The 56,818-nt window shown below is 64.5% G+C and carries 51 protein-coding genes and 1 pseudogene (1 of these 52 cut by a window edge); 34 read left to right on the plus strand and 18 right to left on the minus strand.

Annotated elements, in window-relative coordinates; genetic code table 11:
- Both AC0L23_RS16980 and AC0L23_RS16985 read right to left on the minus strand, forming a co-directional pair.
- Nucleotides 1–228 (minus strand): annotated as a pseudogene (locus AC0L23_RS16980) (hypothetical protein); the annotation flags it as partial.
- A 2-nt stretch (nt 229–230) separates the two neighbouring features.
- On the minus strand, nt 231–932 hold the full coding sequence (locus AC0L23_RS16985) for a FecR family protein (RefSeq protein WP_018455003.1): 702 nt from the start codon (nt 930–932) through the stop codon (nt 231–233).
- A gap of 51 nt (nt 933–983) precedes the next feature.
- Between AC0L23_RS16985 and AC0L23_RS16990 the strand changes: the two genes are divergently transcribed.
- Nucleotides 984–2,414, plus strand: coding sequence for a phospholipid carrier-dependent glycosyltransferase (locus AC0L23_RS16990; protein ID WP_085352672.1), 1,431 nt, complete (start codon nt 984–986; stop codon nt 2,412–2,414).
- Between the two features lie 57 nt (nt 2,415–2,471).
- On the opposite strand, the gene AC0L23_RS16995 is transcribed toward AC0L23_RS16990, so the two are convergent.
- A complete protein-coding gene (locus AC0L23_RS16995) occupies nt 2,472–3,113 on the minus strand; it encodes an OmpA family protein (protein WP_018455001.1) in 642 nt (213 codons plus the stop codon).
- Nucleotides 3,114–3,626: 513 nt separating this feature from the next.
- Between AC0L23_RS16995 and AC0L23_RS17000 the strand changes: the two genes are divergently transcribed.
- From AC0L23_RS17000 to AC0L23_RS17060, 13 genes are all read left to right on the plus strand, one after another.
- Entirely contained in the window at nt 3,627–3,872 is a 246-nt protein-coding gene (locus AC0L23_RS17000; protein ID WP_018455000.1) for a hypothetical protein, read from the plus strand.
- A gap of 119 nt (nt 3,873–3,991) precedes the next feature.
- The gene (locus tag AC0L23_RS17005) at nt 3,992–4,240 is read left to right on the plus strand and encodes a hypothetical protein (RefSeq protein WP_007595197.1); all 249 of its coding nucleotides are present in this window, start codon (nt 3,992–3,994) and stop codon (nt 4,238–4,240) included.
- 108 nt (nt 4,241–4,348) lie between these two features.
- A complete protein-coding gene (locus tag AC0L23_RS17010) occupies nt 4,349–5,512 on the plus strand; it encodes a winged helix-turn-helix domain-containing protein (protein WP_085352671.1) in 1,164 nt (387 codons plus the stop codon).
- A gap of 145 nt (nt 5,513–5,657) precedes the next feature.
- Nucleotides 5,658–6,989, plus strand: a complete 1,332-nt coding sequence (locus AC0L23_RS17015; RefSeq protein ID WP_018454998.1) for an MFS transporter — start codon at nt 5,658–5,660, stop codon at nt 6,987–6,989.
- 216 nt (nt 6,990–7,205) lie between these two features.
- Nucleotides 7,206–8,312 carry an efflux RND transporter periplasmic adaptor subunit gene (locus AC0L23_RS17020; protein WP_085361298.1) on the plus strand — a complete coding sequence of 369 codons (1,107 nt, stop codon included), beginning with the start codon at nt 7,206–7,208 and terminating at the stop codon, nt 8,310–8,312.
- A 179-nt stretch (nt 8,313–8,491) separates the two neighbouring features.
- Nucleotides 8,492–11,629 (plus strand): efflux RND transporter permease subunit, encoded by a 3,138-nt coding sequence (locus tag AC0L23_RS17025; protein ID WP_085352669.1) that lies wholly within the window; start codon nt 8,492–8,494, stop codon nt 11,627–11,629.
- A gap of 35 nt (nt 11,630–11,664) precedes the next feature.
- Complete coding sequence (locus tag AC0L23_RS17030; protein ID WP_085361299.1) at nt 11,665–12,264, plus strand: TetR/AcrR family transcriptional regulator; 600 nt, start codon at nt 11,665–11,667, stop codon at nt 12,262–12,264.
- A gap of 178 nt (nt 12,265–12,442) precedes the next feature.
- Nucleotides 12,443–13,066, plus strand: coding sequence for a flavin reductase family protein (locus tag AC0L23_RS17035; protein WP_026232855.1), 624 nt, complete (start codon nt 12,443–12,445; stop codon nt 13,064–13,066).
- Nucleotides 13,067–13,242: 176 nt separating this feature from the next.
- Nucleotides 13,243–15,510 (plus strand): acyl-CoA dehydrogenase, encoded by a 2,268-nt coding sequence (locus AC0L23_RS17040; RefSeq protein WP_085384916.1) that lies wholly within the window; start codon nt 13,243–13,245, stop codon nt 15,508–15,510.
- The gene (locus AC0L23_RS17045) at nt 15,510–16,793 is read left to right on the plus strand and encodes an acetyl-CoA C-acetyltransferase (protein ID WP_018454992.1); all 1,284 of its coding nucleotides are present in this window, start codon (nt 15,510–15,512) and stop codon (nt 16,791–16,793) included. The genes AC0L23_RS17040 and AC0L23_RS17045 overlap by 1 nt, the downstream gene beginning before the upstream one ends.
- Before the next feature lie 2 nt (nt 16,794–16,795).
- Entirely contained in the window at nt 16,796–18,892 is a 2,097-nt protein-coding gene (locus tag AC0L23_RS17050; RefSeq protein WP_085384915.1) for a 3-hydroxyacyl-CoA dehydrogenase NAD-binding domain-containing protein, read from the plus strand.
- Between the two features lie 51 nt (nt 18,893–18,943).
- Nucleotides 18,944–19,354, plus strand: a complete 411-nt coding sequence (locus AC0L23_RS17055; protein ID WP_085361302.1) for an acyl-CoA thioesterase — start codon at nt 18,944–18,946, stop codon at nt 19,352–19,354.
- A 222-nt stretch (nt 19,355–19,576) separates the two neighbouring features.
- On the plus strand, nt 19,577–19,768 hold the full coding sequence (locus AC0L23_RS17060) for a hypothetical protein (RefSeq protein WP_085361303.1): 192 nt from the start codon (nt 19,577–19,579) through the stop codon (nt 19,766–19,768).
- A gap of 231 nt (nt 19,769–19,999) precedes the next feature.
- Here the strand turns inward: AC0L23_RS17060 and AC0L23_RS17065 are convergent, their stop codons facing one another.
- Nucleotides 20,000–20,476 (minus strand): nuclear transport factor 2 family protein, encoded by a 477-nt coding sequence (locus AC0L23_RS17065; RefSeq protein ID WP_026232853.1) that lies wholly within the window; start codon nt 20,474–20,476, stop codon nt 20,000–20,002.
- 154 nt (nt 20,477–20,630) lie between these two features.
- Here AC0L23_RS17065 and AC0L23_RS17070 point away from each other — a divergent pair, with 154 nt between their 5' ends.
- Nucleotides 20,631–21,305, plus strand: a complete 675-nt coding sequence (locus AC0L23_RS17070; protein WP_018454987.1) for an HAD family hydrolase — start codon at nt 20,631–20,633, stop codon at nt 21,303–21,305.
- A 91-nt stretch (nt 21,306–21,396) separates the two neighbouring features.
- Nucleotides 21,397–22,239, plus strand: a complete 843-nt coding sequence (locus AC0L23_RS17075) for a DeoR/GlpR family DNA-binding transcription regulator (RefSeq protein ID WP_018454986.1) — start codon at nt 21,397–21,399, stop codon at nt 22,237–22,239.
- Nucleotides 22,240–22,241: 2 nt separating this feature from the next.
- Here the strand turns inward: AC0L23_RS17075 and AC0L23_RS17080 are convergent, their stop codons facing one another.
- Both AC0L23_RS17080 and AC0L23_RS17085 read right to left on the minus strand, forming a co-directional pair.
- A complete protein-coding gene (locus tag AC0L23_RS17080) occupies nt 22,242–22,667 on the minus strand; it encodes a type II toxin-antitoxin system VapC family toxin (protein WP_018454985.1) in 426 nt (141 codons plus the stop codon).
- Nucleotides 22,664–22,942 (minus strand): type II toxin-antitoxin system Phd/YefM family antitoxin, encoded by a 279-nt coding sequence (locus tag AC0L23_RS17085; protein WP_085361304.1) that lies wholly within the window; start codon nt 22,940–22,942, stop codon nt 22,664–22,666. Before AC0L23_RS17085 ends, AC0L23_RS17080 begins: the two co-directional genes overlap by 4 nt.
- A gap of 228 nt (nt 22,943–23,170) precedes the next feature.
- On the opposite strand from AC0L23_RS17085, the gene glpD reads away from it, so the two are divergent.
- The 7 genes from glpD to AC0L23_RS17120 all read left to right on the plus strand — a co-directional run bounded on the left by glpD (nt 23,171) and on the right by AC0L23_RS17120 (nt 30,873).
- Nucleotides 23,171–24,721, plus strand: a complete 1,551-nt coding sequence (gene glpD / locus AC0L23_RS17090) for a glycerol-3-phosphate dehydrogenase (protein WP_085361305.1) — start codon at nt 23,171–23,173, stop codon at nt 24,719–24,721.
- Nucleotides 24,718–25,857: an ABC transporter ATP-binding protein gene (locus AC0L23_RS17095; RefSeq protein ID WP_018454982.1), complete on the plus strand. Its 1,140-nt coding sequence runs from the start codon at nt 24,718–24,720 to the stop codon at nt 25,855–25,857. The genes glpD and AC0L23_RS17095 overlap by 4 nt, the downstream gene beginning before the upstream one ends.
- A 12-nt stretch (nt 25,858–25,869) precedes the next feature.
- Nucleotides 25,870–26,955: an ABC transporter ATP-binding protein gene (locus AC0L23_RS17100; RefSeq protein ID WP_018454981.1), complete on the plus strand. Its 1,086-nt coding sequence runs from the start codon at nt 25,870–25,872 to the stop codon at nt 26,953–26,955.
- Nucleotides 26,955–27,857, plus strand: coding sequence for a carbohydrate ABC transporter permease (locus AC0L23_RS17105; RefSeq protein ID WP_085384914.1), 903 nt, complete (start codon nt 26,955–26,957; stop codon nt 27,855–27,857). Before AC0L23_RS17100 ends, AC0L23_RS17105 begins: the two co-directional genes overlap by 1 nt.
- Nucleotides 27,857–28,663: a carbohydrate ABC transporter permease gene (locus AC0L23_RS17110; protein WP_473357169.1), complete on the plus strand. Its 807-nt coding sequence runs from the start codon at nt 27,857–27,859 to the stop codon at nt 28,661–28,663. The genes AC0L23_RS17105 and AC0L23_RS17110 overlap by 1 nt, the downstream gene beginning before the upstream one ends.
- 10 nt (nt 28,664–28,673) lie before the next feature.
- Nucleotides 28,674–29,003 (plus strand): DUF2160 domain-containing protein, encoded by a 330-nt coding sequence (locus AC0L23_RS17115; RefSeq protein ID WP_018454978.1) that lies wholly within the window; start codon nt 28,674–28,676, stop codon nt 29,001–29,003.
- Nucleotides 29,004–29,130: 127 nt separating this feature from the next.
- Nucleotides 29,131–30,873 carry an ABC transporter substrate-binding protein gene (locus AC0L23_RS17120; RefSeq protein ID WP_039799251.1) on the plus strand — a complete coding sequence of 581 codons (1,743 nt, stop codon included), beginning with the start codon at nt 29,131–29,133 and terminating at the stop codon, nt 30,871–30,873.
- A 202-nt stretch (nt 30,874–31,075) separates the two neighbouring features.
- On the opposite strand, the gene AC0L23_RS17125 is transcribed toward AC0L23_RS17120, so the two are convergent.
- The 3 genes from AC0L23_RS17125 to AC0L23_RS17135 form a co-directional block, all read right to left on the minus strand.
- The gene (locus AC0L23_RS17125; RefSeq protein WP_085361306.1) at nt 31,076–32,176 is read right to left on the minus strand and encodes an alkene reductase; all 1,101 of its coding nucleotides are present in this window, start codon (nt 32,174–32,176) and stop codon (nt 31,076–31,078) included.
- Nucleotides 32,177–32,359: 183 nt separating this feature from the next.
- The gene (locus AC0L23_RS17130; protein ID WP_018454975.1) at nt 32,360–32,863 is read right to left on the minus strand and encodes a DUF1993 domain-containing protein; all 504 of its coding nucleotides are present in this window, start codon (nt 32,861–32,863) and stop codon (nt 32,360–32,362) included.
- Between the two features lie 266 nt (nt 32,864–33,129).
- On the minus strand, nt 33,130–34,431 hold the full coding sequence (locus AC0L23_RS17135) for a lytic murein transglycosylase (RefSeq protein ID WP_085361307.1): 1,302 nt from the start codon (nt 34,429–34,431) through the stop codon (nt 33,130–33,132).
- Between the two features lie 186 nt (nt 34,432–34,617).
- On the opposite strand from AC0L23_RS17135, the gene htpX reads away from it, so the two are divergent.
- Nucleotides 34,618–35,550 (plus strand): zinc metalloprotease HtpX, encoded by a 933-nt coding sequence (htpX, locus tag AC0L23_RS17140; RefSeq protein ID WP_085361309.1) that lies wholly within the window; start codon nt 34,618–34,620, stop codon nt 35,548–35,550.
- A gap of 134 nt (nt 35,551–35,684) precedes the next feature.
- Nucleotides 35,685–36,326, plus strand: a complete 642-nt coding sequence (locus AC0L23_RS17145) for a tetratricopeptide repeat protein (protein ID WP_198957656.1) — start codon at nt 35,685–35,687, stop codon at nt 36,324–36,326.
- A gap of 193 nt (nt 36,327–36,519) precedes the next feature.
- Here the strand turns inward: AC0L23_RS17145 and AC0L23_RS17150 are convergent, their stop codons facing one another.
- Together AC0L23_RS17150 and AC0L23_RS17155 are read right to left on the minus strand one after the other, a co-directional pair.
- A complete protein-coding gene (locus AC0L23_RS17150) occupies nt 36,520–36,861 on the minus strand; it encodes a hypothetical protein (RefSeq protein ID WP_085361311.1) in 342 nt (113 codons plus the stop codon).
- A gap of 164 nt (nt 36,862–37,025) precedes the next feature.
- On the minus strand, nt 37,026–37,832 hold the full coding sequence (locus AC0L23_RS17155) for a hypothetical protein (protein WP_085361312.1): 807 nt from the start codon (nt 37,830–37,832) through the stop codon (nt 37,026–37,028).
- 229 nt (nt 37,833–38,061) lie between these two features.
- Between AC0L23_RS17155 and AC0L23_RS17160 the strand changes: the two genes are divergently transcribed.
- Nucleotides 38,062–38,355, plus strand: coding sequence for an antibiotic biosynthesis monooxygenase (locus AC0L23_RS17160; RefSeq protein WP_007607017.1), 294 nt, complete (start codon nt 38,062–38,064; stop codon nt 38,353–38,355).
- Between the two features lie 138 nt (nt 38,356–38,493).
- Here AC0L23_RS17160 and AC0L23_RS17165 read toward each other — a convergent pair whose 3' ends face one another.
- On the minus strand, nt 38,494–39,939 hold the full coding sequence (locus tag AC0L23_RS17165; RefSeq protein ID WP_018454969.1) for a helix-turn-helix domain-containing protein: 1,446 nt from the start codon (nt 39,937–39,939) through the stop codon (nt 38,494–38,496).
- Between the two features lie 222 nt (nt 39,940–40,161).
- Between AC0L23_RS17165 and AC0L23_RS17170 the strand changes: the two genes are divergently transcribed.
- From AC0L23_RS17170 to AC0L23_RS17180, 3 genes are all read left to right on the plus strand, one after another.
- Complete coding sequence (locus tag AC0L23_RS17170) at nt 40,162–41,793, plus strand: isocitrate lyase (protein ID WP_018454968.1); 1,632 nt, start codon at nt 40,162–40,164, stop codon at nt 41,791–41,793.
- Between the two features lie 30 nt (nt 41,794–41,823).
- Nucleotides 41,824–42,030, plus strand: a complete 207-nt coding sequence (locus AC0L23_RS17175) for a DUF4170 domain-containing protein (protein ID WP_007595122.1) — start codon at nt 41,824–41,826, stop codon at nt 42,028–42,030.
- A 199-nt stretch (nt 42,031–42,229) separates the two neighbouring features.
- Nucleotides 42,230–42,784, plus strand: a complete 555-nt coding sequence (locus tag AC0L23_RS17180) for a hypothetical protein (RefSeq protein ID WP_018454967.1) — start codon at nt 42,230–42,232, stop codon at nt 42,782–42,784.
- Between the two features lie 39 nt (nt 42,785–42,823).
- Here AC0L23_RS17180 and AC0L23_RS17185 read toward each other — a convergent pair whose 3' ends face one another.
- Nucleotides 42,824–43,705 carry a metallophosphoesterase family protein gene (locus tag AC0L23_RS17185; RefSeq protein WP_085361315.1) on the minus strand — a complete coding sequence of 294 codons (882 nt, stop codon included), beginning with the start codon at nt 43,703–43,705 and terminating at the stop codon, nt 42,824–42,826.
- Between the two features lie 80 nt (nt 43,706–43,785).
- On the opposite strand from AC0L23_RS17185, the gene AC0L23_RS17190 reads away from it, so the two are divergent.
- From AC0L23_RS17190 to AC0L23_RS17210, 5 genes are all read left to right on the plus strand, one after another.
- A complete protein-coding gene (locus AC0L23_RS17190) occupies nt 43,786–44,277 on the plus strand; it encodes an NUDIX domain-containing protein (protein ID WP_085352656.1) in 492 nt (163 codons plus the stop codon).
- Nucleotides 44,278–44,339: 62 nt separating this feature from the next.
- Entirely contained in the window at nt 44,340–45,287 is a 948-nt protein-coding gene (locus AC0L23_RS17195) for a glycosyltransferase family 2 protein (protein WP_085361316.1), read from the plus strand.
- Between the two features lie 67 nt (nt 45,288–45,354).
- Nucleotides 45,355–45,870 (plus strand): GNAT family N-acetyltransferase, encoded by a 516-nt coding sequence (locus AC0L23_RS17200; protein ID WP_018454963.1) that lies wholly within the window; start codon nt 45,355–45,357, stop codon nt 45,868–45,870.
- A 37-nt stretch (nt 45,871–45,907) separates the two neighbouring features.
- Entirely contained in the window at nt 45,908–46,609 is a 702-nt protein-coding gene (locus AC0L23_RS17205; protein ID WP_085361317.1) for a methyltransferase domain-containing protein, read from the plus strand.
- A gap of 30 nt (nt 46,610–46,639) precedes the next feature.
- On the plus strand, nt 46,640–47,797 hold the full coding sequence (locus tag AC0L23_RS17210) for a hypothetical protein (protein ID WP_240543335.1): 1,158 nt from the start codon (nt 46,640–46,642) through the stop codon (nt 47,795–47,797).
- A 22-nt stretch (nt 47,798–47,819) separates the two neighbouring features.
- Here AC0L23_RS17210 and AC0L23_RS17215 read toward each other — a convergent pair whose 3' ends face one another.
- The 5 genes from AC0L23_RS17215 to AC0L23_RS17235 form a co-directional block, all read right to left on the minus strand.
- A complete protein-coding gene (locus AC0L23_RS17215; protein ID WP_085352653.1) occupies nt 47,820–50,177 on the minus strand; it encodes a TonB-dependent receptor in 2,358 nt (785 codons plus the stop codon).
- A 147-nt stretch (nt 50,178–50,324) separates the two neighbouring features.
- Entirely contained in the window at nt 50,325–50,729 is a 405-nt protein-coding gene (locus tag AC0L23_RS17220; protein ID WP_018454959.1) for a DUF2946 family protein, read from the minus strand.
- 221 nt (nt 50,730–50,950) lie between these two features.
- Nucleotides 50,951–51,997, minus strand: coding sequence for an alpha/beta fold hydrolase (locus AC0L23_RS17225; protein WP_085352652.1), 1,047 nt, complete (start codon nt 51,995–51,997; stop codon nt 50,951–50,953).
- Nucleotides 51,998–52,259: 262 nt separating this feature from the next.
- The gene (locus AC0L23_RS17230; RefSeq protein WP_085361318.1) at nt 52,260–54,323 is read right to left on the minus strand and encodes a hypothetical protein; all 2,064 of its coding nucleotides are present in this window, start codon (nt 54,321–54,323) and stop codon (nt 52,260–52,262) included.
- A 7-nt stretch (nt 54,324–54,330) separates the two neighbouring features.
- Nucleotides 54,331–56,818: the 3' portion of a DUF4159 domain-containing protein gene (locus tag AC0L23_RS17235; RefSeq protein WP_085361319.1), read on the minus strand. It continues 326 nt past the right edge of the window; only the last 2,488 of its 2,814 coding nucleotides appear in the window; its start codon lies beyond the right edge, outside the window; the stop codon is at nt 54,331–54,333.

Here is a 56,818-nt window from a genome sequence, read left to right on the forward strand (position 1 = left end):
GCGGGGCTGCGTGGCGGGGGGGGGGGGGGGGTTGGGCGTGGGGGGGTAGGTCGGCGTGGGCGAGGGGGAATAGCTCGGCGCCGGGGTGGGCGTCGACCCTCCGCACTCGGACTCGCAAATCGCGGCGGCTGCCGCCGGACGGGCATGGAACGCGACAAACGCAAACGCAGCCACGGCGGTCAGCACGCTCGCCAGGATGAAGCGCCTGAGGCTGGTGAGATTCGCCATCTTCAGCGTCCGCACAGCATGCCGTCGTCATGGATGGCGGGCGTGACGGTCGGCGAGGCCTCCGCATATTGGCTGACCGCGCACAGTCCCGCGCTCGCGGCGCAGGTCGCGGCAAAGGTCCAGGGCGGCGTATTGGTCTTACTGATGGAGATCTTGCCGCCGGTCGAGGTGATGATTGCGGTGTCGCCGGGCTGGGTGAGTTGCACGCATTGCTGGCTCGTCGTGCAGACGCTGGCGGCACCGTCCTGCAGCACGACGACCGAGCGGCCGCGCTGGGACAGGATATCGAGAGTGGTACCGCGCACGCCGATGGTCGCGAGCGGGGTCGTGATCTTGTAGGCGGTCTTCTCGGAATGTCCCGTGACGAAACGGAATGCGCCGGTCGTCATGCGGATCGCGACGTCGCGATAGCTGTGCTCGTCGTTGAAGACGGTGCGGTCGAGCTTGAGCGTGGCGCTCGGACCGAGCGACAGATTGGTGCTGTCGGCCATCACGAAGCGAGCCGCGCTGCCGGCGCCGGTGCGCACGGTCTCGTCCCGCAGCATGCTGTCGCCGACGCTGATCGGCGTCGTGGTCGAGGCCACGCGAACGACTTCATTCTGGATCAAGACGGCTTCACCGACGCGCGTCTGGGCTTGGGCGCAAGGGGCCGCGCACAAGAGGGTCGACAACAGCGTGGAGAAAAGCCAGAAACGCAAATTCATTTCGCAACCGATCGATGTGTCCCTGATCGTACCGGATCACGCGCGCTTGCGATGTGGCGGAATTATCACAAGCAGCGCGAGACCTGCGTTATGCTTAGTGACAGTTGCGGCAGAATGCGTTCAATGAAAACCGCGATCTCTATTATTCTCCGCGGTGACGCAAAATTGCCACGCAAGACATCCCCACAAACGCGACTTGACTTGCCTGCGGTTCCGAAGGTGTCGCGGAGCGCAGTGATTGCTGTCGCGATTTTCCTGGTCGCGCATCTTGCCCTGCTGATTGGCCTGACGACGCCGGAGAAGTTCGTCTTCGACGAAGTGCACTACGTGCCGGCGGCGCGGCAGATGCTGGCACCAGCGGTGTCGCAATCGATGCTCAATCCGATGCATCCACCTTTGGCGAAAGAGCTGATCGCGCTATCGATCGCGGCCTTTGGCGACAGCGCGCTGGGCTGGCGCTATCCCGCGACATTGTTCGGCGCGCTCGCGATCGTCGCGATCTATCTGTGCGGCCTCGCGCTGTTCGCCGCGCAAGGGCCTGCGATCGCCGCCGCGCTGATCGCCGCCTGCAACCAGATGCTGTACGTGCAGGCGCGCGTCGCGATGCTCGACATTTTTGCACTCGGCTTCGGCCTGCTCGCGATTGCCGCCTTCATGCATGGCTTTCGAAAGGATCGTCCCCATGCATTATTCGCGGCTGCCGGCAGCCTGTTCGGCTGTGCGGCCGCCTGCAAATGGAGCGGCCTGTTTCCGCTCGGAATCTGCATCGTCATCGTCGCGGTGATCCGCCTGATGCAGGGCTGGCACACCCTGTTTGCCGACGCGAAGCCGGGGGATTGGTACCGGCCTGATCTCTGGCCCGACTTCAGATTACATCACGTCGTGCTCTGCTTCACTGTCCTGCCCGCGATGACATATCTTGCGGCCTTCGTCCCACTCTACGGCGTGTCGCTGCCGGATCTGGTCGAGGCGCAGCGCCGGATCTTCGCGGACAACACCACCACTGCCATCGCCGGCCACACTTATATGAGCGCCTGGCCGTCATGGCCGCTGCTCGCGCGCCCGGTGTGGTTCCTGTTCGACAAGACCGTGGACGACAATGTCTCCGCGATCGTCTTTCTCGGTAACCCCCTGGTGCTGTGGCCGACGCTGCTCGCGCTCGCCGTCGTGCTGCGCGATTTCGTCGTCGCGCGTCGCCGGGATGCGTTCCTGATCGCGGTCTTCTATTTCGGGTCCTGGCTCGCCTGGGCGTTGCTGCCGCGTACGCTCGCCTTCATCTATTACTATCTGCCGGCTGCGACCGTGGCGTCGCTCGCGCTGGTCTACGTGCTGCGGCGGGACGGTCTACCGGGCTGGCTGTTGTGGGCCTATGTCGGGGTCGTCGCGATCGGCTTTGCCGCCATGCTGCCGATCTCGGCGGCCTTCGTCGGCACATCGATGCAGACCTTCAATCGGCTGATGCTCTTCCAAAGCTGGATATGAAATCGCCGCCCGCCGGGAGAACGGCAGGCGGCGTCTTGATGGGCGACAATTTCGGAATCACTTCGACGCGGTCTTGGTGTCCATGTTCACGACCTGGACGCGGCGGTTGATCGGGTCGGCGCCGTTGGCGGCGTCCTTCAGCTTGGTCTTGCCGTAGCCGACGGTGACGAGATCGGTGCCGGTGAGACCGTAGTTCAGCACCAGGTATTTCTTGATGGTGTCGGCCCGCCGCTCGGAGAGCCCCTGATTGTAGGCCTCGGTGCCGACCGCATCGGTGTGGCCGGCGACCACGAAGGTCGAGCCCTTCAACGAGGGATCGGACAGCGCCTTGCCGAGCGCCTGTACCGACGGCACCGACGTCTTGGCGATGTCGGCCGAGTTGTAGTCGAACTGGATCTCCAGATCGATCTTCGGCTTGGTCGCGGCGAGCTCGGCAATCTGCTCGCGCTCGCCCGTCGACAGCGACCGCGTCGAGCGGTTGCGCACGGTGTTCAGGAACGTCGATTCCTTGGCCTGGACCGCCGGATCAACCTGCGGACCTGCGGACAGACCCCGGGTCACGGGCTTCGGCTTCAGTGCATCCAGGATCTGGTTGGTAGAGACATTGCCGTCGCCGGCCATAGCCAAGCCGGCTGTCATCGACAGAATTGCCGAGAGGGTCACCGCCTTCAGTGCAAAAGAGTTATTGAAACGGGTCATTGTCGTATCCTCGTTGTGACGCCTGATGGCTATTTGATGCTGCGAGCATAGGGCAGGTTCAAAAGCCCTGGTGTGATCTTGGTCACGGTGGAAACGGGGCCGTCCTGGACCACGGCAGCGTATTTCAAGCGGTTTCGGTTCATAGAGAGCCGACCCGCGGTCCGCTCCGAGGAGGGGCGCCAGCGCGGGAAGAGAAGTGGTCGCACACCTCTCCGGCGATGGTTCGAGCCGTCGCAGTCCTGTCGTGATCCGCATCACTGAGGACCGCCGCGCCGAGGTGCCGCTCGGGCGGCGGGGGCCGGTTCACTCAAGGAAACCCATGCTCACCGATTGTCGCAAAGCCGTCGCGTGTTGGCCTGTCTGTGAACAATTTTTCGGCCAGATGGACGCCTAGCAGGGCACAGCCTCCAACAAGCGCAAACGAAGGGAGCTGAGTTCCACCCAGTGCCGAGGCCAAGTGATTACCAGTTTTATCGCAATGGCCCGCCGGATCGGACCGTGTCCCTGAGCTCCATGCCCATCTATATCGGGGCGGCGATGATCGCGGTGGCGATCTTGCTGTCGACACTAATCACGGGGCTGACCTCCCGCTATGTCGGGCTTCAAGCGCCGACCGACGAGAACATGTGGCTGGTCGATCGTCTCACCGGCAACGTCTATCGCTGCCAGGCGGAGGAGCGCGGCAAGGCCTCGTGCGAACCCGATGTCGCAACAGGCAGCGTCGGCGACCGGTCCAAAGCCCCGAAAGCCGGCCGCTGAGTCCTGCCGTCTTCGCACCGCAGCAAGAAATTGTCTTCTCCACGAAACGTCTTCGCGGGAGAATACGTATTGCGAAGGCCGACATGACGCCGGTTTCGTTTTACGGAGGAGACTTTTCGATGAAAATCTTGCTCACAGCTGCAGCTTTGGTCGCGTTCGCCGTTTCCCCTGCATCTGCCGCGATGATGGCGTGCACCAGCGACAATATGATGAAGTCCGCCGCCATGATGGGCGGCACGGCGGATACGCCGGCCAAGACGGCCATGAACAAGGAAATGGCCATGGCCAACACCGACATGAGCAACGGCAAGATGAAAAGCGCCTGCATGCATTACATGAAGGCGCAGAAGGCCATGTCGATGAAGTAGCAAGCGCCTTCCGACCGCGCTGTCAGCAGATGGCGGCGCGGTTTTTCCTTGTCCGCTCCTGGATCGGCTTCTTGGCTGGATGCGAATCCCGCTACACTGCATTCCGCAATGTCCCGCGCGCCCAAACCGATTCCACTCACCACGACACAGGCCCGGCAAATCTGGCTTCATGCCCAGCGGCTGGACGAGCGCGCGCCGTTCGGTGACGGCGCGCAAGCCGTCTCCGACGCGGTCGCCCATCTCGGCTATGTGCAGATCGACACCATCAACGTGATCGAGCGCTGCCATCATCACATCCTGTTCAGCCGGATTCCGTCCTACCGGCGCGCCGACCTGCGCCATGCCCAGAGCGTCGACAAGAGCGTCTTTGAATATTGGACGCATGCGCTGTCTTACGTGCCGGCCGGCGACTTCCGCTTCTTCCTGCCGGCGATGTGCGAGCACCGCCGCGAGGGGCACAAATGGTTCGCCTCGGTGAAACCTGCCGACATGCGCAAGGTGATGCGGCTGGTGCGCGCCGGCCCGCTGACGATCCGCGACATCGAGGACGACGTGCTCACCGAGAAGGAGCATCTCTGGCAAAGCCGAAAACCCTCGAAGCGGGCATTGCAGCTCGCCTTCTACATGGGTGCCGTGACCGTCAGCGAGCGCCAGGGCATGCTCAAGACTTATGAGCTGATGACGCGCCATTTCGGCTGGGACAAGCTGCCGAAGCCGGCGTCGGCAAAGGACATCACGGTCTATCTGCTCGATCGCGCGCTGCGATCGCAAGGTGTCGTGAGCCTCGATTCGGTCTGCCATCTCAACGCGCCGCGCAAGCCGGCGGTGGCTGCCCTGATCGGCTCGCGCGTCCGCCGTGGCGAGCTCGTGCCTGTCGCCATCGACGGTGCCGGCAAGCAGGAGCACTGGGCAGTGCCGGCTGCGCTCGAGCCGGGCGAGTCCGCGCCGCCGGATCTGGTCCATATCCTGTCGCCGTTCGATCCGCTGATCATCCAGCGCAAGCGCACCAATCTCATTTTCGGTTACAACCATTTGTTCGAGGCCTATGTGCCGAAGGCCAAACGCAAGCTCGGCTATTTCGCGCTGCCCGTGCTGGTCGGCGACGAGATCGTCGCCGCGCTCGATCTGAAGACCGACCGGCAGGCGAAGAAGCTGCTGATGCAGAAATGGACCTGGGTCGGCGAGGGGAAGAAGACCGCGGGGCGCAAGGAGCTCAAACGGAAGATCGAGGAGGAGCTCGATCGCTTTGCGAAGTTTCAATTGGCAGAGTAGTTGTGCGCGGCGGGGATCACCGAGCTCTGTCGTAGCGCAACGTGGTGGCCGGCTGCGCCCCTTGCATTGCTTGCTCCATTGACTCTTTCGCGGCGATGCTCAAAACCCCGGATCAGCCCATAAAAGCAACAACCCGGGGGAAGCCATGAGCCAGACCACGACCTATGCCGGTTCGACCGGCGCAGCCAAGTCGGAAATCGAGACCTCGACGATCCGCGCCATCTCCTGGCGCCTGATCCCGTTCCTGGTGCTGGCCTATTTCTTCTCCTATCTCGACCGCGTCAATCTCGGCTTCGCCGCGCTGACCATGAATGCCGAGCTGAAATTCACGCCGCTGATCTTCTCCTGGGGCGCCGGCATCTTCTTCATCGGCTATTTCATCTTCGAGGTGCCGAGCAATCTGGCGCTGGAGAAGTTCGGCGCCAGCCGCTGGATCGCCCGCATCATGGTGACCTGGGGCATCATCTCGGCGCTGATGGCGCTCACGAGCGGGGTCACGAGCTTCTACGTGCTGCGCTTCCTGCTCGGCGTCGCCGAAGCCGGCTTCTTCCCCGGCATCATCCTCTATCTCACTTATTGGTATCCGGCCGAATATCGCGCCCGCTTCCTCGCGGCCTTCGCCATCGCCGTTCCGGTCTCCACCGTGATCGGCGCGCCGGTCTCTGGCCTGCTGCTCGGCCTCGACGGGGCCATGGGCCTGAAGGGCTGGCAGTGGCTGTTCATCATTGAGGGCATTCCCTCCGTGCTGCTCGGCATCGTCACCTGGTTCTATCTCACCGACAGGCCAGAGAAGGCGGATTGGCTCTCGGCCGAGCAGAAGGCCTGGCTCAAGACCAAGCTCGATGCCGAGATCGCGGCCAAGCAGGCGGTGAAGCATATGTCGCTCGGCGAGGCGCTGACCTCACCTAAGGTGATCATGCTGAGCCTCGTCTATTTCGGCTTCGTCGGCGCGCTCTATGGCATGCAGTTCTGGCTGCCGCAGATCGTCAAGGCGTTCGGCCTCACCAACGCCCAGACCGGCTTCGTCACCGCGATTCCGTATCTGTTCGGCACCATCGCAATGATCCTGTGGGCGCGGCATTCCGATGCCACGCGCGAGCGCGTGATGCATGTCGGCGCGCCGTTGCTGCTCACCGCCGTCGCTCTCGGCGTCTCCAGCTATCTCACCGACCCCACCCTGACGATGATCGTGCTGACGGTTGCCGCGATCGGCGTGTTCTGCTGCTTCGGCGTGTTCTGGACCCTGCCGACGGCCTGGCTCTCCGGCACGGCGGCGGCCGGCGCCATCGCTCTGATCAACTCGATCGGCAATCTCGCCGGGTTCGGCGGACCGTATCTGATCGGCTGGGTCAAGGAAGCCACCGGGCAGACCTCGACCGGACTGCTCGTGCTCGCGGTGCTGCCGCTGATCGCCGGCATCCTGGTCTTCATCGGTGGCCACGACAGCAAGCACGAGTTCGCCGAACAGGGGCGGTAGCCTCGAAATGTCGCCCTGGCGAAAGCCAGGCCCATTCCGTGCGGTCCCTCTGGGCCGCGGCGCGACGCTCTCTTCCAACAGTCCGGGCTTTCCGCCAAGGGCAGCGGGGAGGTTACCACCTCTTAACGATCACGCTTTCCTGATGACTGACGATTATTGACTTTCATCAGTGATTAGTCGACATTCCTCTCATTGCAGCCGAGGGAGTGTCCTCCGATGTTCGTCCGATCCGTTTTGTCCAGCTATTCGAGGCTTTTGGCCGGTGTTTCGCTGGCGCTGATGGCTGCCGCCCTCGCTGGGTGCAATGACACCGTCGCTGAAAAGGCCGACCCGCCGCGGCCGGTCCTGGTCGCCACCGCCCACTACGATGCCGAAAAGCCCGAGCGCAGCTTCGTCGGCACGATCAGGCCGCGGATCGAGAGCGATCTGGGCTTTCGGGTCGCGGGCAAGGTCGCCAAGCGTCTGGTCGAAGTTGGCCAGACCGTCGAGATCGGTCAGCCGCTCGCGGTCCTCGATGAGGTCGATCTGAAGCTCCAGGCCGAGCAAGCCGTCGCCGAACAGACCGCTGCGACCGGCGTGCTGGCCCAGGCCGCCGCGGCCGAGCAGCGCGCCAAGGATTTGAAGGCCAAGGGCTGGACCACCGACGCGCAGCTGGATTCGAGCCGCGCCGCTGCCGACGAGGCCCGCGCCCGCCTGAACCGGGCCGAGCGCTCGGTCGAGCTGACCAACAATTCCCTTTCCTACGCGACGCTCAACGCCGACGCCCGTGGCGTCGTCACCGCAACGCTGATCGAGCCTGGCCAGGTGGTTGCCGCAGGCCAGACCTCGATCCGTGTCGCCCGCTTTGCCGAAAAGGAAGCGGTCGTCGCGATCCCTGAGACGCTGGTCGGACGTGCCAAATCGGGCGCCGCCAGCGTCACTCTTTGGTCGGAGCCGGGCAAAAAGTACACGGCCAAGCTGCGCGAGATCGCGCCCACCGCGGATCCCGCCACGCGCACCTATCTTGCCAAGTTTTCGCTGCCCGAGGCCGACGACAAGGTCTCGCTCGGCATGACCGCGACGCTGACGCTGTCGGACGCCGCCACCGAACGCGTCGCGCGGCTGCCGCTGTCGGCGCTGTTCAACGAAGGCGGCAAGCCGTCCTTCTACGTCGTCGACGACAACGGCGCGGTCACGCTGAAGCCGGTCGTGGTGAAGTCCTACGAGAGCAACGACGTCGTCATCACCGGTGGTGTCGAAGAGGGCGCCAAGATCGTCGCCCTCGGCGTTCAGAAGCTCGATCCCGGCCAGAAGGTACGGGTCGTGTCGTCACTGTCCTTTTAAGTCTCTTTTACGAGTTACGTCGTGTGAGGTGAGTTTCGGCCCAAGCGCAAATGCTGGGGCTGAAGCGGCGAAGCGATCCAGAACCTGCCCAGCCCCCTGGATTGCTTCGCTGCCTCGCGACGACGCGTTCAACAGAGTGGCTGTGGTTTTTTGCAACCGGATCATCTTTGGAGAGTGCGATGAAGCGCTTCAATCTTTCGGCCTGGGCCGTCAGCCATCCGACGCTGATCCTGTTCCTGATGCTCATACTCGGCGTCGCCGGATTCTTCTCCTATCAGAAGCTCGGTCGCGCCGAGGATCCGTTCTTCACGGTGAAGGTGGTCAACGTCTCCGTGCTGTGGCCGGGCGCGACAGCGCAGGAAATGCAGGCGCAGGTCGCCGATCCCATCGAGAAGAAGATCCAGGAGCTGCCCTACTTCGAGAAGGTGCAGACCTATTCCAAGCCCGGATTCACTGCGCTCCAGGTGACCTTCCGCGATTCTACGCCGCCGAAGGACGTGCCGTATCTCTTTTATCTGCTGCGCAAGAAGCTGGTCGACGTGCAGGGCCAGCTGCCCGCAGGGATTCTCGGGCCCGTCGTCAACGACGAGTTCTCCGACGTCGATTCCATCCTCTACATGATGACGGGCGACGGCGCCGACTACGCCCAGCTCAAGAAGGTCTCGGAAGGTTTCCGTCAGCGCCTTCTGAAGGTGCCGGGCGTGACCAAGGTCGACGTTTACGGCAACCAGGATGAGCGCATCTTCGTCGAGTTCAGCCATGCCAAGCTCGCCACGCTCGGCATCACGCCGCAGGCGCTGTTCGATTCGCTCGCCAAGCAGAACAACGTGACGCCGGCCGGCACGGTCGAGACCTCGTCGCAGCGCGTGCCGCTGCGCGTCACCGGTGCGCTCGACGGCGCCAAGGCCGTCGCCGAAACCCCGGTCGAGAGCAACGGCCGCGTGTTCCGCCTCGGCGACATCGCCACCGTCACCCATGGCTATGTCGACCCGCCGAGCTTCATCGTGCGCCAGGAAGGCAAGGCCGCGATCGGCATCGGCGTCGTCACCGCCAAGGGCGCCAACATCCTCGATCTCGGCAAGGAGGTCGAGAAGGCGACGGCTGAATTCATGAAGGCGGTGCCGCAGGGCGTCGACGTCAAACTGATCGCCGACCAGCCCAAGGTGGTCGAGCACGCGGTCGGCGAGTTCGTACACTCTTTCATGGAAGCCCTCGTCATCGTGCTGTTCGTGTCGTTCCTGGCGCTTGGCTGGCGCACCGGCATCGTGGTCGCATTGTCGGTGCCCCTGGTGCTCGGCATCGTCTTCGTCGTCATGAACACGATGTCGCTCGACCTGCACCGCATCACGCTCGGTGCGCTGATCATCGCGCTCGGCCTGCTGGTGGATGACGCCATCATTGCCGTCGAGATGATGGTGGTGAAGATGGAGCAGGGCTGGGACCGCATGCGTGCGGCGTCCTTTGCCTGGGAATCCACTGCGTTTCCGATGCTCACGGGAACGCTGGTCACGGCCGCTGGCTTCCTCCCCATCGGCTTTGCCAATTCCGCGGTCGGCGAATATGCCGGCAGCATCTTCTGGATCGTGGCGATCGCGCTGGTCGCGTCCTGGTTCGTGGCGGTGATCTTCACGCCCTATATCGGCGTCATGCTGCTGCCCAACATCAAGGTGCACCACAATCACGATCCGCACGCGGTCTACGAGACCCGCATGTATCGGGGCCTGCGCGCCATCGTGCAGTGGTGCGTCAACCACCGCATCACCGTGGTGGTCGCGACCGTCGGCGTCTTCATCGCCTCGATCGTCGGCTTCGGCCACGTCCAGCAGCAGTTCTTCCCGCTGTCCGAGCGTCCCGAGCTGTTCCTCCAGCTTCGCCTGCCCGAGGGCACCGCCTTCAACGTCACCGAAAAGGCGGTGAAGAAGGCCGAGACCATGCTCAAGGACGACAAGGACATCGAGACCTACACGGCCTATGTCGGACAGGGCTCGCCGCGCTTCTGGCTCGGCCTCAATCCGCAGCTTCCGAACGAGGCTTTTGCCGAAATCGTCATCGTCGCAAAGGGCGTCGAGGCGCGCGAGCGCATCAAGGCCAAGCTTGAACACGCCGTTGCCGACGGCGCGCTCAACGAGGCCCGCGTGCGCGTCGACCGCTTCAATTTCGGTCCCCCGGTTGGTTTTCCCGTGCAGTTTCGCGTCATCGGACCCGACGCCAACAAGGTGCGCGAGATCGCCTACCAGGTCCGCGACGTCATGCGGCAGAACAAGAGCGTCAAGGACGTCCAGCTCGACTGGAACGAGCAGTCGCCTTACCTCAAGCTTGTCGTCGACCAGGATCGCGCACGCGCCATGGGCCTGACCCCGCAGGACGTGTCGCAGGCGCTGTCGATGCTGATCTCGGGCTCGCAGGTGACGACCGTGCGCGACGGCATCGAAAAGGTCGGCGTGGTCGCGCGCGCCGTCTCGTCCGAGCGGCTCGACCTCGGCGCCGTCGGCGATCTCACCATCACCTCGCGCAACGGCGTGGCCGTGCCGCTGCAGCAGATCGCCAAGATCGAGTATGCGCACGAGGAACCGATCATGTGGCGGCGTAACCGCGACATGGCGATCACCGTGCGCTCCGACGTCGTCGACGGCGTGCAGGCGCCCGACGTCACCGGCCAGATCGCGCCGAAGCTGAAGGCGATCAAGGACAACCTGGAGCCGGCCTACCGCATCGAGGCGGGCGGCGCGTTCGAGGAATCCGCCAAGGGCAACGCCTCGATCTTCATTCTCTTCCCGCTGATGGTCATGGTGATGCTGACGCTGCTGATGTTCCAGCTGCAGAGCTTCTCGCGCCTGATCCTGGTGTTTCTGACTGCGCCGCTCGGCATTGTCGGCGCCTCGTTCGGGCTCAACATCGCCAACGCCCCGTTCGGCTTCGTGGCGCTGCTCGGCCTGATCGCGCTCGCCGGCATGATCATGCGTAACGCCGTGATCCTGGTGGATCAGATCGAGACCGACGTCTCGCACGGCCTGACCCGCCGCGAGGCGATCGTGGAGGCCACCGTCCGCCGCGCCCGTCCGGTGGTGCTGACGGCGCTTGCCGCCATCCTCGCCATGATCCCGCTGTCGCGCTCGGCGTTCTGGGGGCCGATGGCGATCACCATCATGGGTGGCTTGTTCGTCGCGACCTTCCTGACGCTGCTGTACCTGCCGGGCCTCTACGCCCTCTGGTTCCGCAAGAGCCTGGATGAGGCGGGCACGCCCGAGCAGCCTGCCGCGCCGCAGCATGGGAGCGATGACCAGAACGCAATTCCGCTTGCTGAGGCGGCTGAATAAGTGAAGATGAACTGCTGATTCACGAGTCCTGACAGATGACACTGGTTTCGGAACATATCGAAGGCGACACCCGGGAACGCATTCTCGAGGTGGCCGAGCGGCTGTTCCGCCAGATCGGCTATCTCAAGACCACGGTCGGCGACATTGCCAAGGAGCTCAAGATGAGCCCCGCCAACGTCTATCGCTTCTTCGAATCGAAGAAGGCGATTCATCAGGCGGTGGCCCGTTCGCTAATGGGCGAGGTCGAGCTGGAAGCGCAGCGGATCGTGGCCAGGCCCGGTCCGGTACTGCCGCGATTCCGTGAGCTGCTCACCACCATCAATCGCATGAACACCGAGCGCTATGTCGGCGACAATAAGCTGCACGAGATGGTCGAGATCGCGATGCAGGAGGACTGGGACGTCTGCGTCAACCACATGGAGTGCATTGCCGGAGTCATCGGCCAGATGATCGCGCAAGGCGTGGCTTCCGGCGAGTTCGAGGCGCCGGACCTGCAACTGGCTGCGCTGTGCGCCTGCACCGCGATGATGCGCTTTTTCCACCCCCAGATGATCGCCCAGTGCGCTACCAAGCCGGGCCCGACCATCGACCAGATGATCGATTTCGTCATCGCGGGATTGTCCCCGCGCCACTGACGCGGCGGCGGATTTCCTCCTATAAGCAGGCCGACCGCCACGGAATGACGGCTGATGGCGGGCAAGGACGGATCAACAAACTCCGTCATTGCGAGCTTTGCGAAGCAATCCAGACTGTCTCTGCGGAGGGATTCTGGATTGCTTCGCTGCGCTCGCAATGACGAGAAGGAAACAGCGCGTGACCGACAAAGACCTGCACTTCTACGAGCCCGCCAAGGGCCACGGCCTCAAGCACGATCCCTTCAACGCCATCGTCGCGCCGCGGCCGATCGGCTGGATTTCGTCGCGCGACACCAACGGCCACGTCAACCTCGCGCCCTACAGCTTCTTCAACGCTTTCTGCTACGTCCCCCCGATCATCGGCTTCTCCTCCACCAACTGGAAGGACACGGTCGAAAACATCCAGCAGACCGGCGAGTTCGTCTGGAACCTCGCCACCATGGACCTGGCCAGGCACATGAACGCGACTGCGGCGCATGTTGGCCCTGAGGTCGACGAGTTCAAAGTTGCGGGCCTCACCGCCGTGCCCGGCAGGCTCGTCAACGTGCCGCGCGTCGGCGAGAGTCCCGTCGCCTTCGAATGCAAGGTGTCCGATATCGTCCGCCTCAAGGGCGCCGACGGCAAGGAAGCCAATGCCTGGCTGACGCTCGGCGAGGTCGTTGCCGTCCACATCGACAAGGCCATGATCAAGGACGGCGTCTACCAGACCGCCGCCGCCCGCCCGATCGTACGCGCCGGCCGCAGCGGGGATTATTTCGAAATCAAGCCGGAAAACATGTTCGAGATGGTGCGGCCGGATTAGACCGGCCGACCGCGAAGCCATCCCCTCCCGGAACTGCCACCACGCCTCGGCCGTTATGGCCCCTGGGCGGCTGCCCGGCCGCGTCAATTCGCGTCTTTCCGCAGGCGAAGTCTTCACCGCCGCCGGCCACTTTCCGCTAAAATGCCCGATCACCGCGCCGATGCATGAGGTCCGCCATGAGCTTCCGCCGCGACACCCTGACCAAGCCGATTTTCTCCTGGGCGCGCGGCGTGCTGCCGGCGATGTCGGACACCGAGCGCGAGGCGCTGGAGGCCGGCGACGTCTGGTGGGACGCCGATCTCTTCACCGGCAACCCCGATTGGTCGAAGCTGCTGAAGGTCCCGCAGGCAACGTTGACCGAAGAGGAGCGGGCCTTCCTCAACGGCCCCGTCGACGAGCTTTGCGCCATGCTCGACGAGTGGAAGATCTTTTGGGAATGGCGCGACCTGCCGCCCGATGTCTGGCACTTCGTCAAGCGCGAAAAATTCTTCGGCATGATCATTCCGAAGGAGTTCGGCGGCCTCGGCTTCTCGCCCTATGCGCATTCGGAAGTGGTGCGCAAGATATCGACCCGCTCGATCGCCGCCGCGGTGACGGTGATGGTGCCGAACTCGTTGGGCCCCGGCGAGCTCCTGATGCACTTCGGCACGAAGGAGCAGCAGCAGCGCTGGCTGCCGCGTCTTGCCGATGGCCGCGACATTCCCTGCTTCGGCCTCACCAGCCCCGAGGCCGGCTCTGATGCCGCCTCGATGGTCGACACCGGCATCATCTGCAAAGACACCTTCGAGGGCCAGGAGGTGCTGGGCCTGAAGCTCAACTGGCACAAGCGCTACATCACGCTCGGCCCCGTCGCGACGCTGCTTGGCCTCGCCTTCAAGGCCTATGATCCCGATCATCTCGTCGGCGACCAGGAAGAGCTCGGCATCAGCGTGGCGCTGATCCCGACCAATCTTCCCGGCGTCGAAATCGGCAAACGCCATTTGCCCTCGATGCAGGTCTTCCAGAACGGTCCGAACTGGGGCCGCGACGTTTTCATTCCGCTCGACTACGTCATCGGCGGCCAGGCGCGGCTGGGGCAGGGCTGGAAGATGCTGATGACGGCGCTCGCCGCCGGCCGCGGCATCTCGTTGCCGTCGCTCTCCGCCGCCGGCGCCGCCTATGCCGCCCGCACCACCGGCGCCTATGCCCGCATCCGCGAGCAGTTCGGCATCTCCATCTCCAAATTCGAGGGCGTCGAGGAGCCGCTCGCCCGCATTGTCGCCACTGCCTATCAGCTCGACGCGGCGCGACGGCTGACCTGCGCGGCACTGAATGCCGGGATCCATCCCGCCGTCATCTCGGGCATCATGAAGCTGCACGCGACCGAGCGGATGCGCACCGCGGTCGACGACGCTATGGACATCCATGGCGGCAAGGCCGTGATCGACGGTCCGCAAAACTATCTCGGCAATCTCCACCGCGCCGTTCCGGTCGGCATCACCGTCGAGGGCGCCAATATCCTCACCCGCAATCTCATCGTGTTCGGACAGGGCGCCATCCGCGCCCATCCTTATCTGCTCGACGAGATGAATGCGCTTGCCGATGCCGATCGCGAGCGCGGGCTCACCGCCTTCGACAAGGTGTTCTGGAAACATGTCGGCCACAGCTTCGAGACACTCTTGCGCGCGTTCGGCCGGAGCTGGAGCTTTGGTGTCTTCGCGCTTGCACCCGATGCGGGTGACGCCAGACCATTCTATCGTCAGCTCTCGCGCTACTCGGCGGCTTTTGCCCTCTGCGCCGATATGGCGCTGTTGACGCTCGGCGGCGCGCTCAAGCGCAAAGAGATGCTGTCGGCGCGCTTCGGCGACATCCTGTCCGAGCTGTATCTGCTCTCTGCCGCGCTGAAGCGCTGGCAGGACGAGGGCCGGCAGAAGGAGGATTTTGCCGCGCTCGAATGGTGCATGGCGACGGGCTTTCGGACCATCGAGAACCGGCTTGCCGAGATTCTCGCCAATCTGCCGAACCGCTTCGTCGCAGGCATCCTCAAATTCGTGGTCCAGCCCTTCGGCGCCCGCGTGCTGGGTCCCTCCGACCGGGTCGTGCATCAATGCGCGAGCCTCGTGCTGGAGCCGTCGGCCGCGCGCGACCGCCTCACGCCCGATCTCGCTTATGTCGACGACGATGGCGGCTTCGCCCGGCTGGAGCGCGCGTTCAACCTGATCGCAGGTGCGGACGCCATCGCCAGGCGCATGCGCGCGGCTCATCTGAGCGACTGGAAGGATGCGGTGGCCAAGGGTGTGATCACGCAGGCGGAGGGCGAGCAGCTGGCCGCGGCCCGCGAAGCCGTTACAAAGGTGATCGAGGTCGACGATTTTGCGCCGGAGGCGCTGTCGCCGATTTACAAGAAAACCGGCGACGTGCATCAGTTCTTCCAGGAACTCGGTGAACAGAGGGCGGCGAGCTGATGGCACGACCGGTTTTCATCGTCGACGGCAGTCGGACGCCGTTTTTGAAGGCGCGTTCGGGGCCGGGGCCGTTCACGCCGGTCGATCTCGCCGTGCAATGCGGCCGGCCACTGCTGGCGCGTCAGCCGTTTTCGCCTGATACCTTCGACCAGGTCATCCTCGGCTGCGTCAACGTGATCGCGGACGAAATGAACCCGGCTCGCGTCGCCGCGCTCCGGCTCGGCATGGGCGAGGACATGGTCGCCTTCACCGTTCAGATCAATTGCGGATCCGGCATGCAGTCGATCGACACCGCGTACCGCTACATCCGCGAGGGCCATGCCGACATGATCCTGGCCGGCGGCACCGAGGCCTTGAGCCACGCGCCGCTGGTCTGGCCCAATTCCGGCGTGCGCTGGTTCGCCGGCCTCGCCACCGCCAAGGGCGTCGCCGCGAAGCTTGCCGCGGCCTTCAAGCTGCGGCCGCGCTATCTCAAACCGATCATCGGCTTGGAGCGCGGGCTGACCGATCCTATTACCGATCTCAACATGGGCCAGACGGCCGAAGTCGTCGGCCATCTCTTCGGCATCACCCGTGCGCAGTCCGATGCCTATGCCGCCGAGAGCCATCGCCGGCTCGCGCATGCGCAGGCGGAAGGTTTTCTCAAGGGCGAAGTCGAAACCGCGTTCTCCCGCGACGGAAAATTCTTCGACCATGATGATGGCGTGCGTCCGGACTCGACGGCCGAGAGGCTCGCAAAACTCCGGCCCGTGTTCGAGCGTCCCTGGGGCCAGGTCACCGCCGGCAATTCCTCGCAGATCACCGATGGCGCGTCCTGGGTGATCCTGGCGTCCGACGAAGCAGTCGCCAGGCACAAGCTGACGCCGAAGGCCGTCATCGTCGACAGCAACTGGGCCGCACTCGATCCAAGCATCATGGGTCTCGGTCCTGTGATGTCGGCGACGCCGTTACTGAAGCGCAATGATCTCACCATCCAGGACGTCGAGACCTGGGAGCTCAACGAGGCGTTCGCCACCCAAGTGCTCGGTTGCCTCGCCGCCTGGAATGACGACAAGTTCTGCCGCGAGATTTTGGGACTGGACGGCGCTGCCGGCGAGGTCGACCGCGACAAACTCAACGTCGATGGCGGCGCTATCTCGCTCGGGCATCCCGTCGGCACGTCCGGCAATCGCATCGTGCTGCATCTCGTCAACACCATGAAGCGGCTCGGCACGCGGCGCGGCGTTGCCACCGAATGCATTGGCGGCGGGCTCGGCGGCGCCATGCTGATCGAGGCGGTATGACCATGGATTCCAGGATCATGACCGCGCTCGGCGATCGCGTGCTGGAGCTCGGGCCGAAGCCCGCTGCCCATAGTCCCTACAAGCATTTCAAGCTGGCGCGCGATGCCGACGGCGTTGCCTGGCTGCTGTTCGATCGCGCTGACGCCAGCGCCAATACGCTATCCTCGGACGTGATGGAGGAGTTCGATGCCGTGCTGGCGGCGATCGAGACCGAGCGCCCTGCCGGCCTCGTGATCCGCTCCGCAAAGCCGTCCGGCTTCATCGCGGGCGCCGACGTCAACGAATTTCGCGGCGCCAGTGATGCCGGGATGGTGGAGACGCGGATCCGCGCCGCCCATGCGGTGGTCGATCATCTTGAAGCCTTGAGGTTGCCGACGGTCGCGGTGATCGACGGCTTCTGCCTCGGCGGCGGGCTCGAAGTCGCGCTCGCCTGCCAATCGCGCATCGCGATCGACGGCGCGCGCTTCGGCTTCCCTGAGGTGATGCTGGGGCTACATCCCGGTCTCGGCGGCACCGCGCGTTTCACTGCGCTGGTCAATCCGACACAATCGATGGCCCTGATGCTGACCGGCCGCACCATCGATGCCCGCCGCGCCAGATCGCTCGGCCTCGTCGATACCGTGACGCAGGAGCGCCACGTTCGCAATGCCGTCAAGGATGCGCTGTTCGGCCGCCTCAAGAGGGCGCGGCCGGGTTTTCTGACGCGTGCGGCGAATTTCGGCCCGGTGCGCGGGCTGCTGGCCAAACGGATGCGATCGGAGGCGGCGAAGGCCGCGTCCCGCGAGCATTATCCGGCGCCCTATGCCTTGATCGATCTCTGGGAGACCCATGGCGGCAGCAAGGCCGCGATGCTCGGGGCAGAGCAGGCCTCGTTCGCCAAGCTGATGGTGACGCCGACCGCGCAGAACTTGATCCGCGTGTTCTTCCTACGCGAGCAGATGAAGAAAGCGGCAGGCTCCGGCAACACGATCAGGCATGTCCACGTCATCGGCGCCGGCGCCATGGGCGGCGACATCGCGGCCTGGTGCGCGGGGCAGGGGCTGCGCGTCTCGCTCGCCGACATGAAGGCGGAGCCGATCGCGGGCGCAGTCAAGCGCGCTGCCGAGCTCTACGGCAAGATCATCCGCAAGCCGACCGAGGTGCGCGACGCGCTCGATCGCCTGATCCCCGACATGGACGGGGAGGGCGTCCGCAACGCCGATCTCATCATCGAGGCGGTCCCGGAGAAGCTCGAGCTGAAGCAGAAGGTCTATGCCGGCCTCGAGCCGCGGATGAAGCCGGGCGCGATTCTCGCGACCAACACGTCCAGCATTCCGCTGCAGGATTTGCGCACCACGCTAGCGCGGCCGGAGCGGCTGGTCGGCCTTCACTTCTTCAACCCGGTGTCGCGGTTGCAGCTGGTCGAAGTCGTCAGTCATGACGGTAACGATACGCAGGTGCTGAAGGAGGCACTCGCCTTCGTCGGCGCGATCGATCGGCTGCCGTTGCCGGTGAAGAGCTCGCCGGGCTTCCTCGTCAACCGCGCGCTGACGCCTTACATGCTGGAAGCGATGGTGATGCTGGACGAGAAGATCGACCAGCGCCTGATCGACGCCGCCGCGGAGCAGTTCGGCATGCCGATGGGGCCGATCGAACTGGCCGACCAGGTCGGGCTCGACATTTGTCTCGATGTCGGCGACATGCTGCGCACCAAGTTCGGCGATCTGCTGCCGCCGACGCCGGCCTGGCTCCGCGAGAAGGTCGCCAAGGGCGAACTCGGCCGCAAGACCGGCAAGGGCTTTTACGTCTGGCGTGACGGCAAGGCCGAGAAGGCGCCGTTGCCCGAGACCGGTCCGCGCGTCACCGACCAGATGATCGACCGCCTGGTGCTGCCGATGTCCAACGTCTGCGTCGCGGCGCTTCGCGAGGGTATCGTGGATGATGCCGACATGGTCGACGGCGCCATGATCTTCGGCACCGGTTATGCACCGTTCCGTGGCGGCCCGTTGAATTATGCGCGCACGCGTGGCGTCGATCATGTCGTATCCACCTTGCGCGCGCTGGCCGGAAGATTCGGCGAGCGCTTTGCGCCGGATCCGGGCTGGGATACTTTCAAGTGAGCAGTTTCAGGTGAGCAAGATTCAAGTGAGCAATCTTCAAGCGGGAGCGGCATGAACGGGCAAGCCGATGCCGGGCCGGGCGGCGATCTCTGCATTCGCACGCTGGCGATGCCGGCCGACACCAACGCAAACGGCGACATCTTCGGCGGTTGGCTGCTCAGCCAGATGGATGTAGGCGGCGGCGTGTTTGCGTCAAAGGTCGCGAAGTCGCGCACCGTGACTGTCGCCATCGAGGCGATGAATTTCCGCAAGGCCGTCTATGTCGGCGATCTCGTTTCGGTCCACGCCCACCTCGTTCGCGTCGGGCGCACCTCCATCACCGTGCATCTGGAAGCATGGGCGCTGCGCCGCGGCGAGCAGCAACCGTTCCTCGTCACCGACGGCAATTTCACCTACGTCTCGATCGACGAGCACGGCCGCCCGCAGCCGGTTCGCCCGACCGACACCGCGATCGCGACGTAATCGCGCGCGGCGTTGCGCCTCATCTGTCTGATGCGTGCGGCAACGCCAAACGCGGCGCGACTGAGTCACGGCGCCGCGGCTTTGCCAAGAACCAGTCATAAAACGGATGAGGTCCCGGCGTACTCCGTCGCGTGTCGATCCGGGGTGGAAACGGCGTCAAAATGCCCAGGAACCTTTGGGCAGAACTGCCGTTATTTGCCCGCACTGAGGAATCCACGGACCATGTCGGACAGCTACATCATCGAAGTCGATTCGCAGACCGCAGGTATCGTCGTTCGTTCCCAGGGAGGCTACTGCTTTTTCGCCTCATCCAACCGCTTCAACCGTCTCGAAGGCCATCTCTTCCGCAACGCCCGCGAAGCCGAGCGCGCCGCGCGCAAGCTGGTTAACGGTGATGTGAAGGAAGCGGCTTAGTCCTCCCGCGGGTCATTCCGGGCCGCGTGTGGCCCGAGAGGTGGGAATCTTTTGCCGCGAACTCTGTCTTCCCTTCTCGCCTTGTTGGAGAAGGTGGCGCGTAGCGCCGGATGAGGGGTCGTCTGCGCAAATTCCACTGCGAGAGGATTCGTTGTCGGAGAGAAACCCCTCACCCGACCTTGCTTCGCGAAGCCACCCTCTCCCGCAAGGGGAGAGGGGAAGGGCCGTTGTTCATAACTTCGTCGCCGCCCGTGAGAGCAGCTTCCAGTCGTCGCCCTGCTTCTGCCAGTTCATCAGGATGTGAAGGTTGGTCGGCACTTTTTTCCCATCAGCCGCCATCTCCTGTTCCGCCACCCAGTGGAAACGCACGATCGCAGCGGGGCCGACGACCTTGATGGTCGGATCCTTGTACTCGATCGACAGGAATTTGGATTTGCCGTCGGTGGCGTTGGCGATGAAGGTCGCCTTGTCCTCGACCTTGCCGCTGGAATGGCTGTAGCTCACCTCTTCGGCGCAGAGTGCGCCGAGCGCCTTGGGATCGGCCGCGATCTGGGCAAGACGGAACGCCTCGACCTTCTTCGCCACGGCTTCCTCGTCGGCCGAGGCCGCCAGCACCGGTGTCGTGAGCGCTGAAACTGCAAGAGTGGAGACGGCAAGAGCTGGGACGGCAAGAGTCGAGAGAGCCAGATCGCGTCGGTTGATCGTCATCGTTTCCTCCTTTTTGGTCTTGCATGGAGTGTTGCAGTCGCACGCGACTTTGTCGAGGGTCGCGTATTGGTCATGCACGTGCGTCATTGCGCGATTGACGCTGTATTGATACGGCTTTCGTATTGATGCGTCATATATTCGGGAAAGTACGGACATGATCGAGGCTATCGGCAGGGCGTTGCTGTTCGACATCGACGGTACGCTCGCCAACACCGATCCGCTGCACTTGAAGGCGTTCAATCTGGTGCTCGGCCCTCGCGGCCACGTCTTCGATCACGCGCGCTTCTCCAGAGAGCTGCAAGGCTTCGCGAATGTATCGATCGGCGAGCGTTTTCTGCCCGACGAGGCGCCCGAACGGCGTGCCTTGATCCTCGATGAGAAGGAGGAAGTCTTCCGCACGCTTGTTGCCGGGCAGATCGAGCCGCTGCCGGGCCTGATGGCGCTGCTCGACAGGGCGGATGCGGCCGGTATTCCCATGGTTGCCGTGACCAATGCCCCGCGGCTCAATGCGGAGCTGCTGCTGTCCGGCCTCGGCATCACGCACCGCTTCAAGGCGCTCGTGATCGGTGCCGAGCTGTTGCACGGCAAGCCGCATCCGCTGCCTTATCAGGAAGGGTTGCGCTTTGCCGGCGCCAGCGCCATGGCCTCGATCGCGTTCGAGGACTCCCGCACCGGCGTGCAATCGGCCGCAGCGGCCGGCATTCCGACCATCGGTATCCGGACCAGCCTCAGCCATGCTGATCTCGTCGCCGCCGGGGCCATCGCCTCCGCCAGCGCCTTCGACGATCCGGAGCTGCTGGCGCGTCTCGCCGCCGCGATGGCATGGTGAGGACCTTGGTCCGTTAACCGTGATCGGCGCGCGCATTGACCGAGCGCGCGAACCGCCGCACCATGCAGCTTCCTGATTTGAGGCCATCGCCGTGACCGGACTGACCCATCGCCAAGCCGAAATCCTCAACATCGCGCGAGCCTCGGGCCGCGTCATGGTCGAGGAGCTGGCGCGCCGGTTCGAGGTCTCGGCGCAGACCATCCGCAAGGATCTCAACGACCTCTGTGAGCGGCGCTCGCTGACCCGCATTCATGGCGGCGCCATCATCGCATCCGGCGTCGAAAACCTCGCCTACGAGGCGCGGCGCTTCGTCGCCGCCGACGAGAAGAAGGCGATTGGAGCCGCGGCCGCCTCGCTGATCCCGAACGGCTGCTCGCTCTTCATCAACATCGGCACCACGACCGAGGAGGTCGCGAGCGCGCTGACGTCGCACGAGGACCTCCTCGTTATCACCAACAATCTGAACGTCGCCATGCTGCTCTATCGTCATCCCCGCATCGAGGTGGTGGTCGCCGGCGGCACGGTGCGGCGCGCCGACGGCGCGGTGGTCGGCTCGACCGCGACGCAGCTGATCGGCCAGTTCAAGGTCGACTATGCCATCATCGGAGCGTCAGCGATCGACGAGGAGGGCGCGCTGCTCGACTTCGACTATCGCGAGGTGCAGGTGGCGCAGGCCATCATCGCCAACGCCCGCAGCGTCATGCTGGTCGCTGATTCCACCAAGCTCCGGCGCAGCGCGCCGGTCCGCATCGCGCATATCAGCCAGATCCAGACCTTCGTCACCGACCAGGAATTGCCAGAGCGCCTCGCCACCATCTGCCACGGCAAGGGCATCGAGGTGATGGCCGCGATGCCGAAGGGGGCGGACGTCGATGAGGCTCAGGCCGAGGCACAAGAAGCGCCCGAGGCCGCGCCGGTGGTGCGGCTGAGGTAGGACTATGGGTTGTCCCACGGGTTCAGCAGCGGCACGCCGAATACCGCAAAATCCTTCACATTGCGCGTGACGAGCATGAGGTTGTTTGCCAGCGCGGTCGCGGCAAAGAAGCCGTCCATGACAGACAATGCGAGGCCGCTTCTGCGACTCTGAGCCATCAGGTCACCCCAGCGTTCCGCGACCGCGTGGTCGATCGGCAGTGTGCGCCCGGCAAAACGCTCCGGCAGATCGCGGGCAAGCCAGGCGGCCAGTGCTGCACGGCGACGGCCGTCCTCCAGCAACGCGATGCCGCGACGAAGCTCGGCGATCGATGCCGCGCTGATGAACGCACGATCCTCGTCGATCGTATCAAGCCATGACAAGACTTTCGGCGAAGGGGCGGGCCTCTGGACCTCCGACAACACGTTGGTGTCGAGCAGTAGATTCACGGCAGCTCGTCGTGCGGCGCGTCGTGCACGCGTTCAAGCTTGAGGTCGGCGCTGCGCAGCGGCGAAGCCAGCAGGAATTCGGCCAAGGTACCTTTGCGCGCCGTCTTGCGCGCCCATTCCTCGACGGAAACGATCACCGCGTTGGGCTTGCCGTGTCGGGTGATGATTTGCGGGCCGGCTTGGGCACGATCGATCACCTCGGAGAGCCGGGCCTTGGCGTTGGCAAGCGTCCACGAGTCCGTCGCGGGTGAATCTGGTGCAGTGTGTTCTGTCATGCAAATAACGACCAATATGACTATTCTTACTAATAAGGGTCATCAACGACTTTTCAAGAGCAATAATGCCGCTCAAATCCCCTGAACTGCCTATTTCGCCCCCCGTTTGCCCACTTAAAAGTTCCGCTTTCACTTCGTTTCTCTCCTCTTTCGTCTTGCTTTCGTTTTCTGGTGTGATCTAATCAAAAGCGAAAGTAACCGCTCGATTGAACGGGCGGTCGCCGGGGGATGCGTCTGTTGGATCGTATTTTCGACCTCGCCATTATTGGAGGCGGTGTTAACGGCTGCGGCATCGCGCGCGACGCGGTGGGCCGCGGCAACACGGTTTTCCTGTGCGAAATGAACGATCTGGCGAGCGGGACGTCGTCCTGGTCGACCAAGCTGGTGCATGGCGGCCTGCGCTATCTCGAATATTACGAGTTCCGGCTGGTTCGCGAGGCGCTGATCGAGCGCGAGATTCTCTGGGGCATCGCGCCGCACATCATTCGCCCCCTGCGTTTCGTTTTGCCGCACCATGCGGGCCTGCGGCCAGCCTGGCTGCTGCGCCTCGGCCTCTTTCTCTATGACCACATCGGTGGCCGTCATCTGTTGCCGGCGACGCGCTCGGTTGACCTCCGACGCGACGAGGTCGGCCGCCCGCTGATCCCGAACCGCTACGGCCGCGCGTTCGAATATTCCGACTGCTTCGTCGACGACGCCCGTCTCGTCGTGCTCAACGCACGCGATGCCGCTGACAAGGGCGCCGAGATCCGCACCCGCACTCGCGCGACGGATATCAAACAGTCAGACGGCATCTGGACCGTCAGCATGATCGACACGCTGACAGGCGCGCGCTCGTCGATCCAGGCCCGTGCGGTTGTCAATGCCGGCGGGCCCTGGGTCGAGGATGTGCTCGGCCGCGGCGCCGGCGTCAACGCGAAAGCCAAGGTGCGCCTGGTGCAGGGCTCGCACATCGTCGTGAAAAAACTCTACGACCACGACCGCGCCTACATGTTCCAGAATGCAGATGGCCGCATCATCTTCGTCATTCCCTATCAGGACGATTTTACGCTGATCGGCACCACCGACCGTGACTATGACGGCGATCCCGCCAAGGTGAAGGCGACGGCCGAAGAGATCCAGTATCTCTGCACGGCGGCGAGCGAATATCTGGCCAAGCCTGTCACGCCCGATGACGTGGTTTGGACCTACTCCGGCGTACGTCCGCTCTATGACGACGGGGCCAGCGAAGCCAAGGCCGCGACGCGCGACTATGTGTTCGAGCTCGACACGCCCGGCGGCGTGCCGCTGCTGTCGATCTATGGCGGCAAGATCACGACCTATCGCCGTCTCGCCGAGGAGGCGCTGGAGCGGCTCGCGCCCTATCTTCGCAGTGCGAAAGCACGCGAAGGCTGGACCGGCAAATGGCCGCTGCCCGGCGGCGACATGGGCGTGTCCGATGTCGACGGCCTGATCGCCGAGCTTCAGCGCGGCTATCCTTTCCTCAGCCACGAGCATGCGCGGCGCCTGGCGCGCGCCTATGGCACGAGGGCGATCAAGCTGCTTGGGGATGCGAAATCGGCGGTCGATCTCGGCCAGGCCTTCGGTGCGACGCTGACCGAGCGCGAAGTCCGCTATCTCATCGCCAACGAATGGGCCGTTACTGCCGAAGATATCGTCTGGCGCCGTTCCAAGCTCGGCCTGCGACTAAGTGCCGACGAGATCGCGGCGCTGGACGACTGGATCAGGACCCACGCCGTGCAGCAAAGTCCCCTGCTGGAAGCCGGAGGACGCTCATGACGGTGACACTCGATCACGTGACCCGGACTGTCGACGGGGTCCCACACATCCGCGACGTCTCGCTGACGCTCGAGAGCGGCACGCTCAACGTGCTGCTCGGGCCGACGCTGTCGGGCAAGACCTCGATCATGCGGCTGCTCGCTGGCCTGGACAAACCGACATCGGGCAAGCTGCTGGTCAACGGCAAGGACGTCACCGGGGTCGACGTGCGCCAGCGCTCGGTCGCCATGGTCTATCAGCAGTTCATCAACTACCCCTCGCTGTCGGTCTACGAGAACATCGCTTCGCCTTTGCGCGTGCAGGGCAAGCCGCGCGCCGAAATCGAGGCGCGCGTTGCGGAAGCCGCCCGGCTGCTCCGGCTCGAGCCGTTCCTGAAGCGCACGCCGCTCCAGCTTTCCGGCGGCCAGCAGCAGCGAACTGCGATGGCGCGCGCGCTGGTGAAGGGCGCCGACCTCGTGCTGCTCGACGAGCCGCTCGCCAATCTCGACTACAAGCTGCGCGAGGAACTGCGCACCGAGCTGCCGCGCATCTTCGAGGCCTCCGGCGCGATCTTCGTCTATGCCACCACCGAGCCGACCGAGGCGCTGCTGCTCGGCGGCAACACGGTGTGCATGTGGCAGGGAGAGGCGCTCCAGATCGGCGAGACTCCAAAGGTCTACCGTCATCCGCAGACCTTGCGGGTCGCGCAGGTGTTCTCCGATCCGCCGCTGAATCTCGTCGGCATCGAGAAGAAGAACGGTTCCGTGCAATATGCGGGCGGCATTGCCGCGCCGGCGTCCGGTCTCTATTCCTCGCTCGCGGACGGCGCCTATCGCGTCGGATTTCGCGCCCATCAGCTCGCACTTGCCAATGGCGAGACTGACCGCCACGCCTTCCATGCCACGGTAACGGTGACCGAGATCACCGGTTCGGAGAGTTTCGTGCATCTGACCCGCGACGGATCGAACTGGGTGGCGGTGCTGCACGGCGTGCACGAATTCGAGCCCGGCCAGACCCTCGATGCCGTGCTCGATCCCAACGACGTGTTCGTTTTCGATGCTGCCGACCGGCTGGTCGCGGCCCCCGGTCCCATAGCGTTTTCAAGCGAAGTGCCGAGCGGTTCGCGTGAAGAAAACGCGTCAAAGAAAAAAGCCTGAGGGGGATGCGACATGGCCCGCATTGACCTCGTCGATCTCGCCCACTCCTACGGCGGCAATGATGCCCCGCAGGACAGCTTTGCTCTCAAGCCTGTCACCATGACCTGGCGGCAGGGCGGCGCCTATGCGCTGCTCGGGCCGTCCGGCTGCGGCAAGACCACGCTGCTCAACGTCATCTCCGGCATCATCACGCCGTCGCGGGGGAAAATCCTGTTCGACGGCGAGGACATCACACCGCTGTCAACCCAGAAGCGCAACATCGCCCAGGTGTTCCAGTTTCCGGTGATCTACGACACCATGACGGTGGGGCAAAATTTGGCGTTCCCTCTGAAGAACCGCGGCGTGCCGAAGGCTGAGATCGACAAGCGGGTCGCCGAGATCGGCCGCTTGCTCGACCTCGAGCCCTATCTGAACCGCAAGGCGACGCGGCTCACGGCCGATGCCAAGCAGAAGATCTCGCTCGGCCGCGGCCTGGTACGCTCCGACGTTGCCGCCGTGCTGTTCGATGAGCCGCTCACCGTGATCGACCCCGAGCTGAAATGGCAGCTCCGCTCCAAGTTGAAGGCGCTGCATCGCGAGCTCGACCTGACGATGATCTACGTCACCCACGATCAGACCGAGGCGCTGACCTTCGCCGACACCGTGGTGGTCATGCATGACGGCCGCGTGGTGCAGAGCGGCACGCCGGCCGAGTTGTTCGACAAGCCGGCGCACACGTTCGTCGGCTATTTCATCGGCTCGCCCGGCATGAACATCCTGCCGGCCGAGGTGAGGGGCCGTGAGGCCAAGATCGGCGGTCATGTGATCGCGCTCAACCGCAGCTACGACAAGCTGCCTGCTGGCGCGAAGATCGAGATCGGCGTCCGTCCGGAATTCGTTGAGGCCGTCGCGCCGGCGCCCGGCCTGCTCAGTGCGAAGATCGAACGCGTCGACGACCTCGGCCGCATCCGCTTCGCGCGCGCGCGGCTCGGTGACGCCAAGCTCGCGGCGCGCGCGCCGGCCGGCTTCACCAGCCCGGACGGCACGGCCGGCCTGAAATTCGATCCGTCGCACGTCCACGTCTATGCCGACAGCCTTCTGGTGGAGGGAGCCGCCTGATGGACAAGACTATCAACCAAAAAGCCTGGTTCCTGGTGCTGCCGGTGTTCCTGGTCGTCGCCTTCTCGGCAGTGCTGCCGTTGATGACGGTGGTGAACTATTCGATGCAGGACACCTTCGGCAACAACCAGTTCTTCTGGAACGGTGTCGGCTGGTTCAAGGAATTGCTCGATCCTTCGACCGACCTCGGCGGCCGCTTCCTGGCTTCGCTCGGCCGCAATCTGTTCTTCTCGCTGGTGATCCTCGCGATCGAGGTGCCGCTCGGCATCGTCGTCGCGCTCTCGATGCCGCGCCAGGGCTGGACGGTTGCGGCCTGCCTCGTCATCCTCGCGTTGCCGCTGCTGATCCCGTGGAACGTGGTCGGCACGATCTGGCAGATCTTTGGCCGTCCCGACATCGGCCTGCTCGGCTATGTCCTCAATGCGACCGGCATCGATTATAATTACGTCTCCAACGACATCGACGCCTGGGTCACGGTCATCGTGATGGACGTCTGGCACTGGACCAGCCTGGTCGCGCTGCTGTGCTATGCCGGACTTAAGTCGATCCCGGAGGCTTATTACCAGGCGGCGCAGATCGATGGCGCCTCGCGTTGGGCCGTGTTCAAGGCGATCCAGCTGCCGAAGATGAACCGCGTGCTGCTGATCGCGGTGCTGCTGCGCTTCATGGACAGTTTCATGATCTACACCGAACCGTTCGTGGTGACTGGTGGGGGGCCCGGCAATTCGACGACTTTCGTGTCGATCGAGCTGGTCAAGATCGCGCTCGGCCAGTTCGACCTCGGCAAGGCCGCCGCGCTGTCGCTGGTCTACAACCTCATCATCCTGATCGTCTGCTGGATCTTCTACACCGTCATGACCAATGCCGGCGCCGAGCGGAAGCCGCAGGAAGGAGCCGCGTGATGCATTCGATCCCCGGCCGTCGCCTCATTATGGCGCTGTTCTTGATCTTCCTGCTGTTGCCGATCTACTGGCTCGTCAACATGAGCTTCAAGACCAACGCCGAAATCGTCTCGACGATGACGCTGTGGCCGCACGCCCCGACGCTGCAGCACTACAAGCGCATCTTCACCGACGAGAGCTGGTATTCCGGCTATATCAACTCGCTGGAATATGTCGTCCTCAACACCATCATCTCGATTTCGGTGGCGCTGCCGGCGGCCTACGCGTTCTCGCGCTACCGTTTCCTCGGCGACAAGCATCTGTTCTTCTGGCTGCTGTCGAACCGCATGGCGCCGGCCGCGGTCTATGCCCTGCCGTTCTTCAATCTCTATTCCGCGATCGGGCTGTTCGATACGCCCTGGGCGGTCGCGCTTGCGCACTGCATCTTCAACGTCCCGCTGGCGGTGTGGATCCTGGAAGGCTTCGTCTCGGGCGTGCCGCGCGAGATCGACGAGACCGCCTTCCTCGACGGCTATTCCTTCCCGCGCTTTTTCATCAAGATCCTGGTGCCGCTGATTGCGAGCGGCATCGGCGTCGGCGCCTTCTTCTGCTTCATGTTCTCCTGGGTCGAGCTGCTGCTCGCGCGCACGCTGACCTCGGTCTCGGCCAAGCCGATCGCGGCGATCATGACGCGCACGGTGTCGGCTGCGGGCATGGACTGGGGCCTGCTGGCGGCAGCCGGCGTGCTGACGATCATCCCGGGCGCACTCGTGATCTGGTTCGTCCGCAATTATATCGCGAGCGGTTTCGCGCTCGGTCGGGTCTAGGGAGGCATCAATGGAATGGATTGCATGGATGGCCTGGACGCCGCCGACGGCGATCTTTTTTGTCGCGCTCGCCTGCACGCTGGCTGTGATGACCTGGCTCGGGGTGGCTTATCCCGAAGCCGAGCGCGTCGGCGTGCTGCGCATCCCGACCACGCGCGGCGACCGCCTGTTCATCTCCCTGATCACGGCGGCGGTCATCCACTTGCTGTGGATCGCCTTCGCCGGCACCGACCCCCTCGCCACGCTGCCGATCGGCGAGGACGGAGTTGAAATTTCGCGCCTTTGGATCGCATCAGGAATTTCGCTGGCCACGGCCGTACTCATTTTCCGCACGGTCTAGCCCGCGAAGGAACGACCAGATCCGGGACCAACCCGGGCCTGTAAAAAGTTTGTCGCTGCAACGGAGGAATAACATGCGGCAGTTTAGGAGAAGGGAACGTCCATTGACCAAGAATAGCTTTCTGACGATGTCCAGCGTCGCCGCCATCGTCGCGGTGTCGCTGGCCGTCTCGGCGCCGGTGCGCGCCGCCGACGACGCCGCGATCCAGAAGTGGATCGCGGAATTCCAGCCCTCGACGCTGTCGAAGGAAGACCAGAAGAAGGAGCTGGAGTGGTTCGCCAAGGCCGCCGAGCCCTTCAAGGGAATGGAGATCAACGTGGTCTCCGAAACCATCACGACCCACGAATATGAGTCGCAGACGCTGGCCAAGGCGTTCTCCGAGCTCACCGGCATCAAGCTCAAGCACGACATCATCCAGGAAGGTGACGTCGTCGAGAAGCTGCAGACCCAGATGCAGTCCGGCAAGAACGTGTACGACGGCTGGATCAACGATTCCGATCTGATCGGCACCCACTTCCGCTACGGCCAGACCATCGCGCTGTCGGACTATATGACCGGCGAGGGCAAGGACGTCACCGACCCCATGCTCGACGTCAACGACTTCATCGGCAAGTCGTTCGGCACGGCGCCGGACGGCAAGCTCTATCAGCTGCCCGACCAGCAGTTCGCGAACCTTTACTGGTTCCGCTACGACTGGTTCACCAACGCCGACTACAAGGCCAAGTTCAAGGCCAAGTATGGCTACGAGCTCGGCGTGCCTGTGAACTGGTCAGCCTACGAAGACATCGCCGAGTTCTTCACCAACGACATCAAGGAGATCAACGGCGTCAAGGTCTATGGCCATATGGACTATGGCAAGAAGGACCCGTCGCTCGGCTGGCGTTTCACCGACGCCTGGCTGTCGATGGCCGGTAACGGCGACAAGGGCATCCCGAACGGTCTGCCGGTCGACGAATGGGGCATCCGCATGGAAGGCTGCCGTCCGGTCGGCTCCTCGGTCGAGCGTGGCGGCGACACCAACGGTCCGGCCGCGGTCTACTCGATCACCAAGTACCTCGAGTGGATGAAGAAGTATGCTCCGCCGCAGGCCCAGGGCATGACCTTCTCCGAGTCGGGTCCGGTGCCGGCGCAGGGCAACATCGCCCAGCAGATGTTCTGGTACACCGCCTTCACCGCCGACATGGTGAAGCCGGGCATCGCCGTGATGAACGCGGACGGTACGCCGAAGTGGCGTATGGCTCCGTCGCCGCACGGTTCGTACTGGAAGGAAGGCATGAAGCTCGGCTACCAGGATGCGGGTTCGGCGACGCTGCTGAAATCGACTCCCCCGGATCGCCGCAAGGCGGCCTGGCTCTATCTCCAGTTCATCGTCTCCAAGACGGTGTCGCTGAAGAAGAGCCATGTCGGTCTCACGTTCATCCGTGAATCCGACATCTGGGACAAGTCGTTCACCGAGCGTGCGCCGAAGCTCGGCGGCCTGATCGAGTTCTACCGCTCGCCCGCGCGCGTGCAGTGGACCCCGACCGGCAACAACGTGCCCGACTATCCGAAGCTGGCGCAGCTGTGGTGGCAGAACATCGGCGATGCGTCGTCCGGTGCCAAGACGCCGCAGGCCGCGATGGACTCGCTTGCCGCGGCCCAGGACTCCGTCATGGAGCGTCTGGAGAAGTCGGGCGTGCAGGGCGCCTGCGGTCCGAAGCTGCACAAGAAGGAGTCGGCCGAGTTCTGGTTCGCCAAGGCCCAGAAGGACGGCACGATTGCCCCGCAGCGCAAGCTCGCCAACGAGAAGCCGAAGGGTGAGACGGTCGACTACGACACTCTGATCAAGTCGTGGCCGGCACAGCCCCCGAAGCGCGCTTCGCTGCAGTAAGGCACATCAGCATAACGACGAAAGGCCGGGAGCAATCCCGGCCTTTTTTCTTTGTGGCACACACTTTCAACATTCTCGGTGTCATCGTCCGCGAAGGCGGACGATCCAGTATTCCAGAGACGGGCGTGGTCGAACCCGGAAGCCACAGATTACTGGATGCCCCGCCTTCGCGGGGCATGACAGCGCATGCGTGGAGAAGAGGCTATTCCGCGGGTTCAGCGGCCAGCGTCGGGTAATCCGTGTATCCCTTCGCGCCGCCGCCGTAGAACGTGTTCTTGTCCCAGTCGTTCAGCGCCGCGCCCTGCTTCAGCCGCTCGACCAGATCGGGATTGGAGATGAACGGCTTGCCGAAGGCGATGAGATCGGCCGCGTTCGCCTCGAGCACCTTGGCAGCGAGCTCGAAATCATAGCCGTTGTTGGCGATGTAGGCGCCGGGGAAGCGCTTGCGCAGGCCCGCATAGTCGAACGGCGCGATGTCGCGCGGACCGCCGGTGGCGCCTTCGACGACGTGGAGATAGACGAGCTTCAGCGCGGCGAGGCCGTCGACGATATGGTCGTAGAGGGCCTGCGGGTTCGAATCCGAGATGTCGTTGGCCGGCGTCACCGGCGAGATGCGGATGCCGGTGCGATCGGCGCCAGCCTCCGCTACGACGGCCCTGGAGATTTCCAGCATCAGCCGCGCGCGGTTTTCAATGGAGCCGCCATAGGCGTCGGTACGCTTGTTGGTGCCGTCCTTGGCGAATTGTTCGAGCAGATAGCCGTTGGCGCCGTGGATCTCGACGCCATCGAAGCCGGCTTCGAGCGCATTCTTCGTGGCGCGCCTGAAATCGTCGATGATCCCTGGAATTTCGGAGAGTTCGAGCGCACGGGGCTCGGAGACGTCGGCGAAAGTGCCGTTGACGAAGGTCTTGCCCTTGGCGCGGATCGCGCTCGGCGCCACCGGCGCTGCGCCATTGGCCTGAAGGTCCACATGCGAGATGCGGCCGACATGCCAGAGCTGGATGAAGACCTTGCCGCCGCGCTGATGCACCTGATCGGTGACCTTGCGCCAGCCGGCGACCTGGTCCTTTGAGTAGATGCCGGGGGTGTCCTGGTAGCCTTGGCCCTGCTGTGAGACCTGGCTCGCTTCGGTAATCAGAAGCCCCGCCGAGGCACGCTGGGCGTAATAGTCAGCGGCGAGCGCGCCCGGTACGAAGGTGCCGGGAACGGCGCGGTTGCGCGTCAGCGGCGCCATCACGAAACGGTTCGCCAGCGTGATCGGGCCGAGCTTGTAGGTCTCAAACAATTTGGTCGAACGGCTCATGAGAATGCTTCCAGGCGGTGAGAGATCCGGAACACTTGTGCATTGCGGCAATCAGCGCAAGGGAGGAGCCATACAGAAACTGCAGGCGAGATGCGCAGCCGAGCCGCGCAGCATAGAGCATGTGCAATTTCAGCCGCAGCAGCAGATTCGATCTCCCGCCGCGGCCGTCTGAATAATCGCCTTTCAGTTCGCGCCGAGGAAATCGCGCTTGCCGATCTCGACGCCGGCGTGGCGCAGAAGGCCGTGGGCGGTTGCGGCGTGGAAATAGAAGTTCGGCAGCGAGAACGCGCTCAGGAATTGCTGGCCCTTCATGGTGATGGACTTGTCGGGGCCGGCCGGGAAGGTGACGTCCTTGGTGTCGGCGCCCTCGAACTGCTCGGGCTTGAACGATTTCACGTAGTCGATGGTCTTCGCCAGGCGCTGCTTCAACTCCGCAAAGCTGGTCTCGGTGTCCGGTGTGGAGGGCACGTCGCTATGGGTCAGCCGGGCGCAACCTTTGGCTGCGAAATCGCTGACCAGCTGGATCTGCTTCGAGAGCGGCAGCATGTCCGGAAACAGGCGGGAGCCCAGCAGGACGCTGGGGTCGACCTTCTTGGCCGCACAATGCGCTTCGGCTTTCGTGAGCAGGCCGATCAGGCTGTTCAACATTTGCAAATAGGCGGGAACGACGGCGTCGTGGAAGGACATGTGATGCTCGCTTCAAAAGTGGGAAATCTCAGGAGAAACCTGAGCTACTCACATGGGAACGTCATGGAAAAATACAATCGCCGGAGGGGCTTGTGCAGTGCGAAAATTCTACCGAGCGGGCTTGTGGTGCTAGCGGCGACATACCCTCGGTGTCATCGCCCGGCTTGACAGGGCGATCCAGTACTCCGAGGCAGCTGTGATTGAATCGATAGGCCGCAGCGTACTGGATGCCCCGCTTTCGCGGGGCATGACAGCGATCCTGGTGCTTACCGGATCGTCCCCACTGGCTGCGCCTGTGCCGTGCCCCCACGCATGCGAGCGAGCAGTTCGGCCGAAGGCCAGGAATCGGCCGGCAGACCGTATTTGATCTGCATCGCCTTCACCGCGGCGCGGCTTTGCTGGCCCAGCACGCCGTCGACCTTGCCGACATTGAAGCCAGCCTGGACCAGAAGCTGCTGCAATTGCTTGAGCTCGTTGAATGGCAGCTGCGCGACCGGTGTGGACGGCTTTCGCATCGGAGCCGCGCCCGCGATGCGGGTGGCGAGATAGCCCGCGGTGGTCGAATAGATCAGCGAGTTATTCCACTCGGTGTAGGCCGCGAAATTCGGGTATGCCATGAAGGCCGGACCGAAGCGTCCCATCGGCAGCAGCACGGAGGCCGCGAGATTGTCGTTCGGCAGCGGCCGGCCGTCGGGATAGGTAACCCCGAGCTGCGCCCATTTTGAGCGCGGCAGCTGCACCGTGAGGTCGGTCTGATCCCACGGCAGGTTCTGCGGCACCTTGATCTCCTCCAGCCACGGCTCGCCGCGCCGCCACTTCAAGCCGTTGGCGATGTAGTGCGCGGTCGAGCCGATCACGTCGTCCTCGCTGCGGAGGAGATCGCGTCGGCCGTCGCCGTCATAGTCGACGGCATAGTTGACGTAATGCACGGGCAGGAACTGGGTCTGACCGAGCTCGCCGGCCCAGGAGCCGACCATCTCGTCCGGTTGCAGGTCGCCCCGGTCGATGATCTTCAGCGCGGCGATGGTCTCGTTCACGAACATCTCCGAGCGGCGGCAATCATAGGCCAGCGACACCAGCGATTTCAGTGTCGGCAGATTACCCATGTTGACGCCGAAATCGCTCTCCAGTCCCCAGAACGCGGCGATCACTGCCGGCGGCACACCGTATTCCTTTTCCGCGCGCGCGAACGCGGCCGCATGTTGCTTGATATGTTGCTGGCCGTTCTGCATGCGATAGGGCGCGGCCATGCGGCCGGCAAATTCGGTGAAGAGCTGGCCGAACACGCGCTGGCCGCGGTCGCGATTGACGATGCCCTGGTCGTAGACGAGGTAAGGCGAGGCCGCCGCGATCGTCCGCTGCGACACGCCGGCGGCAACGGCCTGCTGTTTCACGTCGACCAGGAAGCGATCGAAGTTCGCCCCGTTATGGCACGACGCCGCGCGCGGCGAGGGCCCAGTGGCCCTGGGAGCCGCGGGCTTTGCCGGCGGCGGCGCGAACTGGGCAGAGGCGGGAAGGGCGAGCGTGAGCAGGGCGGCGGCCGCGATCGCAAATCGGGTCTGGAGCATGAGGTTTCCGCAAGGGGAGGAGACGCTTGGATTCTCGGCCAAGCTTAATGGAACGATTGACCTCAAACCAGTGCCGCGGCTCCGCGACGCACCTTGAAACCTTGCGGGCGGGCCGGGGTCATCCCTACCTCATGCTCGCCGGCCCGCAACGCTTCCAGCGGCTACGGCCGGCCTCGGGAGACGGCCATGAATTATCTTCGTACCGCAATGCTGCTCGCAGGCCTCACCGCCCTGTTCATGGGCGTCGGCTATCTGATCGGCGGTGCCGGCGGCGCCATGATTGCGCTCGTCATTGCCGCGGCGACCAATCTCTTCACCTACTGGAACTCCGACCGGATGGTGCTGTCCATGTATGGCGCCCATGAGGTCGACCGCAGCAGCGCACCGGAGCTGGTCGGGCTCGTGGCCGAGCTAGCGGCCCGCGCCGGCTTGCCGATGCCGCGCGTGTTCCTGATGGACGAGCCGCAGCCCAACGCGTTTGCCACCGGGCGCAATCCCGAGAATGCCGCGGTTGCGGTCACCACCGGGTTGATGCACCAGCTCAGCCGCGAGGAGCTTGCGGGCGTGATCGCGCACGAGCTCGCTCATATCAAGCACCACGACACGCTGCTGATGACTGTGACCGCGACCATTGCCGGTGCGATCTCGATGCTGGCGCAGTTCGGCATGTTCTTCGGCGGCAACCGCGACAACAACGGCCCGGGCATCGTCGGCTCGATCCTGATGATGATCCTCGCCCCGATCGGCGCCATGCTGGTGCAGATGGCGATCAGCCGCACCCGTGAATACGCCGCGGACAATCTCGGCGCACGCATCGCCGGTCAGCCGATGTGGCTGGCATCGGCGCTGGTGAAGATCGAAGGCGCGGCGCATCAGGTCCCGAACGCCGAGGCGGAACGAAATCCCGCCACCGCGCACATGTTCATCATTAACCCGCTGTCGGGCCACGGCGTGGACAATCTGTTTGCCACCCATCCCTCGACCCAGAATCGCATCGCGGCGCTTCAGCAGCTCGCAGCCGAGCTCGGTGCGCAGGCGTCGCCGTCGGTCGGCGCCAATGAGAACTATCCGCCGCGGAGCCCCTGGGGCCGCTCCTCTTCACGCGGTCCATGGGGCTGACGCCGCAGCAGCCCTAATTTGCGCGCTTTGTGACCTGTCGCACACAGGACGGTCCCGGCCGGTGTTAACACCCTGCCGTGACAGTTCCTGCGAAAGGGGATGCGTGGCCGGCCCTCCGCCTGCCACCGTCGAAGATGACCAAAGCTGCAGTACCATTGTTGATCGTCGTGGGCGTGCTGATTGGCCTGTCCACGCACACCGTCGTCAATTGCGGAGACGAGGACGAGCCCGACATCTGTTCGGCGGTGATCGGCTTCTCGCCGCTGCGCGGCTCGCTGATCGCTTTCGCCTATGAGGGGCGCGGACGGATCGCGCTGCGCCACGGCGACTGGCGGCGGGCGATCGCGGATTTCGACGAGGCCATCCATCTCAATCCCAACCGCGCCTCGCTCTATCGCGATCGGGCGCTGGCGCGCCGGCAGAACGGCGACCTCGAACTCGCCATCGAGGATTACGACGAGGCGATCGCGCATGATCCCAGGCACGCCGCGCCCTATCACCAGCGCGGTCTCGCGCTCGCGGCCGCCGGCGATCTCGATCGCGCGATCCTGAGCTACAACACCGCGGTCCGCCTCGACCCCTCGGATGCGCAGCCTCGGCTCGACCGCGGCCTCGCCTTCCTCGCCCGCGGCCAGGCGAATGAGGCGCGCGCCGATTTCGAGGCCGCGCTGGCGCTGCCCGCCGGCAAGGATGTCCTTACCCGCGATACAGCGCGCGCAAAACTCGCCGAACTCGCGAGCGCCGAGCCGACCCGGCTCGCCGCGCCAGGGCGGTAGAGATATCTAGAGCTGCGTGCGCCGCTGCAACCCTCCCCCTTGCGGGAGAGGGTGGCTCGCCGCGAAACGGCGAGACGGGTGAGGGGTATCTCTCCGCGCGTGAGTCTGCTGCAGTTGAATTCGCGGAAACAACCCCTCATCCGGCGCTTCACGCCACCTTCTCCCACAAGGGGAGAAGGAAGAAAGTGCGCTCCTACTTCTTGGTTTTGGCCTTCTTCGCCTTCTTCACCGGCTTTTCCTTGGGCGCCTTCTTCTCCACCTTCACCGCGACCGGTGTGCTGGCGGCGATCCGCATCGACCGCGCGTAGCTGTCGGCGACGTTGTCGGCGGACATCTGCAGGCGCTTGGCGGCGGCAATGGCCTGCTCCATGGTGGCCTTGGCCATCATCTTGAAGCGGTCGCCGGTCTCCTTGCCCTTGGCCTTGGCCGCAAGGCCGTTGAATCGATCCCGGCGCTCCTTGGCGCGGGTCATCAGGCCCGTATGCAGCTGTCTGGCCAGTTGCCGGATCACGACATCCAGGTCGGCGTCCGCCATGTTGTTCTATCCTCTTCGAAAACGGTATCGATGCGGGCGGGACTATGCAGATCGGGCCCCACCTTGGCAATTCCCGGCCGCGCGTCATCCGCAGCTTCCGGTGACCAAAACAAAAAAGCCGCGCTGTGCGCGCGGCTTTCTGCCTTGGTTTTGCGCTGTCTGTCTTACTTCAGCGAGGCGACCGGGCCGCTCGCAGCTGCCGGATCGGGGTCGAAGCCGAACACCCCCACCAGATACTTGTAATAGTCCGGCAACTTCTCCTTGAGCGCCTCGCGCGACTTCGGGTCGTGGAATTCGCTCTTCCCGGCCAGGAAGATGCTGGCGGTCACCGCAAAGAATTCCATGTGATTCTTCAGCGCATAGGATTCCCTGGGCAGGAGATCCTTGGACTTGGCGTAGGCGTAATAGCCGATCACGCCTTTGTTGGCGTAGCCGTCCGGCAACAGCCGCGCATGGTAGGCGTGCAGGAGCTCGTGCAGCAGCACCGCTTCCTTTTCGTAACGCATCATATCCGGCCGCAGCATGATCACGCCGAGGCCGGAATCGACCGCGAGGTCGACGGCGTTCGGATTGCTCCAGCGCTGCTTGTTGGGGTCCCAGACCGTCAGCGTGCGGGGAGCGGTGCGCTGGATGTCAGGCGTGACCCGGCCGTAGCACGCGGTCGCGGCGCCTTCGTCGAGGCAGGCCAGCTCGCTGGCGATGATCGGGACGGTGCGGAAGAAGCGCAGCACGCGCGGCGAGAGGCCGGCAGCCTCGACCACGTCGATCTGGCTCTTCACATTGTCGGTGAGCTTGTCGACATCCTTGCGGTCGGAATTCTCCGACAGGTCGAACATGTAGCCGCGGTAGCTCTGGAAGCCCGGCGGTAACGCCTGCGCTGCGCCGGAGGACGCATCCGGCGGTCCGGCATGGGATGGATTGGCAAAGAGCGCGCCGACAATGGTCGCGGTCAGCAGCAACGCAATGCGCATGATGAACCCCCTGATGTCACTTCACGCGGCAGAATAAGCCGCCGTTGTTTGCGAAAAGTGAGTGGGGCGAGACTAAGGCAGCGATGTTGAGGCGTGCTTAATCGATCGTTGCGGATCGCGGAACTGAATTAGCGCCGAGTTAACCAAGCGTGGATTGCCCGCGTGCTTCGGCGTAGCATGCGGTCCGGGCACCAAGCCCTCAAACCAGATAGCCGGAAGCGAGGATGCCATGTATGCCGCCATCCGTCAGGCCAAGGCAAAAAGCGGGAGCGCCGAAGAGCTGGCGCGCCGTATCAAGGAAGGCGCCGTTCCGATCATCAGCGACGTCGACGGCTTCCGCGCCTATTACGTCGTCTATGCCGGTGACGACACGGTCACGGCGATTTCGATCTTCGACAAATTCGAGCAGGCGGAGGAGGCGAACAGGCGTGCGATCGCCTGGATCGAGAAGGATCTGGGCGCGCTGCTTGCAGGCGACGCCCGCGCCGCCGCCGGGCCGGTGATCGTGCATACGCTGGCGTAGGGATTGGGTGCAGCCGCACATTCAACTGTCATCGCCCGGCTTGACCGGGCGTCCAGTACTCCGAGACGGCAGGGATTGAACCGATAGGCCGCGGCGTACTGGATGCCCCGCCTTCGCGGGGCATGACAACGGTGTGCTTTACAGCTCCCTCGCATTCGAGAATGCAAAGCTCGACACCCGCCGCGTCGTCTCGTCCAGGATCAGGGTGCGCGTGATCGGCGGCTCGGCGCGCTGGGCGCAGTTTTCGCGCTCGCAGAGACGGCAGTTGACGCCGATCGGCGTGCCCTCCGTTTTCTCCAGATCGATGCCGGCAGCGTAGACGAGGCGCGCGGCGTGACGGATCTCGCAGCCGAGGCCAATGGCGAAGCGCGGCTGTGGCAGCGGGTGCGGCGCGACGGGGCGGCGCACCATCTGCGCGATCGAGAAATAGCGCGTACCGTCCGGCAGCTCGATCACCTGCTTCAGCAGGCGGTCAGGCGTGTCGAAGGTCGAGTGCACGTTCCACAACGGACACGTGCCGCCGAATTTCGAGAACGGGAACGTGCCCGACGAAAATCGCTTCGAGACATTGCCTGCATTGTCGACGCGCAAGAGGAAGAACGGGATGCCGCGCGCGTTCGGCCGCTGCAGGGTGGTGAGCCGATGGCAGACCTGCTCGAAGCCGGAATTGAAGCGCTGCGCCAGCAGATGGATGTCGTAGTTCAACGCTTCTGCCGCGGCCAGGAAGGCCGGGTAGGGCATCATCACCGCGGCCGCAAAGTAGTTGCCGAGCGTGATCCGGAATAGGCGGCGCGGTGTGTCGTCGAGCGCGCCGGCGCGGCCGATGATGGTCTCCAGATGCTGCGCGCATTCAACGAGGCCGAGCTGAAAGGCGAGCTGGAACGCGCGGCCGGGCGGGTCGACCAGTTCGGAGATCAGGAGCTGGCGCCGATGGCGGTCGAAGCGCCTCAGCGTCTCGCGCATCACGTCCACCGGCATGATGCGGGTCTGGATCGAATGCTTTTCGCGCAGCCGTGCCGCCAGTGCCGCATAAAGCTCTTCGGCCGGCACGTTCAGTCCGTCGCGCAGAGTCTCCGCGGCCTGCTCGAGTTCCGGAAAGTAGTTGCGGTTGGCCTCGATCAGCTCGCGGACGCGCTCGACCGGATTGGCCTCATAGCGGGTGCCGACGTCGCGGTCGGCCATTTGCGCCGCGGCCAGCGTCTCGCCCTGGCGGGCCTCGGTATAGGCGGCATAGAGCCGTTGCAGCGCATGGGTGACGCCGGGGCAAAGCTCGGCCAGATCGCGCAGTTCCTGCTTGGGAACGTCGATCTGGCGGAACAGCGGGTCGGAGAAGATCTCGTTGAGTTCGGCGAAGAAGCGGTCCTCGTCGGCGGTCGCGAGGTCGCGCAGGTCGAGGTCGTAGGTTTCGGCCAGCCGTAGCAGGATCTGCGCAGTCACCGGACGCTGGTTGCGCTCGATCAAGTTGACATAGCTCGGCGAGATCCCGAGCCCCTCGGCGATCTGAGTCTGCGACAGCCCCAATTGCTGCCGGATCCGCCGGAAGCGCGGGCCGACGAAGAGCTTCTTACCGGATCCGGCGGGCATTCTCAGGTCTCCAAAGTCGTAAGGCAGTCTTACTGACCTATATTCTTTACAAGTTTTACAAAGTGACATTTATTACAATCACCTATGTTACATGACATCACCATTCAAATACAAGACTACTATACGAGCTAGGCTTTCTCGCGTTTAGCTTCTGACACGCATCTCGCAATGCATTGTCAAGAATGTCGATGGCGGTGCCATCGTCGTGAAAGGATCAGGCACATGAATTACCAGCCCCGCGGCATCAGCACCTTCCAGGCCCCTGCCTCGTATCAGAGTGAGGTCGAGGCGGCCCGGTCGCTCCTTGAGACCCAGCCGACCTGGAACGGGGTGTCGGCCGAGGCCGTCGCCCGCATGCGCCTGCAGAATCGCTTCAAGACCGGCCTCGACGTCGCTCGCTACACCGCGGCGCTGATGCGGGCCGACATGGCCGCCTACGACGGCGACCCCACCAAGTACACGCAGTCGTTGGGCTGCTGGCACGGCTTCATCGCCCAGCAGAAGCTGATCTCGGTCAAGAAGCACTTTGGCAAGACCGATCGCACCTATCTGTACCTGTCCGGCTGGATGATCGCGGCGCTGCGCTCCGAGTTCGGCCCGCTGCCGGACCAGTCGATGCACGAGAAGACCTCGGTGCCGGCGCTGATCGAAGAGCTCTACACCTTCCTGCGTCAGGCCGATTCGCGCGAGCTGAACGATATCTTCCGCAACCTCGATAAGGCCCGCAAGGAAGGCGACAAGACCAGAGAGAAGGAGCTGATCGAGAAGATCGATAACTTCCAGACCCATGTCGTGCCCGTCATCGCCGACATCGACGCCGGCTTCGGCAATGCGGAGGCCACCTATCTGCTCGCCAAGAAGATGATCGAGGCGGGTGCCTGCGCGCTCCAGATCGAGAACCAGGTCTCGGACGAAAAGCAGTGCGGCCACCAGGACGGCAAGGTCACCGTGCCGCACGAGGTGTTCCTGGCCAAGATCCGGGCCTGCCGTCACGCCTTCCTCGAACTCGGCGTTGAAGACGGCATCGTCGTGACCCGCACCGACTCGCTCGGTGCCGGCCTGACCCAGCAGATCGCGGTCAGCCACAAGCCCGGCGACCTCGGCGACCAGTACAACAGCTTCCTGGATTGCGAGGAAGTGACCGCGGAGAACGCCCGCAACGGCGACGTCATCATCAACCGTAACGGCAAGATGATGCGTCCGAAGCGCCTGCCCTCCAATCTCTATCAGTTCCGCCCGGGCACCGGCGAAGACCGCTGCGTGCTGGATTGCATCACCTCGCTGCAGAACGGCGCCGACCTGCTCTGGATCGAAACCGAGAAGCCGCATATCGAGCAGATCGCCAAGATGGTCGACCGGATCCGCAAGGTGGTTCCGAACGCGAAGCTGGCCTACAACAACTCGCCCTCGTTCAACTGGACCCTCAACTTCCGTTGGCAGGTCTACGACGCCATGAAGGAAGCCGGGAAGGACGTCAGCAAGTACAATCGTGCCGAGCTGATGAAGCCGGAATACGACGATACGCCGCTGGGGAAGGAAGCCGACGAGCGCATCCGTACCTTCCAGGCGGATTCGGCCAAGCGTGCCGGCATCTTCCACCACCTGATCACGTTGCCGACCTATCACACGGCGGCGCTATCGACGGACAATCTGGCGAAGGAATATTTCGGCGACCAGGGCATGCTCGGCTATGTCAAGAACGTCCAGCGCGCCGAGATCCGTCAGGGTATCGCCTGCGCCAAGCATCAGAACATGGCCGGCTCCGACATCGGCGACGACCACAAGGAATACTTCGCCGGCGAGGCTGCCCTGAAGGCGGGCGGTGCCCACAACACGATGAACCAGTTCGGCTAACGCATCACGCTAATCGACAGGAGACTGACAATGACCAACAGCAATTTCTGGGTGATCGGCGGCGAGTTCGGTTCGATGAACTTCCACAAGCTCGTGGAAGGTTCGGCCCAGGTGCAGGGTCCGTTCAAGACCCGCAAGGAGGCCGAGGACGCCTGGCGCTCGGTCTCGGAAGAGAACCGCCACAAGGCGGGCGTCCGCTTCTCGATCGTGGAAGAGCCGTCGCGGGTCTCGGCGTGACAATCTGAACTTGCATGCCAATCTGAATAAGAAGACGTCCAAGGACGGAGGGTCCCATCCGGCGCAAGCCGGGTGGGACCGTCTGTTTTTGGCACAGGTGAAAGATTTGTGGGCGTCGTAAGTCACTGGAATTGTAGGCCCTTTGCGGACACTTTGGTTGCTGATAGGTTAATCCCGCCAAGTGAGGACGAGGCCGCCAATGTCAGAGCCCGAGACCAGCGGGATCCATCCCAGCCAGCCGCGCCCGGTGCGGCTGCGCGATGCGCTGTTGCGCGCGCGGATCGAGGCCGCCGACCGGACCGGCGTCGTCGTCGATTTGCGCGATGCCGAGGTGGCGCGGCTCGAGATCCTCAACGATTCGCTCGATCCCCTGTTCGCGCAGGTGCCCGATCAGATCGACCTGTTCGACCGTGGCATCAGCCAGGGCGACACGCCCAGGCTCTGGATCGACGTCGTCGCGCATATCTTGATGGGGCGTGACAAGCGAATGTACCGCTTCGTGCAGGACACCCGCTTCGGCCGCATCGTGCTCGCCGAATCGCACGACACCGCTGTCATCGTCGAGGCCGTGACTGATTATGTCGCCCGCCGCATGATCGAACGCGAGCATGCGATGGTGGTCCCGCCCGAGCCGAAGCCCGAGCTAGCGCCGCCGCGGCGCCGCTCGCGCGTCTGGCCGTTCGTGTTCGGATTTGTGCTCGGCGCCGCCGCGCTGTTCGGTGTTGCCGTGCTCGCGGCCCTGCGGAGCTGGTGAGACGTTCGCCGTCGTCATTGCGAGCAATGACGGGCGGCCTCAAATCAATCTCACATGCTTGATCTGTCCGATCTGAAGTCCAGCCCCCAGGCTCCGCACCGTCTGCTCGCAACGCCAGCCGGCGTTGTCCTTCTCGATCGTGAACAGATTGTAGGCCGCAGCCGGGGTGCGGCCGTGCGCGAGCGCGGAGGCCGACGGCACGCCGAGGGCCGGAATATTGCCGTTGGGTCCCTCGAACCACATCGTCGAATGAATGTGGTCGTGTCCATGCAGGATCAACTCGACGCCGTGGCGTTTCAAAAGCGTCAGCAGCCCGGCGGAGTCAGTCATGCGCTTGTGGCGCGCGCCGGACTTCAGGGGATGATGCACCAGCAGCACGCGAAAGACGTCCTCGGTTGCGAGCCGCTCGAGCACCTCTTCGAGCGCCGCGAGCTGTTCGCGTCCGAGCGCGCCTGTCGCCATCAACGGCAAGGTGGGCACCGCCGTGGACAGGCTGATCAGTGCGAGCGGCCCGCGCCGGCGCAGGCTCGGAAAGCCGATACGGCCATCGTCGCCCGCAAGATAGGGCGCGAAGGTTTCGCCGAAGCGATGAAAGGTAGCGCGGACATAAGCGTCGTGATTGCCGGGAATCGTGGTGACGCGGTCGGGCGGACCGACGCCGTCGAGCCAGGCGCGCGCCGGCGCGAACTCCGCCTCCAGCGCCAGATTGACGAGATCGCCTGTGACCGCGATGTGGTCGGGACCTTGCGCCTTCACGTCGGCGACAAGGGCGTCGAGCACCTCGCGGCGCTGGTATTTGTGACGGTTGCGCGTCCAGTTGACATAGCCGAACGCGCGCTTGCCGGCGAGCTCGATCAGCCGCGGCTTCGGCGGCGGCGGCAGATGCGGGTCGGACAGATGGGCGAGCGTGAAGGGAGCCATGGGGGGCGATTGCCTCGCTATTCGTCCGCTGTAATGGCAAGGTCGCAGGCTAGGTGCAAGCGGGGCATCAAGGGAGCCCGATGGGGGAACGTCTGAACAGCGTCCGACGGAAATTCGAGCCGCTGCTGCGGCGAATCTTCCACGCCTATTTCCTGCTGGTCCGCGGGATGACGCTCGGCGTCCGCGCCGTGGTGGTGGATGCCGACACCAGGGTGTTCCTGGTCAGGCACAGCTACGTCACGGGCTGGTATCTGCCCGGCGGCGGCGTCGATCTCGGCGAGACCATGGAGCACGCGATGCGCCGCGAGCTCAAGGAGGAGGGGGATATCGATCTCACCGGCGACGCCGTGCTGCACGGCATCTTCCTCAACAGCCACGTCTCCCGCCGCGACCATGTCGCGGTCTACGTCGTCAGGCAGTTCAAGCAGGATCGCCTGCCCGCGCCCAACCGCGAGATCGCGGAGTGCGGATTCTTCGCGGTCACTGCGCTGCCCGAGGGGACCACGCCGGGCACGCGGTTGCGGATCGCCGAAGTCCTGCACGACAGGCCGCGGATTGCGACGTGGCGATGATGGCTGCCCGTGCTAGTAGATCGCCGCGCCTGCGGTGTCGGCGCATGGACGAGGGATGAAGATTGTCTGAATCGACGACGTTATGGCCATTTCGGGTCGCCGTGCTGGTGCCCTGCTACAATGAGGAAGCCGCCGTCGCGACGGTCGTCGCCGATTTCCGCAAGGCCCTGCCTGCGGCCGAGGTCTACGTGTACGACAACAATTCGACCGACCGTACCGCGGCGGTCGCGCGCGAGGCGGGAGCGATCGTGCGCAGCGAACGGCGCCAGGGCAAAGGCCACGTCGTTCGCCGCATGTTCGCAGACATCGAAGCCGACATCTACGTGCTCGTCGATGGCGATGCGACCTACGACGCGCCGAGCGCGTCGCGCATGATCGACCAGCTCCTCGACGAGCATCTGGATATGGTTGTCGGCCTGCGTGTCGATCAATCGCAAGCGGCCTACCGGCGCGGTCATCGCATCGGCAATCGGCTGTTCACCGGTTTCCTGGCATCGACTTTCGGCCACACCTTCAAGGACATCTTGTCCGGTTACCGCGTGTTCTCCCGCCGCTTCGTCAAATCCTTTCCCGTCCTGTCCGGCGGTTTCGAGATCGAGACCGAGTTCTCGGTCTATGCGCTGGAATTGTCGCTGCCGGTCGCCGAGGTCGGGACGCCCTATTATGCGCGCCCGGAAGGCTCCTTCTCCAAGCTCAATACCTGGCAGGATGGGTTGCGCATCTTCAACACGATGCTGAAGCTCAACCGGTTGGAGCGGCCGCTGCGCTTCTTTTCGGCGATCGGCATCGTCTTCGCGCTGCTGTCGATCGCTTTCGGATTGCCCGTGGTGATCACCTTCCTCGAAACCGGCCTGGTACCGCGCCTGCCGACCGCCGTGCTTTCCATGGGTCTGATGATCATGGCGCTGCTTTCGGCTTCGTCGGGGCTCGTGCTCGACACCGTGACGCGCGGGCGGCGGGAAATGAAGATGCTCGCCTACCTGTCCCAACCACCGCTCGGGCGGAGCTGAAATTGCCCCGGGGGCCGGGCGCAATCGTATGGACCGCTGCCCTCCAAGGTGATATCCCGCCGACGCGATGAACGATCTTTCCCTCACCATCCGGTCGGAAGCCGTCGGCGATGCTCAGGCGATCGAGCGGCTGCACGAACGCACCTTCGGACCGGGCCGCTTCGTGCTCAGCGCGTACCGCATCCGCGAGCACGTGGACCATGTGCTCGATCTATCCTTCACCGCCCGCGTCGGTACGTTGCTGGTCGGATCCGTCCGGCAATTGCCGATTTGCGTCGGCGACACGCCGGCGTTGCTGCTCGGGCCCCTGACGGTCGAGCCTCCGTTCCGCAGCCGCGGCGTCGGCCGGCTGCTGCTCGAGCGCGCGCTGAAGGATGCCAAGGCGCAGGGCCATCGCCTGGTGCTGCTGGTCGGCGACGAACCCTATTACAGCCGCGTCGGCTTCAAGCAAGTCCCCAAGGGACGCGTCACCATGCCGGGCCCGGTCGATTACAGCCGGCTCCTCGTCATCGAGCTGGTCGAGGGCGCGTTCGAAGGCGTATCGGGGCCGGTCGGTCCCGACTGGAGCAAGACGCGAACCTGACGCGCCCTCGCTTCGAAGCTCACATGAAGGTAGGGCAGTGCCGGTCGATCAGCAATATTACCGGGAAGTGGCGTCCGGGAGCACGGCGGAAAAGCTGCTGATCGCGGCGCGCGACCGCATCTACCAGGATTTCATCGCCCAGATGCAGCCGTGCGCGGCGGACGAGATCCTGGATGTCGGCGTGTCCGACGTGATCAACGACGGCGCCAACGTGCTGGAGCGAAGCTACCCGCATCAGCACAAGATCACGGCCTGCGGGCTCGGCGAAGGTATCGGATTCAAGGCGGCTTTTCCGCTTTGCCGTTACGTGCAGATTGAACCGAATACACGGCTGCCGTTTGACGACAATGCGTTCGACGTCGCGACGTCCAATGCCGTGCTCGAGCATGCCGGCAGCCATGAAAACCAAGTGCTCCTGGTCGAGGAGCTTGGCCGCGTCGCGCGGCGGGTCTTCATCACGGTGCCCAACAGGTTCTTTCCGGTCGAGCACCACACGGCCATCCCGCTGGCGCACTATCTGGACGGCACCTTCAGGATCGCCTGCATGATCGCCGGCAAGTCGGAATGGACCGACGAGCAGAATCTGATCCTGATGACGCGAAAACGGCTGCTGGGGCTCGCCGCGCTGGTTGCCGAGTCTGCGAGTGCCAAGTCGTCCAACCCCATGTCCGCGGCTGTGGGCTACACCGGTTTGTCGCTCGGCCCGCTATCGTCCAATCTCTATCTTGCATTCCGCTGAAGCAGCGCCTCCCGCCCCAGCATGATCCCGATGAAGAAGATCCACACCAGCAAAGCCTTCTTCGTCGTGTTGTTTCTCGCGGTGCTGGTCGGCCATTTCTGGACCATGATGCGATGGAACGAGGCGCGCGGCGTCTATGACGACATCTGCTACCTGCGGCAGGCGCATCTGTTCCAGAGATTCGGGCTGGTGGAGGGATTCGACACCAGCCTCACCCGCGACGACGATGGCTATCAGAAAGCAAAGCTGAAGGAGATCGGCTACCCCGACTGGAACGATACGACCGCGGCGCCATGTCACAATCTGATGCCGGCCACGGGGAAGGTCGTCATTCAATACCCGCCGGGCGTCGGCCTCGTGTTGGCGTTGTTTCCGCCAGGGCACCAGGTCGCGCCCATGTACATGCTGGCGACCATTGTCGTCCTGGGCTTTGCGCTGTTTGCGCTTTCTCTCGCGCGCAGCATGAGGTTGGTCCTGATGGCCGGGACGTTCGGCTGTCTTGCGATCTACCTGATGGTCAATCCGGTCAAGGCGAGCTATTCGATGGCCCCGACGGTCGTCGTGTGCGCGCTCGTAGGATGTCTCACGGCGCGATGGCTGGCGGGCCCGCGATCTCAACCGAATATCTGGCTGCTGGCGCCAATCGGTTTCCTGCTCGGATTGACCGTCGACTTTCGATTGGCCAACCTTTTCCTGGCGTCGGGCTATGGTCTCTTTCTCCTCGTCGCGTTTCTTGCGAAGCGGACGATGTCCCGGTTCTTGCAGGGGCTTGTGTTCGGCGTCGCGTTGCTGGCCGGCGTGATCCCGACCATCGTCTCTTACGCCGTCAACGCCGGCAGTCCGTTCGCATCGACCTACGGCAACAATCCCGATGTCAGGCCACTGGATTTTTCGTTCGCGGTGGTCCGGGACTATCTGGCCGATCCGCTCCAGACCTTGCTGATCGTCATCGGAATCGCAGGCTCGATCTGGCTGTTGCGGCAGGCGAACGGCATTCGCCGCGTCGCGCTGCTCACGATCGCCAATCTGGCGCTCAACCTCGCCTTCTTCTTCACCTATCCGATCGCGACGCCGTACTACACGATCCCTATTTCTCTCCTGACATTGTGGACCCTGCTGTTTGCCGTGCTGTTTCAGGAGGCATCAGAGGGGGCCCCCGAAGCGGCCGCCTCAGCCACAGCACGATGAAGTCCGGCTAGCTATCGCGCTTTCAGAACTTGAAGTTCGCGAACGCCCGTACCCCGATGCCGGGCATCAACACCTCGTCCTTGGTGTAGGACACCGAGTTGCGGATGTTTTCGTTCAACAGATTGTTGCCGACGAGGCCGAGCAGCATCTCGCGCGCGCCGAATGCATTCGGGTTGAGCTTGGTCTTGTAGCTCACCTCGGCCTTCAAGAGATTGTAGCCCGGCGTCGGCGTCTCCGCGATCACCGCGACGTTGTTCTGAGCGAAGGCGTGCAACAGATTAACGCGCATCAGCCAGTTGTCGTCGCGCCAGAACACGCCGCCGCCCAGTCTCACCGGCGGAATGCGCGGCACATTGGTGCCGTCGGTGAAGGTGGCCCGGACCACGTCGAACTGGTTCTCGATGCCCCAGATGCCGCCCTGGAATGCACCGACGTCGAGCTGCGACTGGAATTCGCCGCCGCGGAAGTTCGCGTCCCGCTGCGAATAGACCGCCTGGTTCACCTCGGCGCCGGGCGTGCCGCACGAGGCAAAGTCGTCGTCGCACATCACGCCGGTGAGACGGCGATAGATGAAGTTGTTGAAATGCGTGTAGTAGACCGTCGCCTCGAAGCGGAACGGCCCCGTTGCCTTGCGCAGGCCGACCTCAACGGATTTCGCGGTCTCGATGGTGAGGTTGGGGTTGCCGATGTCGAAGGTCGCGGTCGCATCATGTGCGCCGCGCGAGAACAGCTCGGCGGCCTTCGGCGCGCGCTCGACATATTGCGCGGTGATGCTGCCAACCATGCCGCCTGGCAGGTCCTGCAACAGGCCGATGCTGCCGCTCTTCGGCGTGAAGGACGGATTACGGCCGATGCCCGCCTGCGGCGTGCCGTCGGGCAGGAAGTCCGCGGGAAAATCCGGCGTCGTCCCGTGCAGCTCGACATGCTCGATGCGGCCGGCGATCTGCGCCCGCGTCGCGTCCGTGAACTTGAACTCGTTGAACGCGTAACCGGCAACGCGCGTGCTGTTGTTCGGGTCCCACAGGCCGTTGAACAGCGTGCCCGGATTGTCCGGGCTCGGCGCGCTCAATTCCTGATGGCCGACCTGGAAGCCCAGCGCCGTCGTCACCTCGGCGAAGCGCGCGTTGAACGGCATCAGCTGCACCTCGGTGCGGATCTCCTGCTCCTTGTTGGTGAAGGTCTGCCGCACGCCGTCCGTGTTGGAATCGGCGGGATCGGCAAGCCCGATCTCGTTGTGCCGGTAATCGGTCGCGCCGGCCCAGAAGCGAACGACGTCGATCGCCGTAGCGTCGGGATGGTACTCGCCCTTGACGTTGATCTTGGTCTGATGGGCGTCGATCCGCGTGTTGTGGTCGGCGCCGTCGATGCCGGGGATGTGGTACAGGGAGTCGTTCTGCGCGATCGCCGCGCCGATATAGCCGCCCTGGAAAAAGTAGGAGCCGCCGATCGAGGCGCCGTCTGAGCGCGTCGCCGAGTTGGGCTGGCGTCCGTTGGCGACGGGCCGGGTCTGGTCGGCGAGGTACGGGTAGCTCGGGATGCTGTAGTCGGTGGTGTTGCGCCCGTAGACGTCGGCATGGAAGGCAAAATTGCCGCCGCCCGTGTCGAGCAGCACGCCGCTTTCGACGCCGCGGTCGACCGAACTGAACGCGCTGCGCGTCTCGGCGGTGACGCAAGGCGAAGTCGCGGCCGCTGCGAGCGGTGCCTTCGTCGGCATGCCGTAGGTCTGGAACGACGGAGCGCAGGTCGGCAGCGCGTCGGGAATCCGGTTGTTGGTGGCGCTGACGACGCCGCCGATCGAGGTCGAGCCATAGCGCAGCGCAGCCGGCCCGCGTACCACCTCGACCTGGTTGGTCGCGAGCGGATCGATTGGAACGAAGTGATCCTCGCCGAGATCGGAGGCGCCGCCGGCATTGGTGCCGTTCTCGACGATGCCGATGCGGTTGACGTCGAGTCCCCGGATGATCGGCCGGCTGGAGGCGCCGGGCGCGAAGCTCGATCCGGTGATGCCGGGTTTCGAGAACAGAAGGTCGCCGAGCTGGCCGCCGCCCTCGCGGCGGATCTCTTCGTTCGGCACCACCGTGACCGTCGCGAACTGGTTGGTCACGATGGGCAGCACGCCCTGCTGAGGTGCGGCCGGCGTGGAGGTTGCCGGCGTGGCGTCCGCAGCGCGTTGGTGGCTGCGTGCCCGCGCGGTTCGGGTGGGACGACCGGGGTTGCGGGTCGGCACCACCGCCCTGCGCACGATGGGGCTCGGAGCCGTCACGGTGACGGCGGGGATCTCGGTCGATGACTTATCCTCGGCCAGCGCCGAGGTGGCGGCGCCGAGCAGGAGCAGGCTTGCTCCGCCAAGGCGCTGCGCGCGCCGCAATTTGAATGACATGGTCCTGATTCCAGTCAGGCGCCGTCCGCATGTTCGTCTGCTGATCGGAGGCGGCCTGCCGTCGCTGCGCGACGGAATTCGACTTCAGCTGCTCCCGGGAATGCGCCTGAAAGCGGCGAGCCCGGGCGTGATCAAGCGTTGTGGAAGTCAGGACGCGGGAGGGGCGCGGGGCTGGAATGCCGTACCGGCCGATTTCAGGTGGACGAATTCGGCGTCGGTGGTGCGGTAGAGCAGGTCGATCGCCTGCGGCAGCAGCAACACAGGCGGCGCCGCGAACAAGACGGTGCCCGCCATCGCGACCAATGCGCAGATCGCGCAATTGTCCTCGCCCGGTTGCTCCCTGTCGGGAGCCAATGGCGATTGCCTCTCGACCGCGGAACGGTCGATCGAAGCGGGAGCTTGGGCGCCGTCGGTCTGCTGCAGCGAGGACTGGGCGAGGGGAGCCGCCTGGGCGAACCAATGGCTGTGGCCGAACGTCAGCGCGAACTGCACCAGCATCGCGAAGATCGCGAGCCGGGCGCCGTGCCTGATATTCGACCGGAACCACTTCATCTGGAAACGCCACCCCACATCGCGAGGTATCATCCCCTGATCCCGCGATGTTATAATGTAACATCGCGCAATCCGTCAGCGGATGTCAACCGCTGTCGAGCCGACCCGAGCGGGCCGGCTCCTTGCCGTGTCGTGCAGGCAACTGAAAGCCTAGGCTGAGGACCTGTCAAACGGCTTACGCGGACGGCGATTGGACTCAGTGTCAGCGCGAGCAGGTGGCATCAGAGCTTTTTGCTCCGGAGCCAGGTGCGGATGGCCTCGATGTGTTCTGCCTTGCGCTCCAGCGGCAGCCAATGCCCTGCGGGCATGCTCGTTACGGTCAGGTCCGGGCAGGTGGCGCGCATCGGGTCACCTTGGCGATTTCCGGTGATGCTGCAGATCTGATCAAAGTCGCCGTTAACGAACAGCACCGGCTGCGACAGGCGGCCGCCATTGAGTGCCTTGCGCGCATAGGCGATGTTGGCGTCGTCGTTCATGTACCACGCGCAGGATGGGCGGAAGCCATGAGCCTTGAACGTCTGCACCAGCACGTCGAAGTCCGCCGGCGGCCAGAGAGCCGAATCGGGCTCAGTCGGCGGAGCGCGGTGCGCGGCGCCAAAGCGCCCTCCATTGCGCGTGACCATCGCATTCGGCGAAACCTTGCCGATGCCGGCGGGGTCGCCTGGCCGAAAGATCGACGCCAGCGATGCTGCCAAGTCTGCATCGAGGTCGGCGACTGCCGCCTCGAAGTGCGTGTTGTAGTAACGGTAGTAATCCCATTGGCCATCCGGATATTGGTCGACCGGATAAATCGTCCGGTCGACCAGCGGGACGACTGTGCGCAGGGCGTGCCCGTCGGGTTGATACGCCAGCGAGGTCAGCACGACTCCGCGGCTGCGCTTTGGCTGATGCGCGACCAACTCACCGACCACAACACAGCCCCAGTCGTGGCCAACCCAGATCGCAGGCTTGCCGCCCAAGTCATCATGGAGTTCGGCCATGTCCGTCACGATTTCCTCGATGGTATAGGCGTCGTTGGCTGCGGGCGTGGAAGAGCCGCCGTAGCCGCGCAGATCGGGAGCGACGCAGTGCCAACCGTCGGCGGCAAACGCTTCCATCTGCGCGCGCCACATCAAACTGATGCTCGGCCAGCCATGGACGAAGATCATCAACGGTCCGTCGGCCGGCCCGCACTCGATGTAGCGCGTTGTCTGACGAGGCGAGCTGAACGTGCGCTGGTCGAGCGATAGTTCGGCTTCAGAACTGATCGGTTGAAGTCGGTCTGTCATGGTCGAGTAACTCCGCTTCTCACTGAGCGCTCGCGCGGTTTGGGTGCTGCGAAGGCTCCGTCGAGAACTGCTCTTGTCCGCGGGGAGCGATGCCTGGACAGGGATGCGCCTGCCCAGCGCCGAGGAAGAACCGGCCCCAGATTTCACAACTCGCTACATTCGACCGAGTTCGGGGGCGAAGGTGCTATGGAGCTTCCGGCGAAGAAGGGAGGATGGGGATTTTATCTGACTAAGGGGAAGCGAACGGAGGCGAGTAAGCCGCCTACCGCCCTTCGCGCAGCCAGGTCGCGGCGAATGCTCCGAGCAGCAGCAGCAACCCGATCACGCCAGCGAAGATCGGCAGCACGCCGACGCCCTTCACCACGCTGGCGTCGCGCATCCGCACGCCCATCCAGCCGTCGCCATGGAAGACGCTCGCCGAGCGGACCGGCAGGATGCGCGGCAGCTCGACGCTGGCGCCGTCGACCACGCGCACGGCGTCACCGCCGGTCGCCTGGGTCAGCGGCTTCAACGTCTCGGTGGTGGAGGTGACTTCCGAAAACTCCTTCGGATTGGTCGGGCCGACATTGATCAGCGCCTTCAGCGTGCCGTCGGTGGCCTGCCACAGGCCGAGCTCGCTCGCCGGCAGGCTGGCGCGCCATTCGCCGGGATCGCCCGCTGCAAGCGTCAGGTCGCGCGACACGCCCGACGGCGAGGTCACACTCACCGGCTGGACGCTGTCCGCCATGGTCTGGCGCACCACCACGAGATTCTTGCCCTGCACCTGCAGGCGCAACGCTTCCTCGTCCAGATCAGGTTGCTTCATCAGCCAGTGCGACATCCGCCGCAACAGATCGAGATGCGGGCCGCCACCTTCATAGCCGCGCGCCCACAGCCAGATGTGGTCGGAGAGCAGCAGTGCGACGCGGCCCTCGCCGAAACGCGACAGGAACAGCAGCGGCTTGCCGTCGACGCCCGTCATGACCGGCGGGTTGACCGCATTGCGGGTATCGACGGTGCGGAAGAACCGGCTCCAGCGCGGCGGCTCGGAGGCGGAGCCCTCGAGGCCACGCGTGACGGGATGGCGTTTGCCGACGTCGGACAGATGGGCGTAGAACGGTTTTTCCGTCACCCCGACCGGTTCGGCCGGCAGCACCGAATCCAGCGGCGTGCGCCAGATGCTGGTGTTGGACGCGTAGTCGGGGCCGGCCGAGACCAGCACCGCGCCGCCGGAACGCACGTAGCGTGCGATGTTGTCGAAATAGGCGATCGGCAGCACGCCTTGGCGGGCATAGCGGTCAAAGATGATCAGCTGGAATTCGTTGATCTTCTGCTGGAACAGCTCGCGGGTCGGAAACGCGATCAGCGACAATTCATTGATCGGTGTGCCGTCCTGCTTCTCCGGCGGCCGCAGAATGGTGAAGTGGACGAGATCGACGCTGGCATCGGACTTGAGCAGATTGCGCCAGGTGCGCTCGCCGGAATGCGGCTCGCCTGAGACCAGCAGCACGCGCAGCTTGTCGCGCACACCGTCGATGGCGACGACGGCGCGGTTGTTCACCGGCGTCAATTCCCGCTCGAGCGGCGAGGCCTCGATCTCGACGATGTTCGGCCCGGAATGCTTGATGTCGACGTCGACGCTTGCGGCCTGGCCGCTCGAAAGCGTGCGCTCGTTGATGACCTCGCCGTCCCTGCGGACGGTGACCTTGGCGCGCTCGCCGCTGACGCCCTGGTCGTCGAGGCGGTAGGTGATGGTCTGGGGCTGCCCGACGATGCCGAAGCGCGGCGCGGCGATGACCGCAATACGGCGGTCGCGCTCGTCCTTCTGCCCCGTGATCAGCGCGTGCACCGGCGCCTGGAAGCCGAGCCCGGCGGCGTTGGCCGGAATGTCGTGGACGCGGCCGTCGGTGATCAGGAACGCACCGGCGACGCGGTCGACCGGCACGTCCGACAAGGCCGAGGCCAGCGCCCCGAACAGCTTGGTGCCGTCGGTCTCGCCGTCAGCCTGTCCGGCATCGACGACGCGGACCTCGAGCCCCTTGATCTTCTTCAGGCTGTCGACCAGCGCTTCCTGCGCCGTCGCAGCCTCGCGATTGCGGTTGCCGAAATTCTGGCTCGGGCTCTTGTCGACGACGATTGCGGCGACCGAGGTGAGGGGATCGCGGTCCTCGCGGGTAAAGGAGGGATTGGCGAGCGCCAGCAGGAACAGCGCCAGCGCGGCCACGCGCACGGCAGCGCCGCGCGCCCGCGCCAGCAGCAGCACGAGCGCGATGACGACGATCGCGGCCAGCGCGAGCCACAGCACGATCGTGGGAACAAGCGGCGTGAATGCGATGCCGTAATTCATATCGATCCTACTGCCCCAGCCGTTCGATCAGGGCCGGTGCGTGCACCTGGTCGGCCTTGTAGTTGCCCGTCAGCGTGTACATCACGATGTTGGCGCCGGCGCGGTAGGCGAATTCGCGCTGGCGGGGGTCGCCGCCGATCACCGGCAGCATGGACTGGCCGTCGGGCCGCACGGCCCAGGCGCCGGCCAGGTCGTTCGAGGTGATGATGATCGGCGAGACGCCGTCGCCGCCGCGTGCCGGCCGCTGCGCGCTGTCCTCGTCGTCTTCGCGCGGCAAGGTCTCGACCCAGGTCTGGCCGGTGCTGAAGCGGCCGGGGAAGTCGCGCAACAGATAGAAGGTCTTGGTCAGCACGTGCTCCCGCGGCACCGGCTCCAGCTCGGGCACGTCGAGCGAGGACAGGATCTCGCGGAGCGTCTGCATGGCCGGGGTCTGCGCGGCGCCGTTCGCGCCGGGTGGCGCTTCGACCGCGTCGCGGGTGTCGAACAGCACGGTGCCGCCCTGCTTCATATAGGCGTCGATCTTGTTGATGGCGTCCCGCGACGGCTTGGGCGCGCCCGGCACGATCGGCCAGTAGATCAGCGGGAAGAAAGCGAGTTCGTCGCGCGCCGGGTCGATGCCGACGGGATCGCCGGCCTCAAGCGCGGTGCGCTGCGCCAGGAACAGCGTCAGTCCGGATAGCCCGGCCCTGACGATGGAATCGACGTCGGCATTGCCGGTCACGACATAAGCGAGGCGGGTCTGCGACACCGCCTTCATCGCGAACTCGTCGGACGCGCTGTCCGCATGCGACGGCGTCGGCACGAACGAGGCGAGACCTGCGAGCACCAGCCCAAAGACGATCATCGCGGGCGCGGCGCGGCGGCGCACCAGCGCGGCAAGGCCGCCGCCGAGTACCGCGACGATGATGGCGTCGATCAGGAACAGCGCGAGCGCCGTCGATAGCAGCCAACCGCGCAAGTCCTGCGGCTCGGCGTTGGTGTAGGTGGCATGCCGGGCGCGCAGGCTCGTGGTGTTCAGGGCTGCGATACGGTCGGCGCTGGCAAGCGTGTTCACGGCGAGCGGTCCTTCTGCCGGACCATAGAAGCCCGGCGGATGATCGGGTGTGGCGCGGTCGCGATAATCCGCGGGCAGCGGCTTTGCGGCAGCCGGCGGCGGACCGAACGCGCCAAAGCCATCGAGGATGTGCAACGGCGCCACCGTTTCGGCGGTCGCCTCGGTGGCAACGCCTGGACCCGGCTTCGCGGTATAGCCGGACATGTCGACGACACGCCGCAGGATTTCGACGAAGGTGCCCGACATCGGCAGATCCGACCAGCGCATGTCGGCGCTGACGTGGAACAGGCTGACGACGCCCTTGCCGCGATGCTCGCCTGTTACCAGCGGCGTGCCGTCTTCCAGCGACGCCCAGCTTTTGGTGGCGAGCACGGCGTCGGGCTCGGCCAGCACCTGGCGGCTTATGGTGACGTCCTTGGGGACCACGACGCCGGCAAACGGACCATCGGCGGCAAAGGAGGCAAGATGTTGCGGCTTTTCCCAGGTCAGGCTGCCGCCGAGCGTCCGGCCGCCCTTGCGCAGCTTGACCGGGACGAGATCGTCCTCGGCCTGCGCCAGCCGCGGACCGGCGAACCGCACCAGCACGCCGCCCTGGTCGATCCACGCATTGAGACGCTCGCGGATTTCAGGGGCGATGGTGCCGACATCGGCAAGGATGATCATCGGCAGCTTCTGATCGAGGAACTGCGTGATGCCCTGCTGCGGCGAGCCCTTGTCGGCAAGCCGCACGTCGGCGAACGGCGCCAGCGCACGGGTGAGATAGAAGGTCGGCGCCAGCAGCGGCTGCGCGGTCTCGCTGGTCGAGCCCGAGACGATGCCGATGGCGCGGCGGCGCCAGCGCTTGTCGAGCAGCTGCACTGCGCCGGCGGAGCGCTCACCGGCAATTTCCAGCCGCGTGATGTCGTTGCGCAGCTCGACCGGCAGGTCGAACGACGCTTCGGTTTCCTTGTCCTGCGGGCCGAACGAATAACGCGCTTCGCCGATCGGCGAGGCCTTCTGGTCCAGCGCGCGCACGGTGCCGATGGCGATGCCGCCGTCGGTGCGCAGCACCTTCACCGTCATCCTGGCGGCGGCGTTCTCGGCCGCGACCAGCGCCAGAGCCGCGGAGGTGCCGCCTTCGAACACGGTCAGGCTGCGATCGCCGACGGTCTTGCCGAGGCCCGCCACGAATTCCTCGCCGCGACCGGTATCGACGCTGTCGGAGAGCCAGACGATCTCGCAGTCGCCGGTTGCTTTCAGGAAGCGATCGATTGCGGTCAGGGTCTCGACGCGCTCGATCGAATACGGCTTTGGCGTCAGCTGCCGCAGCGCGACGCGCGCGGCGCCCGCCGGCATCAGGGTGATATCGCGGTTCGGCTCGGACAGCGGCACCAGCGCGATCGCACGGCGGTCGTTCTCGGCACTGGCGATCAATTCGTCGGCGGCCCTGATCCGGATGTCC

The organism is Bradyrhizobium sp. MI1.4 (assembly GCF_055811315.1).

Coding starts and splice junctions, on each gene's coding strand:
- AC0L23_RS16985 (WP_018455003.1), bottom strand. CDS start 932: ATGAATTTGCGTTTCTGGCTTTTCTCCACGCTGTTGTCGACCCTCTTG.
- AC0L23_RS16990 (WP_085352672.1), top strand. CDS start 984: ATGTGGCGGAATTATCACAAGCAGCGCGAGACCTGCGTTATGCTTAGT.
- AC0L23_RS16995 (WP_018455001.1), bottom strand. CDS start 3,113: ATGACCCGTTTCAATAACTCTTTTGCACTGAAGGCGGTGACCCTCTCG.
- AC0L23_RS17000 (WP_018455000.1), top strand. CDS start 3,627: ATGCCCATCTATATCGGGGCGGCGATGATCGCGGTGGCGATCTTGCTG.
- AC0L23_RS17005 (WP_007595197.1), top strand. CDS start 3,992: ATGAAAATCTTGCTCACAGCTGCAGCTTTGGTCGCGTTCGCCGTTTCC.
- AC0L23_RS17010 (WP_085352671.1), top strand. CDS start 4,349: ATGTCCCGCGCGCCCAAACCGATTCCACTCACCACGACACAGGCCCGG.
- AC0L23_RS17015 (WP_018454998.1), top strand. CDS start 5,658: ATGAGCCAGACCACGACCTATGCCGGTTCGACCGGCGCAGCCAAGTCG.
- AC0L23_RS17020 (WP_085361298.1), top strand. CDS start 7,206: ATGTTCGTCCGATCCGTTTTGTCCAGCTATTCGAGGCTTTTGGCCGGT.
- AC0L23_RS17025 (WP_085352669.1), top strand. CDS start 8,492: ATGAAGCGCTTCAATCTTTCGGCCTGGGCCGTCAGCCATCCGACGCTG.
- AC0L23_RS17030 (WP_085361299.1), top strand. CDS start 11,665: ATGACACTGGTTTCGGAACATATCGAAGGCGACACCCGGGAACGCATT.
- AC0L23_RS17040 (WP_085384916.1), top strand. CDS start 13,243: ATGAGCTTCCGCCGCGACACCCTGACCAAGCCGATTTTCTCCTGGGCG.
- AC0L23_RS17045 (WP_018454992.1), top strand. CDS start 15,510: ATGGCACGACCGGTTTTCATCGTCGACGGCAGTCGGACGCCGTTTTTG.
- AC0L23_RS17050 (WP_085384915.1), top strand. CDS start 16,796: ATGGATTCCAGGATCATGACCGCGCTCGGCGATCGCGTGCTGGAGCTC.
- AC0L23_RS17055 (WP_085361302.1), top strand. CDS start 18,944: ATGAACGGGCAAGCCGATGCCGGGCCGGGCGGCGATCTCTGCATTCGC.
- AC0L23_RS17060 (WP_085361303.1), top strand. CDS start 19,577: ATGTCGGACAGCTACATCATCGAAGTCGATTCGCAGACCGCAGGTATC.
- AC0L23_RS17065 (WP_026232853.1), bottom strand. CDS start 20,476: ATGACGATCAACCGACGCGATCTGGCTCTCTCGACTCTTGCCGTCCCA.
- AC0L23_RS17070 (WP_018454987.1), top strand. CDS start 20,631: ATGATCGAGGCTATCGGCAGGGCGTTGCTGTTCGACATCGACGGTACG.
- AC0L23_RS17085 (WP_085361304.1), bottom strand. CDS start 22,942: ATGACAGAACACACTGCACCAGATTCACCCGCGACGGACTCGTGGACG.
- glpD (WP_085361305.1), top strand. CDS start 23,171: ATGCGTCTGTTGGATCGTATTTTCGACCTCGCCATTATTGGAGGCGGT.
- AC0L23_RS17095 (WP_018454982.1), top strand. CDS start 24,718: ATGACGGTGACACTCGATCACGTGACCCGGACTGTCGACGGGGTCCCA.
- AC0L23_RS17100 (WP_018454981.1), top strand. CDS start 25,870: ATGGCCCGCATTGACCTCGTCGATCTCGCCCACTCCTACGGCGGCAAT.
- AC0L23_RS17105 (WP_085384914.1), top strand. CDS start 26,955: ATGGACAAGACTATCAACCAAAAAGCCTGGTTCCTGGTGCTGCCGGTG.
- AC0L23_RS17110 (WP_473357169.1), top strand. CDS start 27,857: ATGCATTCGATCCCCGGCCGTCGCCTCATTATGGCGCTGTTCTTGATC.
- AC0L23_RS17115 (WP_018454978.1), top strand. CDS start 28,674: ATGGAATGGATTGCATGGATGGCCTGGACGCCGCCGACGGCGATCTTT.
- AC0L23_RS17120 (WP_039799251.1), top strand. CDS start 29,131: ATGTCCAGCGTCGCCGCCATCGTCGCGGTGTCGCTGGCCGTCTCGGCG.
- AC0L23_RS17125 (WP_085361306.1), bottom strand. CDS start 32,176: ATGAGCCGTTCGACCAAATTGTTTGAGACCTACAAGCTCGGCCCGATC.
- AC0L23_RS17130 (WP_018454975.1), bottom strand. CDS start 32,863: ATGTCCTTCCACGACGCCGTCGTTCCCGCCTATTTGCAAATGTTGAAC.
- AC0L23_RS17135 (WP_085361307.1), bottom strand. CDS start 34,431: ATGCTCCAGACCCGATTTGCGATCGCGGCCGCCGCCCTGCTCACGCTC.
- htpX (WP_085361309.1), top strand. CDS start 34,618: ATGAATTATCTTCGTACCGCAATGCTGCTCGCAGGCCTCACCGCCCTG.
- AC0L23_RS17145 (WP_198957656.1), top strand. CDS start 35,685: ATGACCAAAGCTGCAGTACCATTGTTGATCGTCGTGGGCGTGCTGATT.
- AC0L23_RS17150 (WP_085361311.1), bottom strand. CDS start 36,861: ATGGCGGACGCCGACCTGGATGTCGTGATCCGGCAACTGGCCAGACAG.
- AC0L23_RS17155 (WP_085361312.1), bottom strand. CDS start 37,832: ATGCGCATTGCGTTGCTGCTGACCGCGACCATTGTCGGCGCGCTCTTT.
- AC0L23_RS17160 (WP_007607017.1), top strand. CDS start 38,062: ATGTATGCCGCCATCCGTCAGGCCAAGGCAAAAAGCGGGAGCGCCGAA.
- AC0L23_RS17165 (WP_018454969.1), bottom strand. CDS start 39,939: ATGCCCGCCGGATCCGGTAAGAAGCTCTTCGTCGGCCCGCGCTTCCGG.
- AC0L23_RS17170 (WP_018454968.1), top strand. CDS start 40,162: ATGAATTACCAGCCCCGCGGCATCAGCACCTTCCAGGCCCCTGCCTCG.
- AC0L23_RS17175 (WP_007595122.1), top strand. CDS start 41,824: ATGACCAACAGCAATTTCTGGGTGATCGGCGGCGAGTTCGGTTCGATG.
- AC0L23_RS17180 (WP_018454967.1), top strand. CDS start 42,230: ATGTCAGAGCCCGAGACCAGCGGGATCCATCCCAGCCAGCCGCGCCCG.
- AC0L23_RS17185 (WP_085361315.1), bottom strand. CDS start 43,705: ATGGCTCCCTTCACGCTCGCCCATCTGTCCGACCCGCATCTGCCGCCG.
- AC0L23_RS17190 (WP_085352656.1), top strand. CDS start 43,786: ATGGGGGAACGTCTGAACAGCGTCCGACGGAAATTCGAGCCGCTGCTG.
- AC0L23_RS17200 (WP_018454963.1), top strand. CDS start 45,355: ATGAACGATCTTTCCCTCACCATCCGGTCGGAAGCCGTCGGCGATGCT.
- AC0L23_RS17210 (WP_240543335.1), top strand. CDS start 46,640: ATGAAGAAGATCCACACCAGCAAAGCCTTCTTCGTCGTGTTGTTTCTC.
- AC0L23_RS17215 (WP_085352653.1), bottom strand. CDS start 50,177: ATGTCATTCAAATTGCGGCGCGCGCAGCGCCTTGGCGGAGCAAGCCTG.
- AC0L23_RS17220 (WP_018454959.1), bottom strand. CDS start 50,729: ATGAAGTGGTTCCGGTCGAATATCAGGCACGGCGCCCGGCTCGCGATC.
- AC0L23_RS17225 (WP_085352652.1), bottom strand. CDS start 51,997: ATGACAGACCGACTTCAACCGATCAGTTCTGAAGCCGAACTATCGCTC.
- AC0L23_RS17230 (WP_085361318.1), bottom strand. CDS start 54,323: ATGAATTACGGCATCGCATTCACGCCGCTTGTTCCCACGATCGTGCTG.